A 47033-nucleotide genomic window follows, 5' to 3' on the forward strand; every position below is an offset into this window, starting at 1 on the left:
AAGGAAAAAGCCAGGAACCTACTATTAAGTGAAGCGGGAATAGCACATCGTAAACGTCGGTGCTGGGATGTGGAAGCCGTCTTTGGGAATATCAAGCAAAATATGGGCTTCAAGCGATTTATGCTTCGGGGAATGGAGAAAGTAACTACTGAAATAGGGTTAATTGCTATGGCGCACAACTTAAGAAAATTCAGTATAGCATAGGAAGGGGGCTTCCTTGCCTTTTTTTATCATTAAGAATATCTACAAAAGAAGAAGCACTTCTCTCACAAAAACTTTTATCAATAAAAAAGGCCATCTAAATACTTTTTAGACGGCCTCTTTCTTATTCTCAAAAAGAAAAAGACCTATTGATTTTGTTCTATTTCTCTTAAAATTTCATTTTGCATCTCATAAATCCCATCTACTCCGCCATACATAATAAACATTACAATAGTGCTTATTAAACTAATAGCGCTTAGTATAAGGCCAATAATAGCAAGAATTTTCCCGGTTTTTACGTTCTGGTACCCGGTGTATAGTTCAGGTTGTGCATTATAGATTTCGGTAGCCCTTTTTGCCATTACAAGCGCAATAATTCCGAAGATAATTCCCAGAATACCGTAACAGCAGCATCCTATAATTGAGAGAATACCGAAAATTAAAATTAAAGTTGAATTTGGTAATTGTTGTCTTTCCATAAAGATTGGTTTATTGGGTTAGTTGTATTAATTGATTCATTTTTATTAAATAGCTAATTAGCATTACCGCTCCGCTCAAAATAATTAGCCCAATTTTTACTTGAAAATCGTATCTAAATTTTACGAAGAGATTCAGGATGAGAAAGGCAAGTAAAAATAAAATGGGATAGATAGCCGGAAACATTAAAAATGCCTGGGTAAATTCTGCATTAAAAACAAGTAATAAGGCGCGTTGACCCCCACAGCCAAAACAATCTACTCCAAAGAGGCTTTTGTTAAGACAGGGCAACATAAAATCTTCCATAATTAATTTTTAATGCTAATTTTTTTGGTAAATTCCATATTGCTAGAAGAAATTAATTTCAGGACATAAATTGCGTCCTGTAGTCCTGAAGTAGGCAATGTATAATTTGCACTTCCGCCTGGTAATGTTTTATTATAAATCATTTGTCCGTTAAGGTCGTATAACAAAATTTGTTTTACATCGGTTTCCACCATTTTAATCTCCAATTGCGCTTCTATGTTATTTTGAACAATAAGAGCTTCAGGTATTGAAAAATCTAATTCTTCTACTGGTAATTCAGATTGCAAATTATCTTCTTTTTCCTCAATAAAACTAATAAAAAATCGATTACTATAGTTTCCTTTTGGTAAATCTATTGAAAATATATCTTTATTTAATCGAAAATTAGATTCTAACTCAGCATCAAAAATATACACATTTTCATTCTCAAATTGTCTAAAATCATCAAGTTGAAAGCTTAATGAAGCATTTTCTGTTAAATTAATTAGCAACGGAATTTTATCATTTTTTCTACACGGCCTTACCTGTATATTATAAAACGCTTCTTCAATATTCCATCCCACATCATTCTGCAAAACCCCATAGATCTTTGCATCCATTGCCCAATCATAATCTTTAGAAGAATCTTCCCTAAAAGCTAAAAGTAGGGCACGGGTGTAGAGGCTATTTACTATTACATTGAGTTTTAAAAGTGGAATCTCACTTTTTTGCTGATTTTTAAACTCTGAAGTTTGTGAATTTTCCTGTTGAAACCTTCTTTGCGAATTTTTAAAATGAATATAGCCATCGTTTCTTCCGCTTAACATAAAACCCTGTGCAATGGGGGCATATTCGCGAGCAATTTCACTACCGGTTTCTCCCGAACTTCCTGTTTCTTCACCTGCACCGTTATAAGTTTTAAAAACTGCGGGCGCATAAGCATTTGGCCCCGGAGAGTAAGAACCATAACCACCTTCATAGTCTTTTAGATTATGAGAATCACCATTATTTTTAGAGTCCCAAAAATAAGCAATGCCTGTGCTGGCGGAATTTTCCATTAAAAAACTTTGTAAATGTAGGGCCGAAGGGTAAGGATTGCCCACCAAAACTGCCTGGTCCTTATTTATTGAAACTTTTATCTCGCCATCATTAGGTAAACCTCTAAAATCGTATCGCTGGCTATTGCCTGGATTATTTTCAACTCCATTAACGAGTCTGGGGTCAGTGCCATTTACACCTTTCATAGTAAAGCCTTCGGCCGGCGCAACATCAAAACTAACACCTACGTGCTGCCAGTCATTATAATCACTGCCAGAATATTTATAAATCCAGCGGCGAGAAATTCTTAAAGGGTGGGAAGTGCCTTCTAAACTTCCTGTAATATGGACCGGATTGCTATTGGTTTTGTTCTTGGGTTGAAAAATCACGGCACCAAATTGGTCTTGACTAATATTATCTTTAACCGGCAAGGCCCAGTAATTATAATCAAAAGCATTAGACGTGCCTTCCTGGAAAACCGAGAGTAAGCCATTCCCATAATTGAGATTTGTACTTTTTTCTCCCTGTAATAATTGCGATTCTTTTCTAAGGTAAATGCTTGCTTCAGTTTCTGGATTGTGGTTTTTTTCTAAATTGATATTGTCTTCAACATACAAAAAACGATCGCTAAGATAAATATAGGAGTCTCCGGAAGTCGAAGGCGAAATGTGTAATTGAGCATTTCCGTAGTAAAAAGAGAAAATAAAAGCTAAGAAGTATATTTGCCTCATAATTCCTGTAACTTTGCAGAAAATACAAGAACCGTTATTTTAAACATTTTACAAATAAGGGATAACAGGTAAAAAAATGAATAATTCTCAAGTAATAAATACAATTTTAATCGTAGTAGGTGGCGCACTTTTAATTTATGCTATTGCAGCTGAAGGTGCTCACGCTTACTTTAAAATCATTGGTTTAGTCACTATTATGCTAGGTCTTTATCGTGCAACAAATTTTTGGGTAGAGACAAAAGACGATCATAAAGAAGACGAAAATAACGAGTAATGGAGCTGAAAAAAGGGGATAAAGTGGCGGTTTTAGATGATGTGCTGGAAGGTTATGTAATAAAAACTGAAGCCGGCACCGTTTATATTGAAACTACCGATGGTTTTGAAATGGAATTTTCTGCAGCGGAATTAGTGAAAATTGAAACCCCAATTGAAGCTTTATCTGATGATGTTGATTTTGAAAAGGTTTTAGCTGAAAAAAAGTTACCTCCAAAACCCAAATCACAACGCATAAAGCCGAAAGAAAGAAATTTGCCTCCAATGGAAGTAGATTTGCATATTGAAAAACTTACCACTTCTTCCCGCGGGATGAATAATTACGATATGCTGAACCTTCAATTAGAAACTGCAAAACGGCAAATAGAATTCGCAATGAGAAAACGAATTCAGAAAATTGTGTTTATTCACGGGGTAGGTGAGGGAGTCTTAAAAGCCGAATTGGATTTTTTACTGGGCCGATACGACAACCTTAAATTTTACGATGCCGATTATCAAAAATATGGTCTGGGTGCTACAGAGGTCTATTTTTTTCAGAATGTTTAATCTTCTGTATTAGTTTCTTCTTCACCATTTTCGTTATCACTTTGTCCCTCTTCATTTTCCTGTTGAAGGTTAGTAAATTGCTGAAAAGGAATTCTTGTAACATCCAGCCTTCCCAGGATATAAGAATCAAACCGAATATCTTCGCCGCTTCCATCCTGTCTAATTAAATTAAAATTTTTAATCTCAATGGTAGATCTGTAACTTCTTGTAATATGATGATCTAACTGAAGATCGTGTTCAAAATTAGGATCAAAAATATTTTCATTTAAATAATTTGGGAATCCATCAACTTCAGCCGTATTTATAGGACTTAAAAAGGCATCGTTATTTTCGTCAATAGCTCTTTGTACATCCTCAGGATCAATTTCGTGGCGGGTTAAAACCCCATCATCATCATCATCGGGATCAAGATAATTGGGTATTCCATCTACATCTGTATCTAAATAACCTTCTTCTGTTGTAGGATCTTCAGGACTGGCATTTTTTTCATCAGCCGTAGGGACATTATCATTATCATCATCAATATCTAAATAATCTGGGATACCATCACCATCAGTATCCAGATGGTCTCCGTTGGGATCATATCCTTCTTCGCCATTGGGTACGCCATCCCCATCGGCGTCGGCATCGAGGCTTATATCATTAAACCTGGTTCTAATTACCACAACTCCGCCGGCAGAAACATATTCTTCTAATACCCGCGGAGATCCTGGCGGTACTCCCTCACAAAAATATTCGCCTCCATTAATCTCACTGTCATAAATTCTGTAAACCAGTCGGTTATCTTCGCCCGAGAGATTAATTACTATTGAATCATTTACCTCCAGCGTTAAAATTTTCTGCGTAAGCGTATCATTTAAACGATTATCTTTTAATTCTAAAGACATAGATTCATAAACATCTTCATTATTTACAGCCCAAAGCACTTTTTTACCATCAATTTCACATAAAGTTAGATCACTGTTTTCTAAATCGAAACTGGTCACGGTAATATCCCCGTCGTCACAGGAATAAAGGGCAAAAGAGAAAAATAAAGCTGCAAGAATCTTTTTCATAGTATGGTAATATATTCAAAGTGAAACAAAAATAGCGGAATTCAAGATTTTTAGGGCAGGTTCTTTTAAATAATTTTATTTCGTTTAATTTTGCGGCAATGAAAAATGTATATCTTGATTCTGCCGCGACCACGCAAATGCGTGATGAAGTAATTGACCGAATGACCTCTGTGATGAAAGAGGTTTATGGTAATCCTTCTTCTACCCATTCTTTTGGAAGATCTGCTAAATCTTTAATAGAGCAGGCGCGTAAAACTGTTGCCGGTTATTTAAATGTAAAAGCTTCAGAAATAATTTTCACTTCTGGTGGTACTGAAGCCGATAACCTGGCTTTAAATTCCGCGGTTCGTGATCTTGGAGTTAAGCGAATAATCACTTCAAAAATTGAACACCACGCGGTTTTGTATACCGTAGAGCAGCTTCAGGATTGTTTTGATGTAGAGGTAGTTTATGTTGATTTAGATTCCCGCGGAAATATTGATGTAGCACATTTAGAAAAATTATTAAATGCTTCAGATAAAAAGACGTTGGTTAGCCTGATGCATGTAAATAACGAGATTGGGAATAAACTGGACATTAAAAAAGTCGGAGAATTGTGTAAAAAACATCACGCCTTATTTCATTCAGATTGTGTACAATCGGTGGGACATTATGATCTTGATTTTAGTGAAATACCGGTAAATTTTACCGCGGTAAGCGCCCATAAATTTCACGGCCCAAAAGGTGTGGGATTTGCTTTTATTAGAAAAAACAGCGGATTAAAACCACTTATTTTTGGAGGAGAGCAGGAGCGTGGCCATCGTGCCGGCACAGAAGGGGTTCATAATATTGTAGGCCTGGAAGAAGCTTTAAAACTATCTTTAGATAATTTAGCCGAAGAAAAGGCCTATATAAGTGATCTAAAAGCTCATTTTATTTCAAAATTAAAAGCCGAAATTCCCGGGGTGAAATTCAACGGTGATTGTGACGATGCTTCAAAAAGTACCTATACTTTGGTAAATGTATGTTTGCCGGTGCCAGCCGATAAAGCTTTAATGTTATTATTTCAATTAGATTTAAAAGGAATTGCCTGTTCTAAAGGTAGTGCCTGCCAAAGTGGAAGTGATAAGGGATCTCATGTGCTAAATGCATTTTTAGAAGAAGAAGACCTTAAAAAACCATCGGTACGGTTTTCATTTTCGAGATTTAATACCAGGGATGAGCTGGATTATGTGGTAAATACGCTTAAAGAATTTATTGAATCTTAAAGTTTTTCCTGAAGCTGACCTGAATCATATTTTTTAGTTTTTAATCGCTGTTTCTTTGTAAAAGAAAATACCCCATTTGGGTTTAAAAAATATAAAGTTATGGCTGAAAAACACGAATATCAGGTAGATCTTATCTGGTTAGAAGATCGAAAAGGAGAAGTTAGCTCTCCTGAATTGACCGATATTATTGAAACAGCAACCCCGCCAGATTTTCCAAAAGGAATGCCCAACATTTGGTCTCCTGAACATTTTCTGGTTGCCGCGGTAGAAAGTTGTTTGATGACAACCTTCCTGGCTATTGCTGAAAATTCTAAACTGGAGTTTATCTCTTTTAAATCTAAAGCAATAGGAAAACTGGATAAAGTTGAAGGTAAATTTCAAATGACTGAAATTATACTAAAACCAGTTTTGGAAATTTCCGACGAAAATAATGCTGAAAGAGCCAAACGCATCATAGAAAAAAGTGAAAAAGCCTGTTTGATCTCCAATTCTATAAAAAGTAAAATTATACTGGAAGCTGAGGTTATAGTTGGTTCGGTTGAGAAAGTTTAATCATTCCTCTTCTTATATAATGTTAAGTTAATTCGTTATTGCGAGTGCAGCAATCTTCAGTTCAATGTTTTTGATCAAAACGTCAACCTGAACTTATTTCAGAGCCTGCCCCGATTTTTCATCCGGGATCTAATTTATTAAACCCGGAATGACGTTTGAATGCGATTTTTAAGGACAGATTGCCACGTCGGCTATCGCCTTCTCGCAATGACGACTTAACCAAAACCGACAACTGAGAACCGAGAACCGAGTACCGAGTACCGAGTACCGAAATCAAAACAATGTTTTCCTAAAACAATAATTGTTGGTATCTTTGCAGCCCTAAAAATCGTTTAACTTCTACAGAAACAGGCAGGTGTATGAATACTAAGAAGGTCGCATTTTATACCTTGGGTTGTAAACTCAATTTTTCAGAAACTTCTACCATTGCAAGATCTTTTAAAGATGAAGGTTTTAAGCGTGTGGAATTCACTGAAGAAGCTGATATTTATGTGATCAATACCTGTTCGGTTACCGAGAATGCCGATAAACGCTTTAAAACCATCGTAAAACAAGCGCAAAAAGTGAATGAAGATGCGTTTGTGATTGCCGTGGGTTGCTATGCCCAATTGAAACCGGAAGAACTTGCCGATGTAGATGGAGTAGATTTAGTGCTTGGGGCGACTGAAAAATTCAAAATCACCGATTACCTTAACGATCTTTCTAAAAATGATCTTGGGGAAGTTCATTCCTGTGAAATTGATGAAGCCGACTTCTACGTGGGTGCTTATTCCATTGGTGACAGAACCCGTGCATTTTTAAAGGTGCAGGATGGGTGTGATTATAAATGTACTTATTGTACCATTCCGTTAGCGCGTGGAATTTCCCGAAGCGATAAACTGGAAAATGTTTTAACCAATGCCGCTGAAATTTCAGCAAAAGGAATTAAAGAAATTGTGCTTACCGGAGTAAATATTGGGGATTACGGAAAAGGTGAATTTGGCAATAAAAAGCACGAACATACTTTTCTTGACCTTGTAAAAGCTTTAGATGAGGTAGATGGAATTGAACGTTTAAGAATCTCTTCTATTGAGCCTAATTTATTGAAAAACGAGACCATAGATTTTGTTGCCGATAGTAATACGTTTGTGCCTCATTTTCATATCCCATTACAAAGCGGAAGTGACGATTTGCTTAAATTGATGAAGCGTCGTTATATGAGTTCGCTTTATAGCGATAGGGTGGCGCAAATTAAGCGAGTAATGCCCAATGCCTGTATTGGTGTTGATGTTATTGTTGGCTTTCCCGGCGAAACCGAAGAACGCTTCCTGGAAACCTATAATTATTTGAATGAATTAGATATTTCTTACCTGCACGTTTTTACGTATTCTGAGCGTGATAATACTCCTGCAGCAGAAATGGAAGGTGTGGTTCCTACCAAAGTGAGAAAGAAACGAAGCAAAATGCTACGTGGCCTCTCAGCTAAAAAGAGACGGGCGTTTTATGAAAGTCAGTTAGGAAATACAAGTACCGTACTTTTTGAAGGGGAAAATAAAGAAGGATACATTCACGGTTTTACAGAGAACTATGTAAAGGTAAAAGCACCCTGGGACCCTGCATTGGTAAATACACTTCATCAAATAGAACTGACTTTAATTGACGAAGATGGATTGGTTAGGTTTGAATTTGCTTCAGAAAAAGTAGCGGTTTAAATATTTATTCCTACCGGTAAAAGGTCTTTATATTTTCTTCTGTTCTTACGCATAAATTTAGCAACATCTGGACTGGTAGGCATTACGCGCGTATTTCGTTCTTTAATTTCTTCTAAAACAGCTTCAATAAAAATATCCATATAGCCTTCTTCTTTAAGAGTTTCAGGCATAAATACTTTTGTTAAAAATATTTTTCGTTCCTGCTGGGCGTACTCTATGGTAGCAAGTTGTTGATTTATAGTAGTTTCAAACTGTCTTAAAAATTCATTATCGGTAATTATAATTTCTTCGGCATTCATCATTTCTCTTTTTTGTTATTAACCATTGGGTCAGCCAATTTAATGGCATAAATCGGCAATAATTAGTTGTGAAAATTTTCTTTGGATGGTTATTGTAAAGGTAGGAAAATAAAGCCTTTAAAGCTGAATTATTAGCAGCAAACAATAAAATTATAGGCTTTGTAAAATTCTCCATTATTTTTAATCTTTCAACTGTGAAAGCCAAATAAATAGCAGTAATTTTGGAGTGCAAACTACCCCGGGACAAGCTCCTGGAGTATTTTATGAAATATTAGAATTAAAAATTGAAAATATTTCAAAATTCACTTCTTAGGTAAATTTACGGCATTAGCCCAATGTTAAGTGTTATATACTTGTTAAAATGACTGAAGAAAACCAGTTGATTCACGTTTATTTTATGCCCGGTATGGCTGCTAATTCTTCCATATTTGAATTTATAAAACTTCCAGAAGACCGTTTTAAAATGCATTTTTTAGAATGGATTATTCCTAAAAAAGAGGAAAGCCTTAAAAGTTATGCCTTGCGTATGAATAAATACGTAAAGCACGAAAATGTAGTCTTGATTGGTGTATCTTTTGGCGGGGTTATTGTGCAGGAAATGGCAAAGAGTCTTAATCTTAAAAGACTTATTATTATTTCTAGTGTAAAGTGTAGAGAAGAATTGCCAAGGCGTATGCGATACGCCGCCAGCACAGGTTTATTTAAACTTATACCTACAAGTTTGTTTGATTATGTAGATCATTTTGAAAAGATTGCTGTAGGAGATTTTATTAAAAAAAGGGCGAAACTTTACCGGCAATATCTTTCAGTTAGGAATCAGCGTTATTTAGACTGGGCTATAGAAAATATGGTTTTATGGAATTGTGCCAAAGCCCAAAAAGGCATTGTTCATATTCACGGTGATAAAGACGAAATTTTTCCTATAAAATATATTCCGGAATGTATTACCGTAAAAGGTGGGACTCATATAATGATTTTGAATCGTTATCGTTGGTTTAATAAGTATCTTCCTGAAATAATACTTTCAGGAAAAATTGAAGAGAAAAATAAAAAATTGAATTAATATGAAAATTTTAAAATCTGTATTAGTTATAGTGGGACTTTTCACTATTGTGTTTGTAAGTATACAAGCTGCTCAACAGTCTCCAGATTCTAACAACGAGGCTACAGCTGAATCTTCTGTAGCCAATCAAAAAGAGCGTCCGGTAAAAGATTATAATATCTATGCACTCCCAATGCCTGAGAATATAAACTTTGCAGGAGAAGAGGTGCCAATTGATGATCCAGATATTTACGAAAGAATGGACAGGGAATTGCTGGTAAATACCTACTGGCAATCTAATGCCTTGCTTTTAATAAAGCGGGCCAATCAATATTTTCCAATTATTGAACCTATTCTGAAGGAAGAAGGTGTGCCAGACGATTTTAAATACCTGGCTGTAATTGAAAGCGGTTTAACACAGGCAGTTTCTCCTGCAGGAGCCAAAGGTTTTTGGCAAATTATGGAAGGTACGGGGAAAGATTACGGTTTAGAGATAAATGGAAATGTAGACGAACGCTACCATATTGAAAAATCTACCCGTGTGGCTGCCGATTATCTAAAGAAATCTAAAGAAAAATTTGGTAGCTGGACAATGGCGGCTGCCGCTTATAACGCCGGGAATAGAGGCGTTGAAAGACAGTTAGAACGTCAAAAAGTAGATGATTATTACGAATTATTGCTTGGGGAAGAAACCGGAAGATATATGTTTAGAATCCTTGCTATAAAAGAGATTTTAAGCAATCCTGAACAATACGGCTTCAATTTTGAAGAAAAACATCTTTACAAACATATTTCAACCAAAACGGTAAAAGTTGATACCGTGGTTAAAGATTTCGCCGATTTTGCGCATCATTTTGATATTAATTATAAGATCTTGAAAATCCATAATCCCTGGCTTAGGGAAGCACATTTAAATAATGCATCCAGAAAGGAATACGAGATTAAGATCCCTGCAGAGAAAACTTACACCGCGGTAAAGTAAATGAGTGCTTTCCTGGATAATTTTTGGTGGGTACTTCTAACTATCAATTTTATAATCGTTTTTATAACGGCCGGTTACGAATTAATGCATTTTAGAGAACCGGTAAAAAGTATTTCGCTCATTTTTGCACTTTTTGTACTACCGGTTATAGGCCTATTGGTCTATTACTTTTTTGCCCAGGAATTTAGGAAAAGCAAGTTATTTAACCGTAAAAAACTGTACGACCAGAAGATTATTAAGCATTGGGAAGATAAACTAATGCTTAATAAAAAAGATCTGGTTAATTTAAATCAGGAGTGTGTTAATCAAAAGATCAAGCTGGTTCACTTACTGCAAAATAATCAAAAGAAACCGGTTACTTTCTTAAATAAAGTCCGTGTCCTTATAAATGGCGAAAATAAGTTCTCAGCCTTATTTGAAGATATTAAGAAAGCCCAGGATCATATTCATATAGAATATTATATTTTTAATAGTGGTAGAATAGGAAATCGACTTATTTTATTACTGTGTGAAAAGGCTGAGGAAGGCGTGAAAGTACGGGTTAGTTACGATTACGTAGCGAGCAGACTTTCATCAAAAGCGGTTAAAAAAATGAAATCCTACGGAATTGAAATTTATCCGTTTATGCCGGTTTGGTTTCCCAATTTAACCCGAAAATTAAACTATCGCAATCATCGAAAAATGGCGATTATAGACGGGAATATTGGGTTTATTGGAGGAATTAATATATGTGATGAATATGTGAATTTTGAAGAAAACCCGCAAGAAAAAATGTTCTGGCGAGATACTCATCTTAGAATTGAAGGCCACGCCGTAAAATCTTTGCAGGCTCAATTTTTACTGAATTTTAATTTTATTAGTGGAAAAGAACTTAAAATTAAAGATAGTTTTTTTCCGAAGATAGATTTAACCGAAAATACTGCGGTTCAAATTGCCGCCAGTGGCCCCGATACCGATTGGCAAAATATTATGGAAGCCATTCTAACCGCAATAAATACTGCTGATAAATATATTTATATAACCACACCTTATTTTATTCCAAACAATCAAATTCTTACCGCCTTGTGTATGGCAAGTAGGATAGGAGTAGAAGTTAAAATTATTATTCCCGAAAAAGGAGATTCGGTGATTGCACGTTATGCCACCAATTCTTATATAGAAAAATTACTGGAATCTGGGGTTCAGGTTTTTCATTATCATAAAGGGATGGTCCACGCTAAGACTATGGTGGTAGATGGTGTACTAACCAGTATTGGTTCCTGTAATCTGGATAATCGCAGTTTTGATATTAACTTTGAGATCAATGCATTTTTATACGATAAAAAAGTGGCTGGAGAAATGACTGGGGTTTATAAAAATGACCTTAAAGAAACCACCGAGCTAACTATAAATGAATGGATGCAACGCCCGGCTTTAGAAAAAATAAGAGAAGCCCTGGCCAGGCTCTGGGCTCCATTGCTTTAATTATTCCGGTGTAATGGCGCTCCATTTTATTTCTTCCTTCTTTTCTGAATTACCAATAAGATTATTGGTAATTGCGGAATTAATCGCTTCGTAATTAAGTTCAAAAGATTCTTCTTTAGATAAATTATAAGGATGAAAAATACTCCTTTTAATATCCCTAATTTCCCGGTCACCGCCAATTAAATAGCACGTTGGTAAACCTAAAGAATGTTTCAGGTTTTCTACCACAAAAGCGTGGTTGTTCCTGGTTTCATCTACATATAATACATTTATATGTGAATTAAATTGTTTGGAAAGTTTTTTGGCGGTTTCTTTTTTATCCCAAAACACAATTACAAAATCAATTTTATCCCGGTATTTATCGGCTAGTTCATTAAGTGCTGGTATTTCGCCTTTCCCCGGGATGCACCAGGAAGCATAGGTTAATAAATAAACGGGCTTTTTATAATCGTATAGCGTAACTTTTTTTCCTTTGAGATTTAGAAATTTAAAATTGTCTATATATGTTCCCTGCAGTTTAGCGGTAACAAAGTTTTCAAATAACCGGTCGGCTTCTTCAAAGCGCCTGTATCTATAAGCCGCTTTTGCTTCCTTATTATATTCAGGTAAGTGCATAACAAGTGCATCAGAGAAATAGAGCTTGTCGCTTTTCTCTGTTTGAGCCTGTATATTTAAGCCTAAAATTATAAAAAAGAGGAGTAAAAGTCTCTTCATGCACTTTGTTCTGTTTAGTTAAAAACAAAGATACTTCGGAAGAAACTATTGCTGAAATATTATCGCTGAAGGGTCAATATTTTGGCCAAAAGTTGCGGAAAAATTAATGAAAGCTGAAATTAACTAAATTTATGTAAAAATTAGATTTTCTTCATTTGCTGCTTCATCATCTTAATCTGGTCTTTAAGCATTCCGTGCTTATCCAGTTTTTTAGCTTCAGCAAGTAAATTGGTAGCTTCTCTTTTTCGGCGTTTTGTCATTGCAATTCCCGCCAGGTTTAATTTTGCCATCGCCAGGTCCTGATCCATTGCCAGGCCTAATTTAATAGCACGTTTAAAGAATTTTTCGGCTTGCGTAATATTGGTTTGGGAAACCATTAGCCCGTGTAGATACCAGTAATAACCCTGTTGTTTTTGGGTAAGCGCGGTTTCTGGATTTTTAATTTTATCTAACCACTTTTTTGCGCCGGGAAAATCTTGTTTTCTAAGTCGCAAGAAAGCAAGTAATATCATTTCATTTTTAAAATACAGGAATATAAAAATTAAGGAAAGTAGGATGTACATAATACCATTTCCAATGTTTCCTTCTATAAACTGCCAAATGGCAAGACCTATTACAGCTCCCGCTAAAACTAATTTGATATTCTTATTAAACATAAATGCTTTTATTTTGGAAGCGGCAAAGGTAAGAAAAACAATTAAAAATAATTTAAATTACCTCTTGTAATAGTTAAAAAGCTTTGTATATTTGCACGCAGTTTTACAGAGAGCTAAAAAAACGATTATTCAGAAGATTTAAAGATATTTAAAATGAAAAGAACGTTTCAACCATCCAAGAGAAAAAGAAAGAACAAGCACGGTTTTCGAGAAAGAATGGCTAGTGCAAACGGAAGAAAAGTCCTCGCCAGAAGAAGGGCTAAAGGAAGAAAGAAAATATCTGTCTCTTCTGAAAACAGACATAAGCACTAATGAGAATTAGGATTTAAAATATTTAAAGGTGTTACTTTTTTTAGTAACGCCTTTTTTTATATCCAATCGCTTCCTTACTTTTATGTTTCATATGCTACAATCCTGATAAAAAATGCCCAAAAACAACAACCTTAAAAGTATCCTTATTATTGGCTCCGGACCTATTATTATAGGCCAGGCCTGCGAATTTGATTATGCCGGAACACAGTCTTTACGCTCCTTGCGTGAAGATGGGATAGAGACTATCCTGCTTAACTCCAATCCGGCTACAATTATGACAGATCCGTCTATGGCAGATCACGTCTATCTAAAACCTTTAACTACAAAGTCTATTGTAGAAATTCTTAAAAAGCATCCCAATATAGATGCAGTTCTACCAACAATGGGTGGCCAAACTGCTTTAAATCTCTGTATTGAAGCCGATGAAAAAGGAATTTGGGAAGATTTTGGAATAAAATTAATAGGGGTAGATATTGACGCCATTAATATTACCGAAGATCGCGAAAAGTTTAAACAGCTTATGGGGAGAATTGGAATTCCAGTAGCCCCGGCAAAAACGGTGACCTCTTATCTTCAGGGAAAAGAAGTTGCGCAGGAGTTTGGTTTTCCTTTAGTGATTCGTGCCTCTTTTACTTTAGGTGGAAGTGGAGCTTCGTTTGTACACGGTCCAGATGAGTTTGATGAAAAACTTACCCACGGCCTGGAAGCTTCGCCAATTCACGAGGTGCTAATAGACAAAGCACTTTTAGGTTGGAAGGAATATGAATTAGAACTTCTAAGAGACAAGAACGATAATGTGGTAATTATTTGTTCTATAGAAAATATGGATCCAATGGGGATCCACACCGGCGATTCTATTACAGTAGCTCCCGCAATGACATTAAGCGATACCGCTTACCAGCGTATGCGTGATATGGCGATAAAAATGATGCGTAGCATTGGCGATTTTGCCGGTGGATGTAACGTACAGTTTGCGGTGAGTCCAGACGAAAAGGAAGATATTATTGCGATAGAAATTAACCCAAGGGTTTCAAGATCTTCTGCCTTAGCTTCTAAAGCAACCGGGTATCCCATAGCGAAAATTGCAACAAAACTGGCAATTGGGTATAACTTAGATGAATTGGAAAACCAGATTACTAAATCTACATCGGCTTTATTTGAGCCTACTTTAGATTACGTGATCGTGAAAATCCCGCGCTGGAATTTCGATAAATTTGAGGGCGCAGACCGCACCTTAGGACTTCAAATGAAATCTGTGGGAGAGGTGATGGGAATTGGCCGTTCCTTTCAGGAGGCCTTACATAAAGCCACACAATCACTTGAGATTAAAAGAAACGGACTTGGAGCTGACGGAAAAAGCTACACCAAGTACGACGAAATTATAGAAAAACTTACTTACGCTAGTTGGGATCGTGTTTTTGTGATTTATGATGCAATACAGGCGGGAATTCCGTTAAGCCGCATTCACGAGATCACTAAAATAGATATGTGGTTCTTGCGTCAATACGAAGAGCTTTATGCTTTAGATGTAGAGATCTCTAAGCACGATAAAGAATCTCTACCAAAAGATCTTTTGCTGGAAGCGAAACAAAAAGGTTTTGCCGATAGGCAAATAGCACATATGCTGGATTGTCTGGAAAGTGAAGTTTATAATAAACGGGTAGATCTGGGAATAAATAGGGTTTATAAACTTGTAGATACCTGTGCGGCTGAATTTAAAGCTGAAACCCCTTATTACTATTCCACTTTTGAAGCCGAAATTGAAACTCCAGACGGCAAACGTTATGTAGATAACGAAAGTAAGGTGAGCGAGAAGAAAAAGATTGTAGTTCTTGGTTCTGGACCCAACCGAATAGGTCAGGGGATTGAATTTGACTACAGTTGTGTGCACGGTGTATTGGCCGCTTCAGAATGCGGTTACGAAACCATCATGATAAACTGTAACCCTGAGACGGTTTCTACCGATTTTGATATTGCCGATAAACTTTATTTTGAACCGGTTTTCTGGGAACATATTTATGATATTATTCGTCACGAAAAACCAGAAGGAGTGATCGTTCAGCTTGGTGGACAGACTGCACTGAAATTAGCTGAAAAACTGGATCGCTACGGAATTAAAATTATGGGAACCAGCTTTGAAGCTTTAGATCTTGCTGAAGATCGCGGAAGCTTCTCAAAGTTGCTTCAGGCTAACGATATTCCTTACCCTGAATTTGGAACCGCTGAAACTGCTGAAGAAGCCCTGGCATTAGCCGATGAACTTGATTTCCCAATCCTAGTTAGACCTTCATACGTATTAGGTGGGCAGGGGATGAAGATCGTGATCAATAAGGACGAACTAGAAGAAACAGTAGTAGATTTACTTCGAAAAATCCCGAATAATAAATTGTTACTGGATCATTATTTAGATGGTGCTATAGAAGCTGAAGCAGATGCAATTTGTGACGGGGAAGATGTTCATATTATAGGAATAATGGAGCATATTGAACCTTGCGGAATCCACTCTGGAGATTCTAATGCCTTGTTACCTCCTTTTAACCTTGGAGACCTGGTGATGGAGCAGATAAAAGACCATACCCGTAAGATCGCTTTAGCGCTTAATACAGTTGGTTTAATAAATATCCAGTTCGCTATTAAAGATGATATGGTGTATATCATTGAGGCCAATCCTAGAGCTTCCAGAACGGTGCCGTTTATCGCGAAGGCTTATAAAGAACCTTATGTGAACTACGCGACCAAAGTGATGCTTGGTGAAAAGAAAATCAAGGATTTCAAATTTAATCCGAAGTTAGAAGGTTATGCAATAAAACAACCGGTATTTTCTTTCAATAAGTTTCATAAAGTGAACAAGCAACTAGGTCCTGAAATGAAAAGTACAGGGGAAAGTATTCTCTTTATTGATAGCTTAAGGGACGATGCCTTTTACGACCTGTATAGTAGGAGGAAGATGTATTTGAGTAAGTAGGACAAACAGACCTCACAGGTTTCTAAAACCTGTGAGGTCTTTACTTATTATGAAAAATAAAGCTCTTGAAAGAATTAAATAATCGTCATCCTGAATTTATTTCAGGATCTAAGATCTTAATAATTATAAAAATGTTAGAAGCTGAAACAAGTTCAGCTTGACGAAACCAGTTCTTTTTACTCAACACAATAAACCAAAAACCTACAAGGTGTTTAAACTTTGTAGGTTTTCTAACTTAAATAAATAACCTCTCAGGATTATAATTATAACTAATGAAAGAAATTGTACTCATAATAGGTGGAATCTACGGCACACTTGCAGTAGTTTTTGGTGCTTTTGGAGCCCACGCTTTAAAAAAGCGTTTTTCTGAAGATCAGCTAAAAAGTTTTGAATCAGGAGTAAAATACCAAATGTACCACGCAATTATGCTTATAATTTCCGGAATAGTTTTTCCGTTTATTGGTATTTCTCAGCAGCTTATTGCCTGGTTTTTTATAATTGGAATATTTCTGTTCTCTTTTAGTATTTATGGTTTAACCCTAAGCGATTCCGTTGGAAAGAAAATAAAGATTTTAGGACCAATAACTCCACTTGGCGGACTTCTGTTAATTCTGGGTTGGATCTTTTTCACTATAAGTATCGCTGATATTGCGCTTTACTTATAAAGTTTCTTCTAAAGTTTCAGCTTTTAAAACTCGCTTTCTATAGTTTTCAGCATAAAAAGCGATTAGTATTAATTGCAGAGAATGATAGATCATTATAGGTAGTAATAATAGTCCGGTATTGGCTGAATTTCCAAAGATTACTTTTACCATTACAGAGCCGTGCACCAGGGATTTTTTAGTACCGCAAAATTGGGTGGTGATCCTGTCTTTTAAACTAAAACCTAAAATATTACAGATTAAACCAAGTCCAAAGTAAACTATAAAAAACAATAAAATAACTATCCCGGTAAGCTTAAGTAAATCAATAGTTTCTACGCTGCTAAATATATTGGATGTGAACGAGTTACTAAAGCTTGAGTAAACAATTAGTATAATAGTAGTTTTATCTAGCAAGCCTAATTTTCTACTGTGCTTTCTTGCAAAATTCCCAAGAAATTTTTGTAGAAATAATCCAAGAATTAGCGGTATAATAATCTGCCAGCATAATTTTATAAGTACATCCAGGAATTCAAAATCGGTACTTCCACTAAGAAAAAAACTTAGCCAAATGGGAGTTGCGAAGATGCCTATTAAACCCGAAAGGCTGGCGTTGAAAATGGCGGTAGGCAAATTTCCTTTAGCCAAAGAAACCATCACTATAGAAGAAGAGACTGTAGAAGGAAGTGTTCCCAGAAAAAATAAAGCAATCCAAAGATCTGAACCTGTTCCTGCTTCAAAAAGCGGTAAGCATAGCAGAGCTAAAAGTGGGAAGGCTACAAAGGTGGCTAACTGAATTGCGATGTGAACTTTATAATTCAGAAAACCCAATTTAAACTCTGCGGGAGATAATTTTAGTCCGTAGAAAAAGAAAATAAAACCTATCCCAATGTCGGTGATGGTTTTTAGCGGAAAAATCACAATTCCCTCAGGGAATAAATAGGCGATTATTATCGCCACAAAAATAGCTGCTATAAATCCATTAAATTTCAAATTTTTTACTGCTCTATTTTAACCTTATATTCATCCAGTAAGTGCACATATTCTTTTGAAGAAAAATCGGTCTCATGAAATTCCTGTTTACGATTCAGCTTCATTTTATTACGTTTTATGCTTTTTGCAAAACGACGAATATCGTGCTCATTACTAAGGATTAAGCCGGGAACCTGTAGCGATTTTCCGTCTTCAGCCTTAGCCACCATCGTGAAATAGGAAGAATTACAATGTTTTATCTCGCCGGTTCTAATATTTTCGGCTTCAACGCGAATTCCAATTACCATAGAACTATTACCCACGTAATTTACCGAAGCCTTCATCGTTACTAATTCGCCAATTTCTATAGGTTTTAGGAAATCTACGGTATCAACACTAGCGGTTACACAATAGGCTCCAGAGTGTTTGGAGGCACAGGCAAAAGCGATGCGATCCATAAGTGAAAGCACATAGCCTCCGTGAATTTTTCCGTTGAAATTTGAATGAGAAGGCAGCATTAATTCTGAAATATCTACCTGTGAGTCTTTTACGTGTTTAAATTGAGTCATAAATTATCTATCTCTAAAATGAGGGGATTCGGCTTCTTCTACTTCGGTTATAAAATATTTGGTATCACCCCAAAAGAAAAAAGTGGCGTAACGCTCAACATATTTTAGTCTAACATAATTACCTTCGTTCTCCTGTAGCGCTTCTATAGCTTCCTGGTTATTGTCTAATACTGAAAATTGAAAGATTTGCGCACCACTAATTCCCTGGCTAATTTCACCTTCCCAGGTTTTAGAAATCACACCTTTTTTACTGAATTTTATAAGTTCGCCGCTCCTTGTGCCTTCGCTGTAAGGCACGAAGTAGATAAATGCAAACCAGGCGATGAAGAGTAGTAAAATAGCTCCTAAAATACCAAAAAGTGTTTTTTTCATAATTCTAGTTATAGATTTTCTGCACGAATTCTTCTATTTTAGAAGGTTCCAGCCAGCGGGTAACAATTACCAGGTTTTCTTTACGATCTACAATAATAAAATTTCCGCCGAAACCAGCCGCATAAAAAATGTTTTTATCTATATTTTTCCATTGTCTCGGGCCATCGGCATTTAACCACCACATATATCCGTAGTTTGGGTTTGTAGCTGAAGGCTGAATAGCTTCTTGAATAAGTGCTTCTGAAATTAATTGTTCGCCATTCCAATTGCCATTATTCATAAATAGTAAACCAAAACGCGCCATATCTTCGGTATTGATAAACATTCCGCCGCCGGAATGCCCGCCACCACTAACCGATTGCATTTTGTAGCCATCTATGGTAGTCCAGGAATTCTCGTACCCAAACCAGCGCCAGCTCGAAGAAGCGTTTATAGGATCCATAATTTTTTCTTTTAAAACCTTGGGAAGTGGTTTTCTAAAAACATTGAGTAAAGAATAGGCGAGTACATTAACCCGAACATCGTTGTACTTAAAATGCGTTCCAGGTTCGTTGAGTTTCCGGTTTCGCCAATCGTCTATTCCTGTATCCTGAGAAGGCCTGTCGGCCCAATCATAAGAACCCCAAAGTTCCCCGCTCCAATCTGAATTCTGCTCAAGCAAATGTTTCCAGGTGATTTTTGAGTTATGTTCGCCTTCAAAAGTATTGTCCCAAACGTAATTGATTACCGGGTCCTTAACATTAGTGATCAGGTTTTGATCTAAGGCGAGTAGGGCGGTGGTAGAGAGAAAACTTTTGGTAACGCTAAAAGTCATATCCACACGCTTTGTATCTCCCCATTTTGCCACTAAGTAGCCATTTTTTAAAATTATTCCCGCCGGGCCACCGCGTCTTTTGGTAGGTCCTAAGATTTCGTGATAAGGTTCGTGTTGGAAGCCCTTTAATATTGCCTGGCGTAAATCTTTGGATTCGGAATATTCGTTTGCTTCAGCAAGCTGAATAGCTTCGGAGAAATCTAAATTGAAAGATTTTGGATCTTTTTCTTCCCAGGTTCCGGCTTCAGGAAAATAAATATGCTGTGCTGAAATATTCAGCATAAAAAGGTTTATCAATAAAAAACTGAAAACTGATTTGTTATAGGTTTTCATATTAATTTTTGGTTTTATTTTCTTGAATGCATAATAATTACAAACCTACAAGGTTTTCAAAACCTTGCAGGAGAGTGGTTAATTTTCATGATTTTCTTCAATTTCTTCCTCATCTATAGCTGATAGCATTTTAGGATCTATTTGTTTATTGGCTTTAGCACCCAGTTTTTTAAGTTTTTCTACCCGTCTAAGTAGATTTCCTTTTCCGGTAAGCTTTTTCATCGCGCCTTCATAGGAATTTTGAACCGTTCCCAATTGCCTGCCAATTTTTGTAAGCTCTTCGGTTAGAGCAGTGAAAGAATCGTATAAAGCCCCGGCCTGGGTTGCGATGGCAATGGCGTTTTGCTTTTGTTTTTCGTTTTGCCACATACTGTCTATGGTCTTGAGTACAGCGAGTAGAGTGGTGGGTGTAACGATAATTATATTCTTATCAAAAGCTTCAGAATACAGTCCTGGATATTCGTTGGAAGCGACAGCAAACGCAGCTTCAATGGGAATGAAAAGTAAAACGAAGTCGGGACTTTCCATCTCGTATAATTGGTGGTAATTTTTATTACCCAATTCACTTACCCGGTTTCGAATAGCGGTAAGGTGATTTTTCAGATGTTGTTTTCTATCCTGCTCATCTGTTTCATTGCTGTAGCGTTCGTAGGCGTTTAGGGAGACTTTAGAATCTACGATCATTTTTTTATCGCCAGGAAGATTAATTACCACATCGGGCAAAACCCGTTTCCCGTCGGCATTGGTAAAACTTTGTTGTACACTGTATTCGCTGCCTTTTTGGAGTCCGCTGCGTTCCAGAACCCGCTCCAGGATCATTTCGCCCCAGTTTCCCTGTGTTTTAGTGTCGCCTTTAAGCGCTTTAGTGAGATTGGTGGCTTCCTTGCTCATTTGCTCGTTAAGCTCTTTTAACCCAATAATTTGTTGTCGCAGCATAGCATGGCGATCTATACTTTCTTTATTTCCTTCTTCGATTCGTTTTTCAAAATGAAGGATTTTTTCCTGCAAAGGGTTTAGAATATTCTGAATATTTTCTTTATTCTGAAGGGTAAATTTCTCAGATTTTTGCTCTAAAATTTTATTGGCGAGGTTTTCAAATTCTTTCTCGAATTTCTCCTGAAGTTGTTCAACTTCGGCTTTTTGTTCTTTATTTCTTTGCTCTAAATTTTCAAATTCGGCATTACGGCGGGTGAGTTCTGTATTTAAAAAATCTTTCTCTCTTCGAATTTCTTCGCGTTCTTTTTCGAGTTTTTCAGTTTGTACCCGGAATGTATTTTTATAATCTAATAATTCAGTTTTATAATTCTCTAAATTGCTATTCATATGATTTTTAAACTCATCAACCTGAAGTGATAATTGATTATTCTTTTCTTCAAGAATAGCTTCTTTATTTTTACTTTTTAATCCTGAAATTAATTTTCCGAAGTAAAGTCCGATTAAGAGTGTGACAAAAATTAAGGCGAAAAGTAAATAATCGTTCATTGAGAAAATGGAGTTTTCCCAAAGATACTTATTTGCCCGAATTGATTAAGAATTTAGGACCTGGATTATGCAGAGATATTAATTATTCCCGGTCCTCAAAATATTGGTAACCGTCTATAATATCCAGGTAAACCCCGTCAAAACCTGCAGCGATAATTTTAGAGAGATAAGCGTTTTCGCTGCCGTAGATTAAATCTTTCCAGTCCTCGTTCCAGTACTCTACTTTAAAATTCCCTTCCCATTCCGGGTTTTCTTCAAGGAGCCAGGTTGGGGATTTGGAACTCCAATTTTCTTCCCAGTAAAAACGATAATCTTCGGCTTCGCCAATAGACATATAAGATATAACTAAACGCTCAGCACCATTTTTTTTCTTCTTTAATTTTTGAATGTCTTCGGCAGTAAAAGCTTCGTTATGAAAGAAAAGATCCATAATAATAAGATCGTAATTAGTAAAAGCAAGTTCGGTGATAAGATCGTATTTCGAAGAATATTCAGCGTAATTTAAAAGATACAGGAAGTTTTTAGCTTCAGAAAGATGGCTTATATTTTTATTATTTTCATTAAAAACAGGATAAGCTGGAATTCTATCAAGTTCCCGCCGTGGCGCCGCGAAAGAAGTATAATTGTTTTCCTCATTAAGCCTGTAGGAATTTTTCATAAGCTTAAAACCCGAACAATAATCAGTTACCAATACTTGCTTGCCCTCGTCTTTTGCCAAATCAAGGTACTTTCTTAAATATAAATTATCGGCTTTTGGGGTGATTTTGTTTAACTTTGGATAACCATAAAAAAGATCTTCCTGGGCTACCGCATCTATAGCATTTAAATAATCTAAAGCAGGAGTTTTCTTTAATTTAGCTTCTTTGGAAACCAACTGAACTCCATTCTGTGGGACAACTATAAAATTAGGATTTTCTTCTTTTGCGATTTCACTTATTTCAATAACAAACTCCCGCATTTCCTGGCGGTAGTCAATATTATTATTATTATTATTATTCGATTCCTGAGCCACGTGTTCACCGCAGGAAAGGAATAAGTAGCAAAGCATATAAATGCTTATTCTAAAGAAGTTCATAGATATGGAGCAATTTTAAACAAAGATAAGTTAAATTACCATCCCTAAATTACGCTTTATAGTAGGATTGTTATTCTATTTAAACAAATTATAATTTAGGGTTTTCTTGTAAAATTTATATCGCCGGGTTTTTAAGTAACTGATTTTTAATATATTTTTGGCGCAAAACTTTTAAATGGCAAAACCATCTGTATTGCTTATAATGGAAGGCACTTATCCTTTTAATGGTGGCGGTGTTTCTACCTGGGCGCATATTTTATGTAACAGGGTTAGCAATGTAGATTTTAAACTGTATTCTATAAATGCTTCTTTTGAGACAGAGTATAAGTATAAACTTAGCGATAATATAAACGAAGTAATACAGGTGCCTCTTTGGACACCAGATGAACCTTACGATTATATAAGTTACGGTGAGGAATATTATAAAACGGTAGCTAAAAAAGAGTGGACTAATGATGAAGTAGTTGCTCAAAAGTTTATTCCTATTTTTAAAAGCTTACTGGAGTTTATTTATAGCGACGACCGTGATATAGAAGACCTGGATATAATTTTTCATCAGTTGTGGTTTTATTTTGAAGATTATGATTATAAAGAAACCATTAGAAATGAGCAGGTTTGGCTAACTTATAGAGATACTCTCGCTAAATTTATTATTGGTGAGCGTAACCCCGATGCATCTTTAATAGATATTACCATAGGCTTGCGCTGGATTTACAGGTTTTTAATACCACTTGCCATAGTGAACATTCCAAAAGTAGATGTTTCTCATTTAACGCTAAGTGGCTTCCCGGTAATTCCGGCACTTATTGCCAATTACAAATACGGGACCCCAATAATCCTCACAGAACACGGAGTTTTTATTAGAGAAAGGTTATTGGCTATAAACAATTCAGAATATCCATATTTTTTAAAGAGTTTACTTATAAGGTTTTCAGAAGCTATTACCCGTTTGGTTTATCATAAGGCCGAAGTAATTATTTCTGTAAATAAATTCAATCAAAAATGGGAAAAATGGTACGGGGCAGATCCGTCTAAATTCAGAATAATATACAATGGTATTGATCCCGAAGTTTTTAAACCCGGCCCTAAACCTCCACATTTAAAAGACATTCCTACCGTAGTTGCTTTGGCGAGAATTTTTGAATTAAAGGATATTCTTACCATGATTAGATCTTGTGCGGTAGTTAAAAGAAGTATTCCCGAGGTACAATACCTGGTTTATGGAGATAATGATGCCGTACCTGATTATACCAAAGAATGCCTTGAACTTATAGCCGAATTAGGATTGCAAAACAATTTTAAATTAATGGGCCCAAGGAACAACCCACAGGAAGTTTTTTTAGAGGGAGATATTTCTATCCTGACGTCTATTTCTGAAGGATTTCCATATACCGTAATTGAATCTATGGGTTGTGGTATTCCCGTGGTTTCTACTGATGTGGGCGGAGTTAAAGAAGCACTTGATAATAGCTGTGGTTTTACCTGTAAACCAAAAGATGCCGAAGAAATTGGTGACAATGTTTTAAAATTGCTGTTAGATGATGATTTGCGAAAGAGTATGGGAAGAAATGCCAGGGAAAAAGTTTTGAATAATTTCACCTTATCCAAGTTTATTGGCGAATATGAAGCTATTTATGATGATATTGTGAAAATACCCAGGGCCAAAAAAAAACTTACCAAGATTGAAGATTTTTCCTGAAAATGACTAAAGATCAAATTAAAGCTATTGCAAAACTTGTTGTTGCGGTTAAAGAACGTAATGGTAAACCCGTGAATGTTTATGTGGTAGCCGCCACAATAGAATCTTTTGGAATTAGGGAAGTAGATGCGAAAGAAGATTATGGCTTTGAAAGTATAATGCATCTTTCAAATTATATTTATAAAGCTTATGATGCCATTACCCTGGCAAACCTTAAAAATAATAATCAGCGTGTTGCTGAAGCCAAAACTTATAAAAGACTCGCTCTAACCGAGTATATTACGACAAAAAATACCAAGCGCTTTCTTGTAGATTATACTTCAGGACTTTTACATTTATTTCCGGTTTTCTTGCAGGTGGTTGCCATAATTTTATTCGGATTTTCCCTTTGGACTTACTCTCATTTTAATAACCTACAATCTACCGCAGTGGTACTGGGGGTAATTATTGGTTTTATTAGCAGTGCGGGTTTTGTGCAGGTTTTGGGAAAACAGGTTTCCTATTACTGGTATAATAAAGATTACCATATGGCGAAACATTCTACCGTCCAAATTATAAAAAACGGGACTATTGCTATATTAGGCTTTTTTATATTCTCTTTACTTATCAATTTAGTAATCCCACTTTATAGTCTTCTTTTTGTAGTTATAACCTTTATTTACGCCTTGTTTATAGGTTTTCTTCTTTTGGTTTTAGCGCCTTTATATGCGTTAAAACAACGATGGATGCTTTCTTTTAGCGTCTTTGCAGGTACGGTGTTAGCGCTTTTACTTCATTTTTATACTGATATGCACCCTTATTATATTCATTGGACAGGGATTCTGGTTGCTTCTTTAATTTCGGTTGGTTATATCTATTCCTTCTTTCATTTTAAGCTGAAAAATGAAACCGCGGTAAAAAAGAAGCCAAAGGTAATGCTCTCGTTATATCGTAATTTCAACTACTTTTTATACGGTACTTTTATTTTTCTTTTTGTTTTCCTGGACAGGATAGTGGCCTGGTCTTCTACCTTAAACAGGGATATTCCCTATATAATTTATTATGAAAAAGATTATGAGATTGGAATGGATCTCGCTATTCTCATTTTCTTCCTTCTTGGCGGAGTAATGGAATACGCTATTCACTCTTATATTAGGCATATGGATTTTCATCAACTTCAAACAAAATATTCAGATTTTCAGCGTTTTAACGATAAAATGAAAAAGATGTATTATAAACATTTACGTTTATTTGCTATTAGTGCCGCGGGTATTGCCGTATTATTATATTTAATTGTTACGCAACCCTGGGGCTACTCCAGAGGTTTTGATGAAATTCTGAGTCCGTTGAGTATAAAAGTTTGTATTCTTGGAAGTATAGGTTACTTATTTCTTAGCCTGGGAATGTTAAATGTACTCTATCTATATACGCTGGGAAGACATAGGAAACCACTGGTGGCCATTATAAGTGCTTTTCTGGTTAATTTTATAATTGGAGTCTTTTTAAGCAGATGGGTTTCTTACGAATATAGTGTTATGGGAATGTTAGTGGGGTCTCTGTTATTTGCAATACTTACAACACGGGAAACATATAGTTTCTTTAAAAATCTGGACTATTATTACTATGCATCTTATTAAAATAATTATGGTTACAGCAGCAATCTGTTTAAATACCGCCCAGTCCGTCGCTCAAAAGGTTACCCAGGAAAAACAAATACTTTTTACCTATGGCGATTTTTACCCAGCAGAAGTTTCAGGATACGAAATTGTAGTAATAGAAAGCGCTCATTTTGACAGTGAAGACATTGCAATGCTAAAGCAAAATAATACTACCATTCTGGGTTATATTAGCCTGGGAGAAGTTAATGAGGCTGCTGCTCATTTTCCCGAAATTAAAGATTTCACTTTTGGAAAAAATAAAATATGGAATAGCCATATTTTAGACATTGAAAATGAAGAAACCCGGGAAGCTCTAATGGCAATTTTTGATTACAATATGAAAAAAGGACTGGACGGGATGTTTTTAGACAATATAGATAACTATACCGGTTTTGGACCTACACCAGAAAAGAAAGAAGCTTTAATAGATTTTTTAAAGATTTTAAACTTGGTTTATCCCAATATTCATTTAATGCAAAATGCCGGTGTTTCTATACTAAAAGATACCCATCCATTTATAGATTCTGTAGCAAAAGAAAGTATTGCTTCAGATTATAATTTTCAGGAGAAAAAATATCAATTAAGAGAGGAAGCTATTTTTCAGCAACTTTTAAACGAGCTAAAGCAGGTGTATGATGAATACGAAGTCCCAGTGGTTTTAATAGAATATGCCGAAACCCGAAAGTTAAAAAAAGATATTAAACAAAGATTAGCACAAACCCCCTGGCCTTATTTTATTGGGAAAATAGATTTGCAGGAAATCCCCGAAAAAGGTTGAATTAATTTATATGTTTTTAGAACCCTACCTATTAACCGGTCCGTTAAGAATCATCCTGTTATTTGTATTAATTTTATTAATACATAGAATTGTTTCTACACGAATTTCTGCACAATCTGCTTTAAATTTTCTGGTTCCTACTATTGCGCTTGTAATGGCAGCGGTATTACTAGGTGGTTTTATTTTAATACTAACCGGGATATTTGACATCTTTGTTATTATAAGCATTATAATTGGCCTGGCTGTTTTAGCCTTTATGAATCTTAATTTTAAGCAACCCTTAAAAGCTCAGTTACGTAAAATTTATACGCGTTCCCTTTTATATATTACTATTAAAATGGAAAAGGGACAGCGATTTCTGGATAGAGATAATATAATTAAACCAAAGCGTAAACATTCTGAACATGGCCTTTCTCAATATCATAGAAACTGGCAATTAGCCATAGGGCTTTTATTACCTGTGCTTACTTATATCTCGAGAAGTTCACTTTTTCAGGAAGATGTTTACACACTTTCCTCGAGTTGGTTTAGTAAGCTTAATTTTATAAATGGGATTTCTGCTAATACCTGGTTCTTTCAAACCGGGGAAATGATGGGAGATTATTTACTTATTAATTTATATGCAAAATTAACGCATATAACTAACGCCCAGGCTTTGCAATCTTTTGGATTATTAGAATCTGCATTGCTTTCTTTAATAATATACTGGCTAGTTTTTAAAATTTCACGAAAGCAAGCTCCGGGCATATTCGCGGGCTTAAGTTTTGCCCTTTTTTACGGATTCCTCCCCATTAATATTGATTTAATTGCTGAACATAAATCGGTTTTTACCGCTTTGATTATTGCTTTACCTACAATGTATTTTTGTATTTATCCGCAAAGTTTTAGTTACAGTAAAAAGGCGAAATTTTATTGGTTAATTACCTTGTTTAGCGCTATTCTTTTATTAGATCTTTTTGTGGGTGTATTACTTCTTCTTCCTTATTTGCTAGTACTTTTTATATTTAAACTTAAAGATAATTTAAAGCAAATCACTCAGGTTTTGCTGGCCTATTTCTTTTCGTTAGCCTTTATTGGAACAATATACGGCATCGCGGCTTTGCTTATAAAAGAAGATTTTGGCGCCTTTATTTTGTCTAACTTTTATTCTTTTGATACTTATACCTACAATCCTCATTTGGTTGCACCATTTAGAGACCTGATGGATTATTACCAAATAGCCGCTGTAGTTTTTCTGCTTATTGCTATTTATAATTATTTTAAAAAATCGCATAAATGGTTGGCCAGTCTGGTATTCCTCAGTTTTATCAATTTAATGTTCGGGATTTACCAATTAGATACTGGTCTTGTAGACCTGGATATTTTAAGTCAGGTGCTTTGCATATTTCTCCCCATATTTTTTGGGATAATTCTAAATGTAATGGTTAACCTCTTTTCTATTTTTAATTTTTCTCCTAAAGTTGGCATACGTCTGGAAGTAATAATAGGTAGCATAGTAATTACCGTGCTTACCATATTCACATTCCCTGGTGTAGCCACATTAAATTTTAAAGAAAATAAGACAGAAAATGTTGTTTTTAAAGCCTATTCAAAAATTCAATCTCAAAATTTACCATATTCCTATGCGGTTGTAAATGCTTTGCCATATTTCAGTTTTAGCAGAAACAGCCATTATTACTATAACTACGATTATTTTAATAATACCTATATAGAGCTGGACAGGAGATTCAACAGATATAAAAATAATTTCGAATACCTACAAAATAACCCAGATATTATTTTACCCGAAACGATGTATGTTTTTGTGTATAAAGACATACAGGAGGCTAACCAGGCTAAAAAAGCTATAGTAGAAAAGCAACGTAATTTAACCCTGGAAAGGCTGGAATTACTAAAAATGAAAGGGAGAAATGTGGATGTATATTATGAGGATAAAAATTTAGAGGTTTACCAAATAGAAAACAGGGAACGGGCCAGTAATATTAATGAACTATTATTTTGATGGAAAAATTTTTACCAACTAAAATATTTAAGGCTGTTTTTTTAGTGTTTTCTATTATTTTAATAGGATGCGAAAAAGATATTAAGAAGGAGGAGGTTAAGGAAGCCAGTCCCAAGGTGCAGTATGATAATTTTAGTGAGAACCCGTGGATAACTTACCTGGTAGAGCCGGGAAATGATTTAAGTTTTAGAAACAGCAATCATATTAGAAAAGCTCTTAATTATGCAAAAATCCCTTATAATGAAATTAATAGGTTTGATTTTAATGAAAAGCCAGAAGTAGGCAATGCAGTTAAAGTAATTGTGGTCTATGATCTGGAACCACTAAATCAAGATGCAATGAATTTTTTAATTGAATTTGTTGCTAAAGGAGGTCATATTTTTATTCCCTCGGTCGCTACCAATAAAAATTTTGGTTTTTTAGCAGGCGTAAGGGGAGATGCAGACTTTGAAATAGATACCATAGCCCAGGGTTTTAAATTTCAGTCCAGTTTTCTACCGGCTCTAAAAGGGAAAGTTTATAAAAACGAGAATAAACATTTTGGCCTGCAAACAGATAACTTTAAGGAAGATATAGAGATTCTGGCAACTTCAATTTCTGAAGAAGATTATCCTCTTATTATAAAAAATAAAATAGGGAATGGTTCGGTAATCACTTTTAATACCGATCAATATTCTCAGAAACAGGAGCGCGGACTTTTCTTTGCAGCAATTTTGCAGGGTTTAGAAGGGGTTCCTTATCCTGTGGCTAATGCTTCAAGCATAATGTTAGACGATTTTCCTGCGCCGCTTTATAACGTAAAGATGGAGCCGGTTACTTCAGAAATGGATATTAGTCAGGCGCGTTTTTATACTGAAGTTTGGTGGAAAGATATGCTTAAACTGGCCAGGGAAGAAGGTTTGGAATATTCTGCCTACGTATGTTTTGATTATTCTAATCGTACCTCGCCGCCATTTAATTTTCCCGAGTGGGAACAATCTGTATTAACAGGTTCTAATGGAGCGAATGCTGCCGACAGACTTATGGTTGATTTCAAAGATTCTAAACATGAGGTAGCTTTACATGGTTATAATCACGCTTCACTTACCGATGAAGTTTGGCCTAATCAAAATTATATGGGTTTAAGCCTTAAGGCGGTTAAAAAACGCTGGGCAGCGCGTAATTACGGTGAATTACCGGTTTCATATGTTCCACCTTCAAATATTATAGACAGCACCGGTTTTCTTGCTTTAGAAGAAAACATCCCCGAAATTATTTATAATGCCAGTATTTACCTGGGAAATTTTGAAGAAGGTGGCGATAGAGAATTTGACAGGGAGCCTTATAACGATCATTTTTTCAATTTTCCACGAATTACCAGCGGGTTTGCTTTAACCTCTACCAGGCAATTCAATCAGCAATCTTTATATTTATATACAGGCGTTTGGACGCATTTTATTCACCCCGATGATATTTACCAAATTCCCGGAGAAGAACCTCGGGAAAGTGCCGGTGATTATACTTTACGGAATATAAATTCTTATGGCTGGAGAGTTTCAGAAGATGGCTCACCGGGTTTGTTTCCACGATTTCGAAATTATATTAAAGATGTAAAGAATACTTTTCCTTTAATTCGATTTTTAAAAGTTTCTGAAGCAGCTAAGATTACTCAAAACTGGAGAGAAATTCCTTATAATTTTACTGAAAATGAGAGTGAAGTTGAAGTTACTGCCAGCATTCAAAATAGTGAGAACCAAAATTTCTGGTTTGCATATGTTTCAGAAAAAAATACTGCTGAAGCTGAAAATTTTATAAAAAATAAACAACTAAAATTTACAAAAACACCATTCTTAGACGGCTATCTTTTTAATATTCAAACACAGGACAAAAAAATAATTTTTCCAAAATTTAAAAATAATTTTTCTGAGGATTTTAGCAAAATCACTCAAAACTATGAATCTTACCTTTTAATAAAACCTTCAGAAGATTTAGGAGATATCCACAAAGAGATTAATGAATTAAAATCTAAAATTGCGAAGAACAATCATTATGAACGCGAAGATTGGTTAAAATTATTTCAATATTTAGGCTGGGAAAATCGCCAAATGGAGATTTGGCCGTTGCTGGAAAGAAAATACAGTGAAAATAAATCATCTGCTTACATAAACCTTTCTTCAGAATTTACCACTCAGAGTGATTATCCTGATTTGGAAACCAGGAAACGCTGGATGTTGAGACAAATAGAATTAAATCCAGAAAGCCTAAAGCTTAGAAGAGATTTTATAGGTTACTTTGGAAGCAATACAGAGGTACAATTAACAAAAGAAGAATTATTGAACCTAATAGAGAATACTGAAGTAGATGAGGAGCGCTCCAGCTATTTTTCACTGTTAAATGAGAAACATCCCGAAGCTGCATTTAATTTAGTGAAAAACATAGAGCACTGCCGTAAAGATTTTCGCTTTGCCGCTTCTACTATTTCCTGGATTTTCGCCGATGCTAAAAAATACAATGAGGCCATTAAATGGTCTAAGTGTAGTGACGATATAGCGGAAAGCGCAATAGATAACTGGCGGGTACAAACCGGGGAATATGAGTTTTTAAAAGAAAAGAACTTTCCGCTTTTTATAGAATATCTTATTGCCGATAATGATAAAAAAGCGGCGCAAAAACTTTTGGAGATAGAAGCTTGCCGGGAAGATTTAAAGCATTTGGCTACGACTATTGCCTATACTTATAGCGACCAGGGAAGTTATAGAAAAGCGCTGGAATGGTCTTCTTGCGTGCCAAATTTCCCTGTAGTAGAAAGGATGCAATGGTTTTATTCGTTGGAAAATTTCAGTGAAGTAGAGCGTTTGTATGCTAATTATACTAAAAAAGATAATCCAAAGGAAAAAGAAGCTATTCAGGTTTTTATGACCGAATATTATTTGGGTCGTAGCGAAATGCTGAAAGCCTGGAACCTTGCCTCTCAACTGCCAGAATCAAGTAATAAAGAGCGTTTACGAAGGCAATTGAATAATACCGTGGTTTACCTTAATCCTGAAGAAAAAAGACAGCTTTTAAAAGAATATCCTTCACTTTTTTATCCTGAAGTAGCTTCTAAAATAGAGCAGAATCTTAGAATAACACAGGGCGATTTTGTACAAATAGGGAGTAATATTATTAGCGATAGGTTAGATCCAACTTCTGTAGGTTTAGAAGCGGTTTATGGCACTCGAGATAAGAAGTTCAATGAGCATCAATTTGGGTTAAGCCGCTATAATGCATATGCAATTCCATTTCAGGGTGAATTTGAAAATAATGGAGATATGGAGCTATACGGACTGGTTTACAGGTTTAAAACCAGGGAAAGAATAGAAAAATTTAATTTTGGATTTGGAAGTCGTCTTGAGTTTAACGAAGCAGGAAAAGCTTATCTTCATTTGGAAGCTTCGGCGTCAATTGCAAAAGATAGTTTATATAGTTCTTTTCAGTTTTTTAGAAAACCCGCTATCACCGGCCCCGCGTATATCCTGGACATTTATCAAACGCAATTAAATGTTTATGAAGAACTTCAGTTTAAAGAGAAATTCCAGGCGGTTTTTTATATAGAAGGAAACCATTATGACGACGAAGATGTGATGGATGTACAGGCGCTTACCAGTTTATCTATGAATCTTAGACTGAATAAAATGGCGAAATTTAGACCTTATACCGAATTATCTGGAATGCTGGGTAATTCAAACAGGTCTAATGGCTTTCCATACTGGACTTTAGATGAACGTTTTTATGGTGGTTTAGGGTTGGCTTACGAATATGTAAATGAAAATAACTTCTGGAAAATTAATCTAGATGCCGGATATTTTCTGGATACGTTTTCAGATGAATTTCAGCGGTATCGTGGGATTGTGGTATGGCCAGTCACGAAGTATCTTCATCTTAATACCCAGGCCGAATTCTATACGCTTAAAAACTTTTATTCCAACAACTTTACCTTCGGTCTAAAATATTTTCTAAAAGATAATTAAGGATTAATTTTAAATGAGGCTGAAGCTTTATCAAAAACGATCAAGCCTTCTGGAAAAACAGTAGCAAATGCTCCAGATTCCAATAATTCTTTAGGGGAACCGGTGGTCACGCTATTATTTTGCATGAGAATAATTTTATCGCAAAGCTGGATGGCCAAATTGATTTCGTGGGAAGCAAAAACTATAGCTTTATTGGTTTTTCGGGTGAGTTTTTTGAGCAGTTTTAGTACATATGCTTTATGGTAAAGATCTAAATGGGTGGTAGGTTCATCCAGGATAACCAGAGGCGTATTTTGTGCAATGGCGCGTGCAATTAAAACTTTTTGTAGCTGGCCGTCACTCAATTCGTAGCACTTTTTGTTTTGTAAATCTTCGATTCCTACATTTTGCAAAGATTTCTTGATTTGCCGTAAATCGGTTTTGCTTAACCTGCCAATCCAATTGGTATAGGGTTGTCGGCCAAGTGCCACGAGCTCGAAAACACTTAAGTTTTTAGAAATAGGTTGTTCGGTGAGTACGAGACTCACTAAAGATGCCAGCTCCAAAGAACCTATCTGCTGAATTTGTTCATTTTTAACCAGAACTTTTCCCTCTAGCGCATCCTGAACACCACTTAGGGTTCGTAAAAATGTAGATTTTCCGACTCCATTAACACCAATAACAGCAACCAGTTCTCCTTCGTGAACTTCAATATTAATAGCTTCAGTAATAATCGTTTTCTCGGTTTTATTACTGTACCCGATATCAAGACCAATGGTTTTAAGAATGCTATGTTTTTTAGGTTGGTTCAACTTCAGAATAAAAATTTACGTTTACGCACCAAGAGCCAGATTACCACCGGCGCGCCAATTAACGAAGTTATGGCATTTATAGGTAAAGTGTATTCCTGTCCCGGCATTTGTGCCGCAATATCGCAAATAAGCATGAGCGCCGCACCACCTAAAATAACTGCTGGCACTAAAATGCTATGATTATTTACAGGAATTATTTGCCTAATTAAATGCGGAACTGCTAAACCTACAAATGCAATTGGCCCTGCAAAAGCAGTAATGCTTCCGGCAAGTAAACTGGTGGCTATAATGATGATTAAACGGTTTTTTTGAATACTTACCCCAAGGCTTTTAGCATATTGTTCGCCAAGCAACAAAGTGTTGAGGTTTTTAATACAGGAAATGGCTAAAATTATTCCCACAAACCAAAACATGGCGAGAATTCCCACCTCGTTCCAGGAAAGATCACCCAAACTTCCAAAAGACCAAAATACATATTGCTGAAGCTGTGCCGCGGGACTAAAATAGGAAAGAACGCTAACCACTGCCGCGGTTAAACTGGCAAACATTAAACCTATAATAAGAATTGCCATAGTATCTCGAAGCCGGAGGGAAGCCAGCATAACAGCAATTAATACTAATAAACTTCCCAGGCTGGAAGCAATTACCAAGCTCCATTTGGAAAGTAAAATTCCAGCAAAAGCACCTCCAAAAACTGAAGCACCCATAATAACGATTGCCACACCCAAACTGGCACCGCTACTTAAGCCTAAAACATACGGTCCAGCTAAGGGGTTACGAAATAAAGTCTGCATTAACAGTCCGCTAATGGCGAGTCCAGAGCCGGTTATTATTGCTGTAATAGCTTTAGGTAAGCGGTATTCCACTACAATATATCGCCAGGTTTCTTTTGAAACTTCTAAATTAAAGATTGAAGCAAAAACATCTTTAAAAGGAATATTGACTGAGCCCAAACTAATATTTAAAAAAACCAGGATAATTACTCCTATAAAAAGGAGTAGAAGTGGAAGTACATATTTTTGGGACTGCAACAAGGCTGGTGATTTATTTCGGTGTAAATATCTGAAATAAATTGAGTAGATAAAATTAATGAAGAACGATAATGGGATTTTACTCGATAATCTAGATTTAATTGATCCGGAATTTGTTTCGAAATCAAGCTATATTTAGAAGGATAGTCCACTAAGTTTTTTAGAACCAAATCTCCATAATTATTCTTCCAAAGCCTTAAAAAACCTGTTTTCATAATCTCCCAATAGCTCTGGATGAAAAATGGATACCAGATCTTTTAATACCAAATCTGGACGTTGCGGGCCTAATTCAAAATAAAGTACACCCCCTGTTTCTCCTTTGGTTAGGCTTACGCTGTAGACATTTTTATTCTGTACTGCTTCAAACTGTTCATAATGTTGCGATTCTTTTAAAAGTTGGGTATAAGAAGTGTATTGTCCTGCACTAATCCAATAATCGGCATCCTGGGCTTTGTCTAACACATTTTCAAAAGATAAAGCCATACTTCCATTCCCTTGAGTATCGGCATAGACATAATTTGCATTGGCATCTTTAATAAATTGGGCTTGCCACGAATTTCCGTGGGGTAAATACCACTGGTCTTTATACATAGCGCCGCTTAATACTTTAGGCGTTTCTGCTGCCGACTTTGCTAATTCTTTGGCTTCAGTATAATCGGTTTCTATTTTATTAAAAATCTTTTCAGCTTCATCTAATTTATTATAAAAAACGCCAAAGAATTTAATCCATTCCGCCTTTCCCAGCGGAGTTTTTTCGGTCCAGTCGCCATTGTACATCACCGGAATTCCGGTTTTTTGAATGGTTTCAAATGTTTTATTGTTTCCGTCAATTGCAAAACCAATCACCACTTCTGGATCCAGATCAATAAGAACCTCGGTATTTATATTTTTATTTTTCCCCAGCTCTTTAATTTTTCCTGAATTAATCAATTTCCTGGTTTTTTCTGAAGAAATATAATCGAGACCTGGAAATCCTTTTAAGCTGTTTTCTTCATTTAAAGCTTCCAAAGCCGGAATATGCGTGGTAGAAGTCACCACCATTTTTTCTATCGGAATTTGCACTTTTTGGTCATAATCTAAACCGGAAGGAATTTCAGTATTTTCTTTAGTTAATAAATAGGTAAAAGCTTTATCGACATCGGGCCAGGCGGTTTCTATTTTTAAAATATAATAATCTCCAAAATCATTGATGCTGAAATTAGTAGCGTGTTTTAAATCAACTGAATCTTGAGGTGTTTCTGAAGCAATATTTTTATCTTTTTGCTCGTTTTTACAGGCGGAAAATACTAGAAAAAGGAGTAGAAGATTAAGTGCTTTTACAGTCTTTATTTTCATTTTATGGTAGTTTAAAGGAATTGAATTTATATAATGCTATCTTCTTTTAGCCCCCTAAATAAATTACGGGGCAAGCTCTGAAACAAGTTAAGGATGACGAAAACTTTTATATAGAATATTTATAATTAGGAATTTTCAAAAGTAAGATTATTTAGAATTTAATGGTCGCAACTAAAATAAATGTTTAATTTCGCATTGAAATTTTTGGTTCGGATGTGTTTTTCACGCCGATTAAAAGGGAATCAGGAAAAGTATGATTTTGGAAGTACAAAATATGAAGCACGAAGTTTTCTTCGTATTTCAAACTTCTACCATTTAACTTTATTAAGCCTGAGCTGTTCCCGCAACTGTAAGCTAAGTCCCGAAAGGGATGCTTGTTGTTATCACTTCAAAAACCACTGTTCTTATTTGGAATGGGAAGGTAAACAACAAGACGCGAGCCAGGAGACCTGCCAAAATATAACCAATAAATTCTTAGACTTTCGGGATAAAAGTCAGAGTGCAGATGAAAATAACGCGATTTTACATTCTATTCCTTGGCCTGCTATGCAGTTTGCCTGTATTTGCTCAAAACGATACAATTAACGTTTTAGACGAAGTATTTTTGACAGATATCAAGCTGAAAGACTTTTCTACCGGCCAACAGGTTACCGTTTTAAACGATTCAGTTTTAAAGAAAAACGGGGCGCTGCTTACTTCAGCATTAAATTTCAACACCAATATCTATTTTAAAGAGAATGGACTGGGAATGGTTTCCTCACCTTCCTTCCGCGGAACAACAGCCTCACAAACAGCGGTTTTATGGAACGGGATTAATATAAATTCACAATTTAACGGCCAAACCGATTTTAATGCTCTAAACGCAGGCGGATTTGATAATATTAGTGTTCGTGGTGGCGGCGGAAGTGTAGTTTATGGTACCGGAGCCATTGGAGGAACCGTTCATTTAAATACCAATCTTGATTTTACCGGAAAAACAAAGCAGGATATTTTCTTTCAATATGGCAGTTTTAATACCCTCGATGCCCGGTATAAAATAAAGACTTCAAGAAAAAAATGGAGTTTAAGTCTTGCTGCGGCTAGAAATTCATCAGATAATGATTATGAATGGCCCATTGAAGACAGAAAGAACGAGAATGGGGAGTTCTACAATAGCAATTTAAATCTTGGATTCGCGTATCGGTTAAATGAAAAAAACACTTTAAAATTTTATAGTGAAATTTTTGATGGGGAGCGGCATTTCTCCCTGATTCGCCCGTCAGAAACCAAAACAAAATACCAGAATTTTGATACCCGAAATTTATTGGAATGGGTAGGAGAGTTTGGTGATTTTATTTCGGTTGCAAGGTTAGCCCATCTAAATGAAAATTATAAGTTCTACGGGAATATTACTGAAAATCAATCTTCCTCTGGCAAAGCGCAAATCTTGATTGGCAAATACGATTTAAATTATTCAATTTCAAAAACTTTAGAGCTAAATGCTGTACTCACGAACACGTACACCGATGGTAGCGGCTCTGGAATTACCGAAAATATCCGAAATATATTTTCTTCGGCATTCTTAATGAAGCATAGGCCATTTCAAAAATTTCAATATGAATTGGGAATCAGAAAAGAGATAACCGAAAATTATGAAAGTCCGTTACTATTTTCTGCAGGAACACATTATGATTTTACCGATTTCTATAGTCTAAAAATGAATATTTCCAGAAATTTTAGAATTCCCACTTACAACGATCTTTACTGGGCCGGTGCCGGTAATCTTAATTTACGCCCCGAAACTTCTAACCAGGTTGAGCTTGGAAACCATTTTAAACATAGAAACCTGAAGTTTAGTCTAACCGGTTATTATATTAAAATTGATGATATGATACGCTGGTTACCTTCCAGTAATAATATTTGGCGTCCAAGAAATGAAGAAAAGGTAGAAACCTACGGTATTGAGGTTTTGGCAGGCTGGGGAAAAGAGATTTTTAAAGATCACCAAATTAGCGCCTCTGGTACTTATGCCTATACGGTTTCAGAAAATATGAATAAGGGATACCAACTTATTTATGTACCGTTTCATAAAGCCACAGGTGCACTTACTTATGCTTTTAAAGATTTCAGTATAGATTATCAGCTTTTATATAACGGAGAGATTTTTACCAGATCTGATAATAATTCCCGCTATAATATGGATGCTTATACGGTTTCAAACCTTGGAATTTCATATGATTTGGGAAAAACAAGTACTTACAAGATTGGAGCGAGGGTGCTCAATATTTTAAACGAAGAATATCAAAGTGTAGAAAACCGGTGGATGCCCGGCAGAAACTTTAATATATACCTAAACCTTAATTTTTAACCAGCATGGTGCTGGAAGCAAATATTCTTAAAATCAGATTTTTAAACTGCTTATTTGCTCCGCTCTTTGCTAAAATTCTAACCAATGAAAAGAATTAGTAAACTATTAACTATGGCCGTGATAAGTGGCTTATTTTTGAATTCCTGTAGCAGCGATGACGATGTTGTGGATCCTGAAATAGAGCAACCTGAAAGCACCTATGCAGATGGATTGTTTGTGCTTAATGAAGGTGGTTTCGGTAACAATAATAGTTCAATATCATATATTGATAATGATTTTTCTAATCTAGAATCCGATATATTTTCTACAGTAAATGGTTCTTCTCTGGGAGATACAGGGCAGAGTCTCACATTGGATGATAATTATGCATATATCGTTATGAATGTTTCCAATATAGTTCAAATTGTTGATCGGTATACTTTTGAGCACATTCATACAATTGAGGAGGGATTAAGTAATCCACGGTATCTTACTTTGGTAGACGAGAAGATATATGTTACCAATTGGGGAGATGCCTCTAATGATACAGATGATTATATCGCTATATATAATGCAAGTACCTATGAATCTACTGGAACAATTAGTGTAGGAGAAGGGCCTGAAAAGATTATTAATGATAATAATAAACTATATGTAGCTTTACAGGGCGGCTATAATTATAATAATAAGATTGTGATTATAGATCCTATTTCCAATACTGTGGAAGTAAGTATAGAAATTGGTGATTCTCCTAATGCAATAGAGATATCAGATGGCTTCTTGTGGGTAATGTCTGGAGGAGTACCCGGTTATGCTCAAGGAGTTGGTGAAACAGCTGGCAGTATTTCTAAAATAGACTTATCAAATAATGAAATAACAGAAGAGTTGATTTTTCCAAATACCACAGATCATCCTTCAAATTTTGAAATTGAAGATGATACTATTTATTATACTCTCAATGGATCTGTTTACTCTATGGAAGAATCTGCTACAGAGTTACCTGAGGAGAGTCTTTTTACTTTTACTGATATTACTTCTTTTTACGGATTTGAAATCGAGGATGGATATTTATATACTGGCGATGCAGGAGATTATAGCTCAAATGGTGTGGTAAGAATATATAATTTTGAAGGAGAAATAATTTCACAATTTGATTCCGGAGGCGTAAGCCCAAACGGTTTCTACTTTACCGATTAAAAACTGTTTTTTTGTTTATTCAAATTTGAATAAAAAAGCCCCGTTTCACAACTGAATCGGGGCTTTGCATTAAATATACTTTTAAAATTACTGCTTAAATTCAGCAGCTTTTTTCCTTATTTCTTCAGGAATTTCGTCTATATACATTCTTTGGTAATCTACATCAGTCTCACCACGTTCACCAATTTTAGTAAATCTTGAATCGTAAGATGTAGCGGGAATTGCCATTCTGTTACCGGTAATATCAGCAAGAGCAGCAGCAAGTAAAGTTTCTACAGGTGTCCCCAATTCTATTAGGTTCGTAATATCTTCTTCAGTTTCAATATCCGGAATTAAACCTTCTTCAGAATAGGCATCTTCATTCGCATTAACAGATTCATAAATTAATGGCTGAATCACATATTTATGATTTGGGTTTCTATTTTGTCTGTCCCAATCAGGAGAATCATATAAAGGGGCAGCAGCCTGAAATTTTCCAACCGTATTGCTTCCCACGTGTACTACCTCTATATAAGGAGCAAGACCATTTATTACTAACTCGCTGGCAGAAGCCGTGGAAGCCGTACCAATAATATAAACCTTGCTAAGGTTTAAGCTATTGATCATTTCGCCAGTTCTAATCTTATCGTTGAATCTATCTACTAATCGATCTTCAGATAATTGAGACTGTAAGAAATTGTTCCAGCTTTGTTTAGAGAAAATTTCACCGTTAAACTGCCCGGTAATCATACTGGAAAGATCTACCGCACTTTCTACAGAACCACCACCGTTGTACCTAAGATCTAAAACCAGTTCATCTATACCTTCAGCTTTTAAATCTCCAAAAGCAGCATTTAGTTCATCATCAAAATCGGCGGTAAAACTATTATACATAATGTAGCCAACACTTATTCCATCTACTTCTACTACTTTAGATAAAAGAACCGGATTTTCGGTAATTTCTATTCTGTTTAGTGCTATGGTTTCATCGGTATTACTAATAATATTATCGTTAATTTCAGCTACTGTAATTTCATAGCCATCTCTCCCCAAAAGAGATTGATAATTATCAAGGTTCATAGTTTCCCCATCAATATCGGTAAAAAGAGTACCACGAGTAACGCCGGCTTCATCGGCAGGACTATTTGGTATTACATATCGTACATAGGCTAAAACCCCATTACTTCCAAATCTTACCAATCCATAATCCATTCCGGTTGTAGTTTGAATTCCAGCTTGATTATTTTCCAAAATAGTATAATCATCAATAATAAAGCTAAAACGATCTTTTGGCGCAGGAACTTTTAATCCGTTATTAAAAAGATCTTCGGGAGAATCAAAACTAGCCAGCCATTCATTTTTATCGGCTTCAGAATCAAAATAATTCTCACCTAATTCTGGAACATCGGCTTCATATACATAGTAGATGCTCATTGCATCATATAAATAATTTTCGATTTCTAAATTAGGAGTTTCCCCGGGCTTATCGCCTCCTGGTTCAACCGGGAAGCGTTCGTCATTGTCATCTTTGGAGCAACTGCTCAAGACTCCTGTAGCCAGGAATAAAAGTAAAATTAGTTTATTAATCTTCATAAATTTAAGTTTGTTTTAGATTGCTAAAAATACCCACATTAAATTAAATTCAAAATCCTATTGTAACAAATATTACCGCTAATCGTTTTAAAGGTAAGAAGGTTATTAAACCAACCATACATGAGACAACAAGCCTTCCTGGAAAAAATTAACCCGGTGAAAGATAAAATGTACCGGCTTGCATTGAGACTGCTTATTTCTAAAGAAGCTGCCGAAGATGCTACCCAGGAAGTAATCTATAAACTATGGGCTCGCAAAGATAAACTCAAGGATTATACCAATGTTGAAGCTTTTGCAATGACAACAACAAAAAACTATTGTTTAGATGAGTTAAAAGCAAAAAAGAATAATAATTTAAGAATTGTTCATCAGAATTATGAGAATAATTCAATTTCGCTCCAAACAGAACTGGAGGTTAAAGATGAAATGCTGTGGATAAACCAAATTTTAAATGAGTTGCCAGAACAGCAAAAAATTGTTTTTCAGCTTAGGGATATTGAGCAACTGGAGTTTGAAGAAATTATAGAAATCACTAAAATGAAGTCTACCGCTATTAGGGTAGCCTTATCTAGAGCTAGAAAAAAAATAAGAGAAAGCTTAACAAACAAGCATAATTATGGAATTACAAAAGATTAGAGAATTACTGGAAAAATATGATGCCGGTGAAACATCTCTGGCTGAAGAAAATGCACTTCGAGAATATTTTCAAAAAAATGAGGTGCCAGCCGATTTAAAAAGTTATGGGTTATTATTTTCTTTTTCAGAAAAAAACAAAACACAAAAAATGCAACGGGAAGTAGAACTTCCATCGCAAGCAAAGGGGAATAAATACCTTTGGACAGCCATAGCGGCAAGTATTATTGTAATAGTGGGACTTTTCTTTTTTCAGAATAAACCTATGGAAATGAATCATAGCGATCTTGGTACGGTTCAGGATAAAGAGGAGGCTTTGCAAAAAAGCATGGAAGCTTTAAAAATGGTTTCCGAATTAATGAATGAAGGGAAAGAAGACCTTATATACCTAAAAGAATTTAATAACACCAAAGATAAATTTATAAAAACCGAATAATATGAAAAAGATAGCAATAGTTATTATTATTGGCCTTTTACCAGTAATAACGCAAGCCCAGTCGTTTGCCAAGTACGAAAATATGAAGGATGTTGATGCGATGGTAATGACCAGCAAGATGTTTAAAATGCTTGCTAAAGTAGATTTAAGCGAAGATAACCCAGAAGCCAGGGAATACCTGAAACTCATTGAAAACCTTGATGAGATTAAAATGTTTACCAGCACCACGGCTTCAGTGAGAAATGAAATGCAAAAAGATGTTGAGCGTTATTTAAACTCAAATTCTTTAGAGCAGTTAATGCGAGTAAACGAAGACGGGAAAAATATTCGGTTTTATTCTAAAGGAGGAAAAAACGATAATTATGTAAGTGAGCTGTTTATGTTTATGGAAGGTGAAAAAGAAGGTGAACTAATTTCTGTGATTTTGAGTATCACGGGAGAAATAGACCTTTCGCAATTATCCCGCTTAACATCAGACCTTAAAATACCAGGTGCTGAAGAGCTTAAAAATGTAGAAAATAAATCTTAGATCAACTTAAAATCAATATAAAATGAAATCAATAAAAATTTTAGGCTTGGCACTGGCGGCTGCAGCTTTTGTTTCGTGTGCGAACGAGCCGAGTTTGCAGGAGTATTATGTAGAAAATCAGCAGGACAATAAGTTCATTGCTTTAGATGTACCTACCAGTATGTTTACCAACGCTGATGCCCTGGATGAAAATCAAAGAACTACGCTGGAAAGTGTGAAGAAAATTAATGTTTTGGCTTTGCCGGTTAAAGAAAGCAAAGAGGAATATGAAGCCGAAAAAGCTAAACTAAGTAGCATTTTGCAGGATAAAAAGTACCAGCTATTAATGAAATATGGCTCAAACGATCGTAAGGCAGAAATTTATTTTACCGGAGACGAAGAGGCCATAGACGAAATTATTGTTTACGGGTATGATGATACCAAAGGAGTGGGAGTAGCTCGGGTATTAGGTGAAGATATGAATCCGAAGAAATTGATGGAACTTATGAAATCGCTTGAAAAAGGAGACGTAGATGTAGACGGTTTAAAAGGAATTACCGGTATGTTTAAAACAGAAATTGAAGAATAGTTTTTTAGTTGAATTTATTGAAGAGGTTGTTTGAAAAGAATCGTCAATCTGAACTCGTTTCAGATTCTAAGTTCATTAGAATTAGACCCTGAAACGAGTTCAGGGTGACGTGGGAAAATTCTCAAACAACCTCTTTTTAATTTATATCCCCGTATAATTTTGCGGGGTTATTTTTTTAAGTTCCTCTTTTACTGCATCAGAAACCTCTAAGGTTTCAATAAAATCGGCGATACTCTTTTTATTGATCTTTTCGTTAGTTCTGGTAAGACCTTTAAGCGTTTCATATGGATTTTTAAATCCTTCGCGGCGTAATATAGTTTGAATAGCTTCAGCAACAACCGCCCAATTAGCTTCAAGATCAGCATTTAGTTTTTCTTCATTCAGCAATAATTTATCCAGTCCTTTTAATGTACTTTTAAACGCGATGCTGGTGTGGCCCATAGGTACACCAATATTTCTTAGTACCGTGCTATCGGTAAGATCTCTTTGCAGCCGGCTAAGCGGTAATTTTGCTGAAAGATGCTCAAAAATAGCGTTAGCTATTCCTAAATTTCCTTCACTGTTTTCAAAATCTATAGGATTCACCTTATGCGGCATTGCCGAAGAACCTATTTCACCTTTTTTAATTTTCTGCTTAAAATAATCCATAGAAACATAGGTCCAGATATCACGATCTAAATCTATTAAAATCGTGTTTATTCTTTTTAAGCCATCAAACAGCCCAGCCATATGATCGTAATGCTCAATTTGCGTGGTTGGGAAAGAATGGTGCAACCCTAGTTTTTGCTGGACAAAATTAGTTCCAAATTCTTTCCAGTCGGTATTTGGGTAAGCCACTTTATGAGCGTTAAAGTTACCAGTGGCTCCGCCAAATTTGGCGGCGTGTGGAACTTTATTTAAAAGATCTAATTGAGCTTCTAAACGGGTGATAAAAACTTCTATTTCTTTACCTAAACGAGTAGGGGAAGCCGGCTGCCCGTGAGTTCTTGCCAGTAACGGAACATTTGCCCAATCCTGGGAGAGCTGCGTGAGTTTAGAAATTATTTGTTCTATTTCAGGAATATACTCGGCTTCAATTGCATCTTTTAAACTTAATGGAACCGCGGTATTATTGATGTCCTGTGAGGTTAATCCAAAATGGATAAATTCTTTATGAGCTTCCAGGCCTAGTTCATCAAACTTGTTTTTTATAAGATATTCTACCGCCTTTACATCGTGATTGGTAGTTTTTTCAATCTCTTTTACCGCCTGTGCATCAATCGTAGTGAAGTTTTCATAAATGGCGCGCAAATCACTAAAAACCGAATGATCTACATCTTTAAGCTGGGGTAGTGGTAATTCGCAAAGCGCAATAAAATATTCAACTTCAACCTTTACACGATATTTTATTAGGGCTTCTTCGCTAAAATACTGCGAGAGCTGTTTGGTTTTGGAATGATATCTTCCATCTATTGGAGAAATGGCGGTTAGCGGTGTCATGTATTTGATTTAGAAATTAAAAGCCGTAAATATACTGCTTCCAAATAATCTTTAAAACCGCTGTAGCATTTCTTTTTCTATGAATAGTATGAAATTTTTATGCTGAATTCTTTAATTCCTTTACCAGCTGAGGAACGCCAATGGAAGCTTTTTCTGCAATAATATGAAGATTCCCTTTTTCCTGAATATTAGGTTTCGGGTCTATAAAATAAATGGGAATTCCTTCGGGAGCAAAATCTACCAGGCCTGCTGCCGGGTACACCTGCATTGAGGTTCCTATAATCATAAGTATTTCTGCTTCAGCAACAATTTTCATAGCTTTCTCAAACATAGGCACTGCTTCTCCAAACCAAACAACGTGGGGTCTGAGCTGATAGTTAAATTCACAGAAATCTCCGGGGTTTATATCCTGTTTCCAATCGAGTACAAGATTTTCATTAAAAGTACTTCTGGCTTTCAATAGCTCGCCGTGCAAATGGGTAACTTTTGTACTGCCGGCCCTTTCGTGAAGATCATCTATATTTTGAGTAATTATTTCTACGTCAAATTCTTTTTCAAGTTCAACCAGTGCAGTATGCGCAGCATTAGGATCTACCGTTAATAATTGCCGGCGCCTTTTATTGTAAAAATCTAAAACTAATTCCTGGTTCTTTTTCCACCCAATTGGTGAGGCTACTTCCATAACATCGTGGCCTTCCCACAAGCCATCAACGTCCCGAAAGGTTTGAATACCACTTTCTGCACTAACTCCCGCGCCTGTAAGAATTACTATTTTCTTTTGCATACTTTGGGTTTAGGTTATTAATTCTAAGGTAGTGTTAATCTCAAATAATTAAAAATGTTAAAGGTTGATTATTATATCACTGAAGCTCAGTATATTATTTAAAATACTACGTTAAAATATTCAAAACACCTTAAATATGACGCAACCTTTTACTGTTATTCGTATCTCTAAAGAGAATGATTAATAACCCAAAAATTAAAATTTGAAATGAAAAAATTAGCATTTGCTTTAATGATGGTCGCAGGATTCACAAGTTGTGATAGTGACGATGATGGCGTAGACACTCCAGATTTTGAAGGAGAAACAAAAGAGTACACACTTAATGAAATGAGTGATTCTGGCGTTAGCGGGACTGTTACTTTTATAGAAAATGAAGATGGAAGCGCTACCGTAGAATTTGATCTTGAAGGTACTCCAGACGATGGAATGCACCCAGCTCATATTCACATGGGAACTGCTGCTGAAACTGGAGATATTGCTGTTACTTTTACTCCTATTGATGGAGCTACAGGGATGAGTACTACTGAAGTATCAGCTTTGGATAATGGCACCGATATTACTTATGAAGAACTGGTTACCTATGACGGGTATATCAATGTTCACCTAAGTGAGGAGGAATTAGATACTATTGTAGCTCAAACCGATATTGGTGAAAATGAACTTACTGGAGAGTCTGTGAGTTATGATCTTGAGGAAAGAGATATTCCGGGTGTAAGTGGTGTAGCTATTTTTGAAGAACGTGAAAATGGTGAAACTCTAGTAACTTTAGATCTTGAAGGAACTGAAGAAGGTGGAGAGCACCCAGCTCACATTCACATGGGATCTATCGATGATGCTCCTGGAGCTATCGCAATTACTTTTACTCCTGTTAATGGAGCTACTGGTACGAGTATGACTAATGTTAGTATGACCGATGGTTCTGATGAAGTAGAAGCAGTAGCAATTACTTATGAAGAATTGCTAACTTATGATGGTTACATTAATGTACACAAAAGTGCTGAAGAACTAGACGTTCTAGCTGCACAGGGAAATATGGGAGCGAACGCTTCTTCTGAAGAGTAATCTCTAATAATATTTCTTAATTTAAAAGCCTGGCATTAAGTCGGGTTTTTTAGTGTGCGCCGTGCATGGCGTATCACTTGACGGTGCAAGTCCGTTATGAGGGTTTATAGCTACCTATCATTAGCCAAAGGCAAGGGTGTCCACCGCGAGGTGGAATCTGAAGGAAGCCGGCGGCAAAGTTCCGGTCCGAGGAACACGAACATCATATGAGGCATATCTGATCTGGATGAGCTTGCACTACAAAGCGAAATCCTAAAGCTATACGGAGATCAGGGTGTAAATGATGCGGATATATGGAATGAAAGTGATACGTCTTACCGCGGGAGATCTCACAGACATAGGCGAAACAGCGTATGAACCTATGGTTGAAACAAGATTTACTGTGAGAGGTCAGCTG

Annotated in this window: 43 protein-coding genes and 1 riboswitch; of the genes, 24 read left to right on the forward strand and 19 right to left on the reverse strand. The window is 35.8% G+C overall.

The window, feature by feature from the left end:
• Window positions 1–204 (forward strand): transposase (locus tag BM084_RS17045; protein WP_143083679.1); only part of this gene is annotated, 204 nt, incomplete at its 5' end.
• Between the two features lie 143 nt (window positions 205–347).
• On the opposite strand, the gene BM084_RS17050 is transcribed toward BM084_RS17045, so the two are convergent.
• The 3 genes from BM084_RS17050 to BM084_RS17060 are packed head-to-tail and all read right to left on the reverse strand — an operon-like array spanning window position 348 to window position 2732.
• A complete protein-coding gene (locus BM084_RS17050) occupies window positions 348–680 on the reverse strand; it encodes a CCC motif membrane protein (protein WP_075327140.1) in 333 nt (110 codons plus the stop codon).
• A 10-nt stretch (window positions 681–690) separates the two neighbouring features.
• A complete protein-coding gene (locus BM084_RS17055) occupies window positions 691–984 on the reverse strand; it encodes a DUF2752 domain-containing protein (RefSeq protein ID WP_075327139.1) in 294 nt (97 codons plus the stop codon).
• Between the two features lie 2 nt (window positions 985–986).
• The gene (locus tag BM084_RS17060; RefSeq protein ID WP_093306238.1) at window positions 987–2732 is read right to left on the reverse strand and encodes a T9SS type A sorting domain-containing protein; all 1746 of its coding nucleotides are present in this window, start codon (window positions 2730–2732) and stop codon (window positions 987–989) included.
• 76 nt (window positions 2733–2808) lie between these two features.
• Between BM084_RS17060 and BM084_RS17065 the strand changes: the two genes are divergently transcribed.
• Both BM084_RS17065 and BM084_RS17070 read left to right on the forward strand, forming a co-directional pair.
• Window positions 2809–3006: a hypothetical protein gene (locus BM084_RS17065; protein WP_075327137.1), complete on the forward strand. Its 198-nt coding sequence runs from the start codon at window positions 2809–2811 to the stop codon at window positions 3004–3006.
• Window positions 3006–3551 carry a Smr/MutS family protein gene (locus BM084_RS17070; protein WP_093306241.1) on the forward strand — a complete coding sequence of 182 codons (546 nt, stop codon included), beginning with the start codon at window positions 3006–3008 and terminating at the stop codon, window positions 3549–3551. Before BM084_RS17065 ends, BM084_RS17070 begins: the two co-directional genes overlap by 1 nt.
• On the opposite strand, the gene BM084_RS17075 is transcribed toward BM084_RS17070, so the two are convergent.
• Complete coding sequence (locus tag BM084_RS17075; RefSeq protein WP_093306243.1) at window positions 3548–4606, reverse strand: hypothetical protein; 1059 nt, start codon at window positions 4604–4606, stop codon at window positions 3548–3550. The two genes, BM084_RS17070 and BM084_RS17075, sit on opposite strands and share 4 nt — an antisense overlap.
• Window positions 4607–4704: 98 nt before the next feature.
• Between BM084_RS17075 and BM084_RS17080 the strand changes: the two genes are divergently transcribed.
• The 3 genes from BM084_RS17080 (at window position 4705) to mtaB (ending at window position 8096) form a co-directional block, all read left to right on the forward strand.
• Complete coding sequence (locus BM084_RS17080) at window positions 4705–5853, forward strand: cysteine desulfurase family protein (RefSeq protein WP_075327134.1); 1149 nt, start codon at window positions 4705–4707, stop codon at window positions 5851–5853.
• A gap of 99 nt (window positions 5854–5952) precedes the next feature.
• Window positions 5953–6405 (forward strand): OsmC family protein, encoded by a 453-nt coding sequence (locus BM084_RS17085; RefSeq protein WP_075327133.1) that lies wholly within the window; start codon window positions 5953–5955, stop codon window positions 6403–6405.
• Window positions 6406–6764: 359 nt separating this feature from the next.
• Window positions 6765–8096, forward strand: coding sequence for a tRNA (N(6)-L-threonylcarbamoyladenosine(37)-C(2))-methylthiotransferase MtaB (gene mtaB, locus BM084_RS17090; protein WP_093306245.1), 1332 nt, complete (start codon window positions 6765–6767; stop codon window positions 8094–8096).
• Here mtaB and BM084_RS17095 read toward each other — a convergent pair.
• Window positions 8093–8395, reverse strand: a complete 303-nt coding sequence (locus tag BM084_RS17095; RefSeq protein ID WP_075327131.1) for an N-acetyltransferase — start codon at window positions 8393–8395, stop codon at window positions 8093–8095. The genes mtaB and BM084_RS17095 overlap by 4 nt on opposite strands.
• A 361-nt stretch (window positions 8396–8756) precedes the next feature.
• Between BM084_RS17095 and BM084_RS17100 the strand changes: the two genes are divergently transcribed.
• The 3 genes from BM084_RS17100 to cls are packed head-to-tail and all read left to right on the forward strand — an operon-like array spanning window position 8757 to window position 11883.
• Entirely contained in the window at window positions 8757–9458 is a 702-nt protein-coding gene (locus tag BM084_RS17100; protein ID WP_245764402.1) for an alpha/beta fold hydrolase, read from the forward strand.
• Between the two features lies 1 nt (window position 9459).
• On the forward strand, window positions 9460–10419 hold the full coding sequence (locus BM084_RS17105; RefSeq protein WP_093306247.1) for a lytic transglycosylase domain-containing protein: 960 nt from the start codon (window positions 9460–9462) through the stop codon (window positions 10417–10419).
• Entirely contained in the window at window positions 10420–11883 is a 1464-nt protein-coding gene (gene cls / locus BM084_RS17110; protein WP_093306250.1) for a cardiolipin synthase, read from the forward strand.
• Here the strand turns inward: cls and BM084_RS17115 are convergent, their stop codons facing one another.
• Window positions 11884–12597, reverse strand: a complete 714-nt coding sequence (locus BM084_RS17115) for a TlpA family protein disulfide reductase (RefSeq protein WP_093306252.1) — start codon at window positions 12595–12597, stop codon at window positions 11884–11886.
• Between the two features lie 140 nt (window positions 12598–12737).
• Window positions 12738–13253 (reverse strand): hypothetical protein, encoded by a 516-nt coding sequence (locus BM084_RS17120; RefSeq protein WP_075327125.1) that lies wholly within the window; start codon window positions 13251–13253, stop codon window positions 12738–12740.
• A 153-nt stretch (window positions 13254–13406) separates the two neighbouring features.
• Between BM084_RS17120 and rpmH the strand changes: the two genes are divergently transcribed.
• The 3 genes from rpmH to BM084_RS17135 all read left to right on the forward strand — a co-directional run bounded on the left by rpmH (window position 13407) and on the right by BM084_RS17135 (window position 17195).
• The gene (gene rpmH, locus BM084_RS17125; protein ID WP_075327124.1) at window positions 13407–13565 is read left to right on the forward strand and encodes a 50S ribosomal protein L34; all 159 of its coding nucleotides are present in this window, start codon (window positions 13407–13409) and stop codon (window positions 13563–13565) included.
• Between the two features lie 112 nt (window positions 13566–13677).
• Window positions 13678–16530, forward strand: a complete 2853-nt coding sequence (gene carB, locus BM084_RS17130; RefSeq protein WP_093306255.1) for a carbamoyl-phosphate synthase large subunit — start codon at window positions 13678–13680, stop codon at window positions 16528–16530.
• A gap of 272 nt (window positions 16531–16802) precedes the next feature.
• Window positions 16803–17195 (forward strand): DUF423 domain-containing protein, encoded by a 393-nt coding sequence (locus BM084_RS17135; RefSeq protein ID WP_093306257.1) that lies wholly within the window; start codon window positions 16803–16805, stop codon window positions 17193–17195.
• Here the strand turns inward: BM084_RS17135 and BM084_RS17140 are convergent.
• The 6 genes from BM084_RS17140 to BM084_RS17165 all read right to left on the reverse strand — a co-directional run bounded on the left by BM084_RS17140 (window position 17190) and on the right by BM084_RS17165 (window position 22788).
• Window positions 17190–18164, reverse strand: coding sequence for a bile acid:sodium symporter family protein (locus tag BM084_RS17140; RefSeq protein ID WP_093306259.1), 975 nt, complete (start codon window positions 18162–18164; stop codon window positions 17190–17192). The genes BM084_RS17135 and BM084_RS17140 overlap by 6 nt on opposite strands.
• Before the next feature lie 5 nt (window positions 18165–18169).
• On the reverse strand, window positions 18170–18712 hold the full coding sequence (locus BM084_RS17145; protein WP_093306260.1) for an acyl-CoA thioesterase: 543 nt from the start codon (window positions 18710–18712) through the stop codon (window positions 18170–18172).
• Window positions 18713–18715: 3 nt separating this feature from the next.
• Window positions 18716–19084 (reverse strand): 6-phosphogluconate dehydrogenase, encoded by a 369-nt coding sequence (locus BM084_RS17150; RefSeq protein WP_093306263.1) that lies wholly within the window; start codon window positions 19082–19084, stop codon window positions 18716–18718.
• Between the two features lie 4 nt (window positions 19085–19088).
• Window positions 19089–20231 (reverse strand): serine hydrolase domain-containing protein, encoded by a 1143-nt coding sequence (locus tag BM084_RS17155; RefSeq protein ID WP_093306266.1) that lies wholly within the window; start codon window positions 20229–20231, stop codon window positions 19089–19091.
• Between the two features lie 78 nt (window positions 20232–20309).
• Entirely contained in the window at window positions 20310–21713 is a 1404-nt protein-coding gene (rmuC, locus tag BM084_RS17160; protein ID WP_093306268.1) for a DNA recombination protein RmuC, read from the reverse strand.
• Between the two features lie 82 nt (window positions 21714–21795).
• Window positions 21796–22788 carry an endo alpha-1,4 polygalactosaminidase gene (locus BM084_RS17165; RefSeq protein WP_093306270.1) on the reverse strand — a complete coding sequence of 331 codons (993 nt, stop codon included), beginning with the start codon at window positions 22786–22788 and terminating at the stop codon, window positions 21796–21798.
• Between the two features lie 175 nt (window positions 22789–22963).
• Between BM084_RS17165 and pelF the strand changes: the two genes are divergently transcribed.
• From pelF to BM084_RS17190, 5 genes are read left to right on the forward strand one after another with little or no spacing between them, the layout of a single operon-like run.
• Complete coding sequence (gene pelF, locus BM084_RS17170; protein WP_093306271.1) at window positions 22964–24487, forward strand: GT4 family glycosyltransferase PelF; 1524 nt, start codon at window positions 22964–22966, stop codon at window positions 24485–24487.
• Between the two features lie 2 nt (window positions 24488–24489).
• Window positions 24490–26103, forward strand: coding sequence for an exopolysaccharide Pel transporter PelG (gene pelG / locus BM084_RS17175; RefSeq protein WP_093306273.1), 1614 nt, complete (start codon window positions 24490–24492; stop codon window positions 26101–26103).
• A 7-nt stretch (window positions 26104–26110) separates the two neighbouring features.
• Entirely contained in the window at window positions 26111–26902 is a 792-nt protein-coding gene (locus BM084_RS17180) for an endo alpha-1,4 polygalactosaminidase (RefSeq protein ID WP_177195727.1), read from the forward strand.
• Window positions 26903–26912: 10 nt separating this feature from the next.
• Window positions 26913–28904: a hypothetical protein gene (locus tag BM084_RS17185; RefSeq protein WP_093306277.1), complete on the forward strand. Its 1992-nt coding sequence runs from the start codon at window positions 26913–26915 to the stop codon at window positions 28902–28904.
• A complete protein-coding gene (locus BM084_RS17190) occupies window positions 28904–32893 on the forward strand; it encodes a DUF2194 domain-containing protein (RefSeq protein WP_093306279.1) in 3990 nt (1329 codons plus the stop codon). Before BM084_RS17185 ends, BM084_RS17190 begins: the two co-directional genes overlap by 1 nt.
• On the opposite strand, the gene BM084_RS17195 is transcribed toward BM084_RS17190, so the two are convergent.
• From BM084_RS17195 to BM084_RS17205, 3 genes are all read right to left on the reverse strand, one after another.
• Window positions 32890–33684 (reverse strand): ABC transporter ATP-binding protein, encoded by a 795-nt coding sequence (locus tag BM084_RS17195; RefSeq protein ID WP_093306280.1) that lies wholly within the window; start codon window positions 33682–33684, stop codon window positions 32890–32892. The genes BM084_RS17190 and BM084_RS17195 overlap by 4 nt on opposite strands.
• Window positions 33685–33686: 2 nt before the next feature.
• Window positions 33687–34718, reverse strand: a complete 1032-nt coding sequence (locus tag BM084_RS17200) for a FecCD family ABC transporter permease (RefSeq protein ID WP_093306282.1) — start codon at window positions 34716–34718, stop codon at window positions 33687–33689.
• A 177-nt stretch (window positions 34719–34895) separates the two neighbouring features.
• Window positions 34896–36050, reverse strand: a complete 1155-nt coding sequence (locus BM084_RS17205; RefSeq protein ID WP_093306284.1) for an ABC transporter substrate-binding protein — start codon at window positions 36048–36050, stop codon at window positions 34896–34898.
• Between the two features lie 188 nt (window positions 36051–36238).
• Window positions 36239–36521, forward strand: a riboswitch (cobalamin riboswitch).
• Window positions 36522–36555: 34 nt separating this feature from the next.
• Here BM084_RS17205 and BM084_RS17210 point away from each other — a divergent pair.
• Together BM084_RS17210 and BM084_RS17215 are read left to right on the forward strand one after the other, a co-directional pair.
• On the forward strand, window positions 36556–38397 hold the full coding sequence (locus BM084_RS17210) for a TonB-dependent receptor plug domain-containing protein (protein ID WP_093306286.1): 1842 nt from the start codon (window positions 36556–36558) through the stop codon (window positions 38395–38397).
• 84 nt (window positions 38398–38481) lie between these two features.
• Entirely contained in the window at window positions 38482–39573 is a 1092-nt protein-coding gene (locus tag BM084_RS17215) for a YncE family protein (RefSeq protein WP_093306288.1), read from the forward strand.
• A gap of 87 nt (window positions 39574–39660) precedes the next feature.
• Here the strand turns inward: BM084_RS17215 and BM084_RS17220 are convergent, their stop codons facing one another.
• Window positions 39661–41145: a S41 family peptidase gene (locus tag BM084_RS17220; protein WP_093306292.1), complete on the reverse strand. Its 1485-nt coding sequence runs from the start codon at window positions 41143–41145 to the stop codon at window positions 39661–39663.
• A 120-nt stretch (window positions 41146–41265) separates the two neighbouring features.
• Between BM084_RS17220 and BM084_RS17225 the strand changes: the two genes are divergently transcribed.
• The 4 genes from BM084_RS17225 to BM084_RS17240 are packed head-to-tail and all read left to right on the forward strand — an operon-like array spanning window position 41266 to window position 43311.
• Complete coding sequence (locus BM084_RS17225; RefSeq protein WP_093306294.1) at window positions 41266–41781, forward strand: RNA polymerase sigma factor; 516 nt, start codon at window positions 41266–41268, stop codon at window positions 41779–41781.
• Window positions 41762–42214, forward strand: a complete 453-nt coding sequence (locus BM084_RS17230; RefSeq protein WP_093306296.1) for a hypothetical protein — start codon at window positions 41762–41764, stop codon at window positions 42212–42214. The genes BM084_RS17225 and BM084_RS17230 overlap by 20 nt, the downstream gene beginning before the upstream one ends.
• 1 nt (window position 42215) lies before the next feature.
• Window positions 42216–42743 carry a DUF4252 domain-containing protein gene (locus BM084_RS17235; protein ID WP_075327101.1) on the forward strand — a complete coding sequence of 176 codons (528 nt, stop codon included), beginning with the start codon at window positions 42216–42218 and terminating at the stop codon, window positions 42741–42743.
• A 22-nt stretch (window positions 42744–42765) separates the two neighbouring features.
• Window positions 42766–43311 (forward strand): DUF4252 domain-containing protein, encoded by a 546-nt coding sequence (locus BM084_RS17240; protein ID WP_075327100.1) that lies wholly within the window; start codon window positions 42766–42768, stop codon window positions 43309–43311.
• 141 nt (window positions 43312–43452) lie between these two features.
• Here the strand turns inward: BM084_RS17240 and purB are convergent, their stop codons facing one another.
• Together purB and BM084_RS17250 are read right to left on the reverse strand one after the other, a co-directional pair.
• Window positions 43453–44790 carry an adenylosuccinate lyase gene (purB, locus tag BM084_RS17245; protein WP_075327099.1) on the reverse strand — a complete coding sequence of 446 codons (1338 nt, stop codon included), beginning with the start codon at window positions 44788–44790 and terminating at the stop codon, window positions 43453–43455.
• Between the two features lie 97 nt (window positions 44791–44887).
• Entirely contained in the window at window positions 44888–45574 is a 687-nt protein-coding gene (locus BM084_RS17250; RefSeq protein ID WP_075327098.1) for an SIR2 family NAD-dependent protein deacylase, read from the reverse strand.
• Between the two features lie 207 nt (window positions 45575–45781).
• On the opposite strand from BM084_RS17250, the gene BM084_RS17255 reads away from it, so the two are divergent.
• Window positions 45782–46636: a CHRD domain-containing protein gene (locus BM084_RS17255; protein ID WP_075327097.1), complete on the forward strand. Its 855-nt coding sequence runs from the start codon at window positions 45782–45784 to the stop codon at window positions 46634–46636.
• Window positions 46637–47033 lie beyond the last annotated feature (397 nt).

The organism is Salegentibacter agarivorans, from assembly GCF_900113135.1.
GTDB classification, from domain to species: domain Bacteria; phylum Bacteroidota; class Bacteroidia; order Flavobacteriales; family Flavobacteriaceae; genus Salegentibacter; species Salegentibacter agarivorans.

What these genes read in the sequence shown, in the direction of transcription:
- BM084_RS17050 (WP_075327140.1), bottom strand. Translation starts at nt 680, where the DNA reads ATGGAAAGACAACAATTACCAAATTCAACTTTAATTTTAATTTTCGGT.
- BM084_RS17055 (WP_075327139.1), bottom strand. Translation starts at nt 984, where the DNA reads ATGGAAGATTTTATGTTGCCCTGTCTTAACAAAAGCCTCTTTGGAGTA.
- BM084_RS17060 (WP_093306238.1), bottom strand. Translation starts at nt 2,732, where the DNA reads ATGAGGCAAATATACTTCTTAGCTTTTATTTTCTCTTTTTACTACGGA.
- BM084_RS17065 (WP_075327137.1), top strand. Translation starts at nt 2,809, where the DNA reads ATGAATAATTCTCAAGTAATAAATACAATTTTAATCGTAGTAGGTGGC.
- BM084_RS17070 (WP_093306241.1), top strand. Translation starts at nt 3,006, where the DNA reads ATGGAGCTGAAAAAAGGGGATAAAGTGGCGGTTTTAGATGATGTGCTG.
- BM084_RS17075 (WP_093306243.1), bottom strand. Translation starts at nt 4,606, where the DNA reads ATGAAAAAGATTCTTGCAGCTTTATTTTTCTCTTTTGCCCTTTATTCC.
- BM084_RS17080 (WP_075327134.1), top strand. Translation starts at nt 4,705, where the DNA reads ATGAAAAATGTATATCTTGATTCTGCCGCGACCACGCAAATGCGTGAT.
- BM084_RS17085 (WP_075327133.1), top strand. Translation starts at nt 5,953, where the DNA reads ATGGCTGAAAAACACGAATATCAGGTAGATCTTATCTGGTTAGAAGAT.
- mtaB (WP_093306245.1), top strand. Translation starts at nt 6,765, where the DNA reads ATGAATACTAAGAAGGTCGCATTTTATACCTTGGGTTGTAAACTCAAT.
- BM084_RS17095 (WP_075327131.1), bottom strand. Translation starts at nt 8,395, where the DNA reads ATGAATGCCGAAGAAATTATAATTACCGATAATGAATTTTTAAGACAG.
- BM084_RS17100 (WP_245764402.1), top strand. Translation starts at nt 8,757, where the DNA reads ATGACTGAAGAAAACCAGTTGATTCACGTTTATTTTATGCCCGGTATG.
- BM084_RS17105 (WP_093306247.1), top strand. Translation starts at nt 9,460, where the DNA reads ATGAAAATTTTAAAATCTGTATTAGTTATAGTGGGACTTTTCACTATT.
- cls (WP_093306250.1), top strand. Translation starts at nt 10,420, where the DNA reads ATGAGTGCTTTCCTGGATAATTTTTGGTGGGTACTTCTAACTATCAAT.
- BM084_RS17115 (WP_093306252.1), bottom strand. Translation starts at nt 12,597, where the DNA reads ATGAAGAGACTTTTACTCCTCTTTTTTATAATTTTAGGCTTAAATATA.
- BM084_RS17120 (WP_075327125.1), bottom strand. Translation starts at nt 13,253, where the DNA reads ATGTTTAATAAGAATATCAAATTAGTTTTAGCGGGAGCTGTAATAGGT.
- rpmH (WP_075327124.1), top strand. Translation starts at nt 13,407, where the DNA reads ATGAAAAGAACGTTTCAACCATCCAAGAGAAAAAGAAAGAACAAGCAC.
- carB (WP_093306255.1), top strand. Translation starts at nt 13,678, where the DNA reads ATGCCCAAAAACAACAACCTTAAAAGTATCCTTATTATTGGCTCCGGA.
- BM084_RS17135 (WP_093306257.1), top strand. Translation starts at nt 16,803, where the DNA reads ATGAAAGAAATTGTACTCATAATAGGTGGAATCTACGGCACACTTGCA.
- BM084_RS17145 (WP_093306260.1), bottom strand. Translation starts at nt 18,712, where the DNA reads ATGACTCAATTTAAACACGTAAAAGACTCACAGGTAGATATTTCAGAA.
- BM084_RS17150 (WP_093306263.1), bottom strand. Translation starts at nt 19,084, where the DNA reads ATGAAAAAAACACTTTTTGGTATTTTAGGAGCTATTTTACTACTCTTC.
- BM084_RS17155 (WP_093306266.1), bottom strand. Translation starts at nt 20,231, where the DNA reads ATGAAAACCTATAACAAATCAGTTTTCAGTTTTTTATTGATAAACCTT.
- rmuC (WP_093306268.1), bottom strand. Translation starts at nt 21,713, where the DNA reads ATGAACGATTATTTACTTTTCGCCTTAATTTTTGTCACACTCTTAATC.
- BM084_RS17165 (WP_093306270.1), bottom strand. Translation starts at nt 22,788, where the DNA reads ATGAACTTCTTTAGAATAAGCATTTATATGCTTTGCTACTTATTCCTT.
- pelF (WP_093306271.1), top strand. Translation starts at nt 22,964, where the DNA reads ATGGCAAAACCATCTGTATTGCTTATAATGGAAGGCACTTATCCTTTT.
- pelG (WP_093306273.1), top strand. Translation starts at nt 24,490, where the DNA reads ATGACTAAAGATCAAATTAAAGCTATTGCAAAACTTGTTGTTGCGGTT.
- BM084_RS17180 (WP_177195727.1), top strand. Translation starts at nt 26,111, where the DNA reads ATGGTTACAGCAGCAATCTGTTTAAATACCGCCCAGTCCGTCGCTCAA.
- BM084_RS17185 (WP_093306277.1), top strand. Translation starts at nt 26,913, where the DNA reads ATGTTTTTAGAACCCTACCTATTAACCGGTCCGTTAAGAATCATCCTG.
- BM084_RS17190 (WP_093306279.1), top strand. Translation starts at nt 28,904, where the DNA reads ATGGAAAAATTTTTACCAACTAAAATATTTAAGGCTGTTTTTTTAGTG.
- BM084_RS17205 (WP_093306284.1), bottom strand. Translation starts at nt 36,050, where the DNA reads ATGAAAATAAAGACTGTAAAAGCACTTAATCTTCTACTCCTTTTTCTA.
- BM084_RS17210 (WP_093306286.1), top strand. Translation starts at nt 36,556, where the DNA reads ATGAAAATAACGCGATTTTACATTCTATTCCTTGGCCTGCTATGCAGT.
- BM084_RS17215 (WP_093306288.1), top strand. Translation starts at nt 38,482, where the DNA reads ATGAAAAGAATTAGTAAACTATTAACTATGGCCGTGATAAGTGGCTTA.
- BM084_RS17220 (WP_093306292.1), bottom strand. Translation starts at nt 41,145, where the DNA reads ATGAAGATTAATAAACTAATTTTACTTTTATTCCTGGCTACAGGAGTC.
- BM084_RS17225 (WP_093306294.1), top strand. Translation starts at nt 41,266, where the DNA reads ATGAGACAACAAGCCTTCCTGGAAAAAATTAACCCGGTGAAAGATAAA.
- BM084_RS17230 (WP_093306296.1), top strand. Translation starts at nt 41,762, where the DNA reads ATGGAATTACAAAAGATTAGAGAATTACTGGAAAAATATGATGCCGGT.
- BM084_RS17235 (WP_075327101.1), top strand. Translation starts at nt 42,216, where the DNA reads ATGAAAAAGATAGCAATAGTTATTATTATTGGCCTTTTACCAGTAATA.
- BM084_RS17240 (WP_075327100.1), top strand. Translation starts at nt 42,766, where the DNA reads ATGAAATCAATAAAAATTTTAGGCTTGGCACTGGCGGCTGCAGCTTTT.
- purB (WP_075327099.1), bottom strand. Translation starts at nt 44,790, where the DNA reads ATGACACCGCTAACCGCCATTTCTCCAATAGATGGAAGATATCATTCC.
- BM084_RS17250 (WP_075327098.1), bottom strand. Translation starts at nt 45,574, where the DNA reads ATGCAAAAGAAAATAGTAATTCTTACAGGCGCGGGAGTTAGTGCAGAA.
- BM084_RS17255 (WP_075327097.1), top strand. Translation starts at nt 45,782, where the DNA reads ATGAAAAAATTAGCATTTGCTTTAATGATGGTCGCAGGATTCACAAGT.